We start from the raw sequence: 56,166 nt of genomic DNA, 5'->3' as shown, positions 1-56,166 counted from the left end.
CAGCACCAGGCCAGCCACCTCGCCGCCCGCGGCGTCCGCCAGCACCGATGCGTAGAACGGCAGCTGCACGTTCACCGGCCGGCTTCGCGACCAGTCGGGCTCGGGCTTGGCGGCGGCCACGCCCGTCTTGTAGTCCACGATGACATTGCGGCCGTCGGCCAGGCTGTCGATGCGGTCCAGCCGCAGTTTCAGGTTCAATGCCCCGCGCTGCCACTGATGGTTTTTTTCAACCTGGGCGACGGCGAACGGCAGGCGCTGCGCCTCCATGTCCAGCCATGAGGCCAGCACGGTCCGGGCACGCTGGCATTCCAGCGCCTTGAGCGCGGGCGCGTAATCCTTGAGCTCGACCTCCGCGGCCTGCGCCACCGCCTGCTCCAGCAGCGCGGGCAGGCGGCCGGTGGCCAGGACCTCGTGCAGGGTTTCCTGGTCAGGCATCATGCCCCACACCAGTTCCAGCGCCTTGTGCAGGAACTGGCCGCGCACGTTCACGGTGGCGATGTCGGCATAGGGCGCAAGTTCGCGGCCGCCCAAGCGGTGGCGCACGAAGGCCCACAGCGGGTTGCGCGCCTGCGTATCCAGGACGTCCAGCCCCCCGCCCCCGCGGTTTCCGGGCGCCAGCGGCGGCCCCTGGTTGTCGTCCAGCGATTCCTGCGGCAGCGCGGCCACCAGATCAGCGGCGGCCGGCGCCCAGTCCGTCAACGCGGTCGCGGCGATCAGCGGCGAGGGGCGCAATTCGCGCTCGCCATCCATGTGGGCATGGCTGACGATGATGTCAGGCGCGCAGCGGCACAGCGCGGCATACATGCCTTCGGCCCATTCGCGTTCCCGCTCGGGCGTAGCCCGCGGCGCCTTGGCCTGCCGCAGCACGGCCAGGGGCAACAACGGGTTGGGCTTGGGCGATGCGGGCAGCACGTCGTCGGTCAAGCCCAGCATCCAGACGCCGTCCCAGTAGCCGCCTTCGGCCTCCAGCAAACCCAGCACATCCAGGCGCGCCAGGGGATCGCGCTGCGGCTGAAACGATGCGGACCGTGCCACGCTTTGCAGCAGGTTCACCGCCGCCACGCCGCCCAGCCGGCCAGCCGCCGGCGCCAGCGCCGAGAAGCTGCCCAAGGCGTCGCCCAGCGCGCCCATGACCTGATACCCGACGCTATCCAGCACGGCTTCGCCGGGAAAGCCCAACGCCGTCAGCGCGGCTTTCATGCGCAGCATCCAGATGTCGCAGGTCGCCTGGCGGCCGCCCTGCGTCCAGATCTCCATCGCCTGGTTCCAGGCTTGCGCCAGGGCGGGCATGTCGGCCAGCAACTTTTTCCAATCCTGCGGACCCACGTGCTGCACGGCCTGCCGACGCCAGCGTGCGTCGATCGCAGCCAGGCGCGCGCGGTCGCGCACGTCGCCGGCGCAATAGCCGGCCAGCACGGCGGCGCCCAGCACGTCCACGCCGCAGCCCTTGCCCGCGGCGCATTCGGCCAGCGCACGCAGCCACGCCAGCGCGGCGCGCGCCATCGGCCATTCATCAAGCGGCCGGCCCACCGCCACGTTGAACGCAAAAGCCGGCGCGCCATCGCGGCCGGCCAAGGCCTGGCTCAACACGCGCCGTGCGAACGGGGATTCGGCCTCCAATTGCGGCGACACGATGGCGTAGCGCCCAAGCGGATTTGCCTTCAACCGGCTGGCGGCCCACGCGGCGGCGGCGCGCCATTCCGCGCCCTGATCCGCGGCCTCGAACCGCCGCGCCACGGTTTCGACCCGCTGCGCGTCGCGCCACTGCGCAACTACGGTGCCCTGCGCCTCAAATGCGCTGAGCAGCCGGCGAAAGCGCGGGGAAATGTCGGTGAAACCCGCCAGCACCAGTTGGCCAGGGGTGGCGAGCCGGCCGTCCTCCAGGGCGCGCAGCACGCGCGCATACCCCTGGTTCGCGTCTTCGGCGTCGATGCCTGCGAGCGTTTGGCGGTAGCGCGAGCGCCACCGGGCAAAGCCGCGGTATTCGTCGGTGTCCGCGCCCGACGGCACGTGCAGGTCCCACTCGTCCATCAGCAAATCGGCGTCCATGGACAGACGCGCAGCCTGGCTGGCGTCCAGCAGCACCCGCTCCGCCTCTTCCGCGCGAATGGCTTCGGTCCACACCAGCTGCGTGGCAAAACTGTCCAGCCGGTAAGCGGGCACGTCGTCGTCCGCTTCGAATGCCAGCTCGTTGGCGGACTCGGCCAACCACGCCGACAGCGGCAGGATGCGCGGCAATTCGCTGACTTGGCGCTCCTGGCGCAACAGGCCGGCCAGCTCCAGCGTCAAGCGGCGCGACAGCCGGTTGTTCACGGTCAGCACCAGCGTGTCGGCGGCGGGCATGGCGCCGATGTCCGGCAGCGATAGATCGGAAAAGGAAAGCGATGCGTCCTGCATGGGCACCTACAAAGCGCGTACCGAAACGGCAGGCGCGGGCGACGAAAAAAACGACGGAGGAAACTCCGTCGTAGGATACCGCGAGCCGAGGGGATGGATGCGCCTAAAAGCCGCAGAGCGCGGCCAGGTTTTCCCAGTGGATCTGCATCTCGGGCGTGGTGTAGCCCCAGAACGCCAGGCCCAGCACGGCCGCCAGCGCCAGCACGCCCACGGCACGCCAGCCTCGATGGCGGCGGACGGCGGGAGGATGAGCTGGGGTCATGGACGGATCTCCGGATCGCAAGGTTCTGGCGCCGGCCTCATGCCGAAGCGGGGCGGGGTTCGACGGGCGTCACCGGCTGTTCCCGCACCGGCAGGCACAGCAACGCGGCAATCACGGCCAGCGCCACGCCCAACCACCAGACCATATCGTAATTGCCCGTCTTGGCGTAGGCGTAACCGCCCAGCCAGACGCCGATGAAGCTGCCCAGCTGGTGCCCCAGGAAGACGATGCCCGACAGCGTGGCTGCATAACGCAGGCCGTAGATCTGCCCGATCAGCCCTTGTGTAAGCGGCACCGTCCCCAGCCAGAACAGGCCCATCCAGGCCGCAAAGGCGTACAGGACCCACGCCGACAAGGGCATGGCCAACAGCAGCAGAATGCCGAAGGCCCGCATGAAATACACGATCGCCAGCAAGCGCTTCTTGCTGTACTTGCCACCGAGTTTGCCCGCGTAGAACGAGCCCAGCACGTTGAACAGGCCGATCAGCGCCACGGCAGTCGCGCCCTGCCCTGGCGTCAGGCCGCCATCGGTCACATAGGCCGGCAGGTGCAGCGTGATGAAGGCGGTATGGAAACCACAGACGAAGTAGCTCCAGAACAGGAAGTGGAACGACGGGTGGCGCACCGCCTGGCGCACGGCCGCGGCGAGCGACTGCTGCGGCCCCGATTGCGCTTGCGGACGCCCACGCAGGAAATAGGCGAGCGGCGCGGCGCAAGCCACGAACAGCGACAGCACCCACAGCGCACCCGGCCAGTCCATGCCGGTGATCAATGCCTGCCCGGTAGGCACCACGGCGAACTGGCCGAGCGAACCCCCGGCGCTGGCGATGCCCATCGCCGTGCTGCGGTAGGCAGGCGGCACCGCACGCGCCACCACCGGCAGGATCACCGGGAACGTGGTGCCCGCCTGGCCCAGCCCGACCAGCACGCCGGCGGTCAGGTACAGCGTCGCTTCGTCGGTGGCAAAACGGGTGCCGATCATGCCCAGCATGTACAGCACCGCGCCCAGCGCGATGGTGCGCCCCGATCCGTAACGGTCGGCCAGGATGCCCATGAAAATGCAGGCGACGCCCCACACCAGGTTCTGCAAGGCGAAGGCCATTGAAAACACGTCGCGGCCCCAGCCGTGAGCCAGGCCCATCGGCTGCATGAACAGGCCAAAAGTGGCGCGCACGCCCATGGCAAGCAGCACCACAAGGGTACCCAGGATGAGGGTGCGCGTGGAAATCTTATCGGTTTGGATAGACATGAAACCCGTGTCTGGTTGTTGTATGGGTTTGCGCCCCCTCCTCGGGACGACCCGCACATCATATACAAATCGGCCGGGGCAGAACGGCAATAGCCATGCTGCCGCGTCGCGCTTTGCAGGGCTGTCACTCGGGCCTTGCCCCTACGACTAAGGTCGCATGTCCCCCGAATTGATGCGTCTCTATATTGGCCGGAGGCTCGTTCGCCAATAACGATAAGGAGACCCTCGCAATGACTTCGCCCGAAGGCGTGGTTGCCGCTGTCATGCGTCATCCCAAATATCAGGAATTGCTGCGCCGCCGCAGTCGCACCAGCTTGCTGTTCTTCGCCATCACCGGCGTGATCTACGCGGGCTTCATCCTGACCCTGGCATTCGATCCCGCATTCTTCGCCCGCCCGCTGCCCGGCATGACGATGAGCATCGGCATCTTGACCGGCATCCTCGTGGTGGGCAGCGCCGTGGTGCTGATTTCGGCTTACGTCCACATCTCCAACACGGTCTTCGACCCGCTGCTGGCCGCCATCCTCAAGGACGTCTCATGAAACGCAAGACAGCGGGCGCCGCGTTGATCTTCGTGCTGGGCTGCGTACTGGCGGGCTCGGCCCGCGCCGCCGCAACCGGGCAGGCCAGCACTTCCGCCATCGTCATGTTCCTGACCTTCATCGCAGGAACCATGGGTATCACCTACTGGGCCGCCAAGCGCACCCGCACCACATCGGATTTCTACACGGCGGGCGGCGGACTGACGGGCTTTCAGAACGGCTTGGCCATCGCAGGTGATTACCTTTCCGCCGCCTCGTTCCTGGGGATTGCGGGCATGGTCTACGTCAGCGGTTTCGACGGCATGATCTACGCCATCGGCTTCCTGTTCGGCTGGCCGGTGGTCATGTTCCTGATCGCCGAACGGTTGCGCAACCTGGGCCGCTACAACTTCGCGGACGTGACCTCGTTCCGCTTGGCGCAAACCCCCATGCGGGTGCTGGCGGCCAGCGCGTCGCTGCTGATCATCGCGCTGTACCTGATCGCGCAGATGGTCGGCGCGGGCAAGCTGATCGTGCTGCTGTTCGGGCTGGACTACAACATTGCGGTACTGATCGTCGGGTCGCTGATGATGATCTACGTGGCCTTCGGCGGCATGACCGCCACGACCTGGGTACAGATTATCAAGGCAGTCCTGATGCTCTTCGGCGCCACGCTGATGACCATCCTGGTGCTGGCGGCCTTTAACTACAGCCCCGATGCGCTGCTGGCGGAGGCCGCCCGCGTGCACCCGTCTGGCCTGGAACTGCTGGCGCCGGGCGCGCAGGTCAGCAGCAATCCGCTGAACGCCTTGTCGCTGGGCATCGCGCTCGCCTTCGGCACCGCCGGCCTGCCGCACATCCTGATGCGCTTCTTCACGGTGTCCAACGCCAAGGAAGCCCGCAAGTCCGTGATCTACGCCAGCGCCTTCATCGGCTACTTCTATCTGCTCACGTTCATCATCGGCTTTGGGGCAGTCGCGCTGCTGGTGCGCCACCCGGAGTATTTCGCGACGGGCCCGGACGGCGGGTTCGACATGATGAAAAACCTGATCGGCGGCACCAATATGGTCGCGGTCCACCTGGCCAACGCCGTGGGCGGCAATCTGCTGCTGGGCTTCCTGGCGGCCGTCACGTTCGCCACCATCGTGGCGGTGGTGGCCGGTTTGGCGCTGGCTGGCGCCGCAGCCATTTCGCATGACCTGTACGCCAACGTCATCGCGCGCGGCCGCGCCACGGAACACCAGCAGATGCGCATTTCGCGCTTGTCCACCATCGCCCTGGGCGTCATGGCCATTCTGCTGGGCATCGTATTCGAGAACCAGAACGTGGCGTTCATGGTGGGTCTGGCCTTCGCCATCGCCGCCAGCGCCAACTTCCCCGTGCTGGTGCTGTCGATCTCCTGGCGCGGATGCACCACGCGTGGCGCGACCATCGGCGGGTTCCTGGGCCTGACCAGCGCGACAGTCTGGGTCGTGCTCAGCCAGACCGTATGGGTGGACGTCTTGGGGTTTTCCTCGCCCGTCACGCCCTTCCCCAACCCGGGCATCCTGTCCATCCCGCTAGCGTTTTCCTCGATCTGGCTGTTCTCGAAACTGGACCGCAGCCCGCGCGCCCGGCAAGAAGCCGAGGCCTTCGACGCCCTGACCGTCCGCAGCCAGACCGGTATCGGCGCCACCACCGCCGTCGGCCATTAACCGTTCAGAGGAACCATCCATGAAACCCATCCGCGATCTCTATCCCGTGCCCGAGGGCTTTGCCGGCCCGCAGACGATCACGCAGGAACACTACGAAAACCTGTACGCGGCATCGCACCGCGATCCGGACGCCTTCTGGGCCCGCGCCGCGCAGCGCCTGCAGTGGCATCGCGCCCCGACGCAAATCCGGGACGTCAGCTTCGCCGCTGAAGACTTCCATATCCGCTGGTATGCCGACGGAGAGCTGAACGTCAGCGTCAACTGCCTGGATCGCCACCTTGAGACCCACGGCGAAAAGCCCGCGCTGATCTGGGAGCCGGACGACCCCGGCACGCCTTCGCGGCGCATCAGCTACCGCGAATTGCACACGATGGTCTGCAAGATGGGCAATGCGCTGCGACGCATCGGGATCGGCCGCGGCGACCGCGTCACGATCTACATGCCGATGATCGTGGACACCGTGGCCGCCATGCTGGCCTGCGCGCGCATCGGCGCCGTGCATAACGTGGTGTTCGGCGGATTCGCGCCGGCCTCCATCGCCGACCGCGTGCGCGACTGCGGCGCCCGCGCCATCATCACCGCCGACGAAGGCCGGCGGGCTGGCCGCGCCATTGCGCTGAAAGCCAATGTGGACGCCGCGATGAAGATGCCGGGCATGGAGGGCGTGCGCAACGTGCTGGTGGTCAGGCATACGGGCGCGCCCGTCGACATGACGGCCGAACGCGACTATTGGCTGGACCGCCTGATGGACCGGGAAACCGAAGAATGCGTCCCCGAGCTCATGAACGCCGAAGACCCGCTTTTCATCCTCCATACCTCGGGCAGCACCGGCAAGCCCAAGGGGATGCTGCACACGACCGGCGGTTACCTCGTCTATGCCGCCTACACGCATGCCACCATCTTCGACATCCGGGACAGCGATGTCTTCTGGTGCACGGCGGACGTGGGCTGGATCACGGGCCACAGCTACATCGTGTACGGGCCGCTGGCCAATGGCGCCACAACGGTCGTCTTTGAAGGCGTGCCCAGCTACCCGGACGCCTCACGCTTCTGGCACGTCATCGACAAGCACGAGGTCAGCATCTTCTACACCGCGCCCACGGCCATACGCGCCCTGATGCGCGAGGGCCCCGAGCCCGTCCTCCGCACCTCCCGGAAGTCGCTGCGCCTGCTGGGCACGGTGGGCGAGCCCATCAACCCCGAGGCCTGGCGCTGGTATCACGACGTCGTGGGAGAAGGTCGCTGCCCGATCGTGGACACCTGGTGGCAGACGGAAACGGGCGGCATCCTGATTGCGCCCTTGCCCGGCGCCAAGGCCTGCAAGCCGGGCTCGGCCAGCATGCCCTTTTTCGGCATCCGGCCGGAGCTAGTCGATGTGCAGACGGGCGAAGTGATAGAAGGCCCCGGCGAAGGCAACCTGTTCATCCGCGACTCGTGGCCTGGGCAGGCGCGCACCGTCTACGGCGACGACCGGCGCTACGTTGAAAGTTGCTTCAAGGACTATCCCGGCATGTATTTCACGGGCGACAGTTGCCGCCGCGATGCCGATGGCGACTACTGGGTCACCGGCCGCGTGGACGACGTGTTGAACGTCAGCGGACACCGCTTGGGCACCGCCGAACTGGAAAGCGCGCTGGTATCGCACCCGAAGGTGGCCGAAGCGGCGGCGGTGGGCTTTTCCCACGACATCAAGGGCCAGGGCATTTACGTGTATGTCACGCTGAAAGCGGGTCTGGAAGCGTCCGACACCCTGCGCCAGGAACTGGTGGCCCACGTACGCCGCGAAATCGGCCCCATCGCGACGCCCGACCATCTGCAATGGGCGCCCTCCCTGCCCAAGACGCGCTCGGGCAAGATCATGCGCCGCATCCTGCGCAAGATCGCCGAGAACAACGTCGACGACCTGGGCGACATCACCACGCTGGCCGATCCCTCGGTCGTGCAAGCACTGGTGCAGGAACGGGGTATGGCATGATCGGCCATGCCCGTATTCCTGATTGCCGATGACCACCCGCTGTACATCGACGCCCTGCGCGGGCTGATCGGCCGCTTATACCCGAACGCCGTCATCCGCGATGCCGAAGAGATCAGCGTGCTCTACGGCCTGGTCCAGGCCAAACCGCACGCTGATCTGCTGTTGCTGGACCTGAACATGCCTGGCGCCACGGGCTTCGACACGTTGACGCAGGTACTCCGCCTGCGGCCTCAATTGCCGGTTGCCATCGTGTCGGCGCATGACGACCCGCTGCTGATGCGCCGCGCGATCGATCATGGCGCGATGGGTTTCATTCCAAAGTCGGCCAACGCCGACACCATCGGCCGGGCTCTGCGCCAGGTGCTGAACGGCGGCACATGGCTGCCCTTTGATGACGGCAAGGCTGGTCGCGCCTGCCTCGAAGACAGGCAGTTGGCCGCAAGGCTATGCGAGCTGACGCCGCAGCAATACCGGGTACTGCGGATGGTGGGCGCGGGGCTGCTCAACAAGCAGATTGCGCATGAGCTGAACGTGGCGGAAGCCACGGTCAAAACGCACATGACCGCCGTGATGCGCAAACTTGGCGTCTCCAACCGGACACAGGCGGTGCTGATCGCGCGGCGTCTGGGCTTGACCGACTGGGCTTGAACCCCTGAGGTCGAATACTTGGCGCCAGGTCGCATCCGACCCCCACCCAATGCCCCATTCATTGCTTACGAATATAGTTGATATTATCAACTAACTGACCGAAAATGGGATTTTCCCGACGGCAGGTAGGCCATGATTCTGCAAACTCCGCTGACCCGATTGCTGGGCACGCGTTATCCCATCATCCAGGGCGGCATGAGCTGGGCTTCATCCAACGCGGCGCTTGCGCTGGCGGTTTCCCGCGCGGGCGGGCTGGGCGTCATCGCCGCCGGCCCGATGTATCCCGAGGCCCTGCTTGCCGCGGTGCGCGAAGTACGCCGCGGCACCGACGCACCGTTCGCCGTCAACATCCCGCTGTACAACAAGCGTGCCCAGGAGCACATGGACATTGCCATTGCGGAAGGCGTGCCGGTCATCATCGCGTCTCAGGGCGGACCGCAAAAGCATATCGGCCGCGCACGCGAGGCGGGCATCAAATGGCTGCAAGTGGTGGCCAGCCCGCTGCATGCCGAGAAAGCGCAGGCGGCGGGCGTGGACGCGGTCATCGCCGTGGGCCTGGAAGCCGGGGGGCATCCGGGGCCAGACGAAATCGGCCTGCAGGTCCTGCTGCGCGCCACGGTGCGCCGCGTGTCCCTGCCGGTGGTGGCCGCGGGCGGCATTGCCGACGGCGCGGGCATTGCCGCGGCCCTGTGCCTGGGCGCGGCCGGCGCACAATTGGGCACCCGTTTCCTGCTGACGCCCGAGGCCGGCGTGCATGCCGACTACAAGGCGGCGGTTCTGGCTGCCGGCGTGGCCGACACCACGCTGATTGGCCGCGGAAGGTCGCCCGTGCGGATGCTGCGCAATACGTTTGCCCGCCAATATCTGGCGGCCGAGCGCGGCAGCGACGATGCCGCATTGGACGCGCTGTTCTCCGTCAGTTCGCTGAAACAGGCGGCCCACGACGGCGACGTGGAAGGCGGCAAAGTCGAAGCCGGACAAAGCGCCGGATTGATCGACAGCCTGCAACCGGCAGGCCTTCTGGTTGCGCAGTTGATGGACGAAACGCGGCAGGCGCTTGCCCGTGCCGCGGCACTGGCGGGCTGAAAAGAGGAAGCCGCCCGAGAGGGCGGCTTCGATTGAAAGGTCCCGTCGTCGCGCCTACTTTTTCATCAGGCCGGCCGACTCCACCAGCTTCTTCATCGCAAGCTGGTCTTTCTCTACGAAAGCCGTCGCTTCGGCCGGCGTCATGTTCCACAAATCCACGCCCTGCGCCTGCATCAGCTTGCCGTATTCGGCATCCGCATTCACGCGGCCCATGGCATCGTTCAGCCGCTGCAACACGTCGACCGGTGTCCCTTTGGGCGCGGCCAGGCTGTACCACGACGCAGACTCCGCTCCCGTCACGCCCGACTCCGCCAGCGTGGGCACATCTGGCAACAGCGGCGAACGCTTGCCGTTGGCGTAGGCCAATGCCTTGAGGCGCCCGCTGCGGATGAACTGCAGGCTGGCGGCCAGGTTGAGCACGGCGATGTCCACCTGCCCGCCCACCAGGTCATTGATGGCCGGCGCCGCGCCGCTGTACGGAATGTGCACGATATCCACGCCTGCCCGCTCACGGAACAATTCGGCGCCCAGGTGCGGGGAACTGCCCGGCCCGGCGGACGCGTAATTGATCTTGCCGGGATCCTTGCGCGCCATTGCCACCAGGTCGGCAACGCTGGCGGCATTCAGCGTGGGACGCGCAACAAGCATGTTCGGCTGGTTGGCCACGATGGACACAAAGGCGAAATCCTTGATGCCGTCGTAGGGCGTGCGCTGCATCAGCGGCGTCACCACATGCGCGGCCGACGTGCCCAGCAACAGGGTGTAGCCGTCGGGCTTGGCGCGCGCCACGAAGTTCGCACCGATCGCCGCGCCTCCGCCCGCCTTGTTCTCCACGATCACGGGCTTGCCCAGCTGTTTCTCCAGCTCGCGCGCCAATGCACGGCCCAGCACATCGGCGGGACCGCCGGCGGCATAGGGATTGACCAGCGTAATCGGCTGGGACGGATACGGGTCAGCGGCCACCGCGGTGGCGCAAAATGCCCCGGCGGCCAGGCCGCACAGCAGGCGTCGATAAGCAAACAGACGCTTTAAAGTCTTCATGGGTTGTCTCCTGCAGGTTTATTTTTTTGGTGTGGCGATGAAATGCCTAGATCGCGCCCTCCGCGCGTAACGCCTGAATCTCCGTATCCGACAGGCCCAGCGTTGACCTCAGCACACTGTCGGTGTGTTCGCCCAGCAGCGGAGGGCGATCCAGGCGCGGATCTTCATATCCCTTGAACTTGAACGGCACAGGTACGGCGCCGAAGCGGCCGATGGCGGGATGCTCGTAGCTGGACACCATGCCGCGCGCCAGCACGTGTTCGTTGTGCAGGATTTCCTCCACATCCAGGATCGGTCCGGCGGGCACGCCCACGGCATCGCAGCGCCGGCAGAGTTCGTCGCGCGTCAGCCGCCGTGCGGCAGCGGCCAGGCCGGCCATGACTTCATCGCGCCGCGCCACCCGCACGGCATTGCGCGCCAGTTCCGGGTCATCGGCCCATTGCGGCAGGTCCAACGCATCGCACAAGGGTTTCCAGTGCTGGTCGCTGCCGGTGATCTGCACCCAGCGCCCATCGCCGCATTCGAACGCGGCCGACGGCACGCGCCCCGGATGCTCGGTGCCCAGCCGTTGCGGCACTTCGCCCAATGCGAAGTAGCGCGCCGCCGCCAACGACAACAGGCCGACCTGCCCGTCCAGCATCGAAAAGTCGATGTGGCAACCTTGCCCCGAGTGCGCCCTGCCCACCAAGGCGGACAGGATGCCGATGGCCGCCCACAGGCCCGAGGTCAGGTCCGCCACCGGAAGACCCGGTTTGACGGGGCCGCCGCCGCGTTCGCCCGTCAGGCTCATGATGCCGCCCATCGCCTGGAACACCGTGTCGTATCCCTTGCGGGGCGCATACGGGCCGGTCATGCCGAAGCCCGTGCACGAAAAATAGACCAGGCCCGGATTGCCGGGCGCGATCGTGTCGCGGTCCAGCCCGTACTTGGCCAGGGTGCCCACCGGAAAATTCTCCACCACCACATCGCAAGTCTCGGCCAGCCGGCGGATCAGCGCCTGGCCAGCAGGCTTGCGGAAGTTCACGGTGATGGATTGCTTGCTGCGATTGAAGGCCAGGTAATAGGCGGACTCCGTCCCCCCCTCGCCCTGCACCTGCGGTTCGAACCCCCGGGTTTCATCGCCCGCGCCGGGTTGTTCGACCTTGATCACGGTGGCGCCCAATTCCGCCAGGATCATCGAGGCGAACGGGCAAGCCAGCACCCGCGACAGATCCAGGATCGTCACGCCATCCAGCGGCCTCATCGCGCGCCTCCCTGGCGAAACCCGCGCATGATCACATTGGCGTCGCGCCCGACGCCAAGCGCCTCGGCCAGGCCCAGGTCTGCGGCACGGTGGAAGGCGCGCTTGGTCAGCCCCATCGCTGCGGGCTCCCAGCCCGCCAGCCGCCCGGCCATCGCCAAGGCCGCATCCAGCACGTCGGCGGCGGGCACGACACGATTGGCGATACCCAACTGCAACGCGCGCGCACCATCGATGGGTTCGGCCATCGCCACCAATTCAAAGGCGTGCTTGCGTCCTACCTGCCGCACCAGATTCGCCATCACGACGGCGGCCACGATGCCATGGCGCAATTCGGGATAGCCAAATCGCACGTCCTCGGCCATGACGGTCAGGTCGCAGGCCAACGCCAGGCCGGCGCCGCCGCCCAGCGCATTGCCGTGCACCGCGCCTACGACGGGTTTGGTCATGCGCGAGAACACCAGATGCAGGTCGGTCGTCAGGTCGGCGCGGGCCAGGACCGCCTCAGGCTGTTCCGGCGTCAGGCCCGAGAACTCCGTGGTGTCCGCGCCGGCGCAGAAGGACTTGCCGTTACCGGTCAGCACGACGGCGCGCACCGCCCTCTCCCGTTCGGCTTGCGACAACGCGTCCAGCAACGCCGTGGTCAGGGCCGTGTTCAGCGCGTTGTGCTTTTCGGGACGGTTCAGGCGCAGCAGACGCACGGCGCCCTGGTTTTCGACGATCAGTTCGGGCATGGCGCAAATCCTCTTGAATAGTGATCAGGCATTTGATTGATTTAATCAACAATATGGGTAAAAAAAGGCGCCCGGCAGGCGCCACGCATTCACCGCGGCTGCACTCCACGGCCTCGGCGGGCCGGCACCTCGGCCTTGAATTCGTTCAGCATTTCCAGCGCATGGGCCGTCAGCTTGTCCAGCATCCGTTCCATCTCGTCGCGCTCGGCGGGCGACAGGACGGAAAGCATGGCCTCGTTGCGCTGCACGGCGGCGGGGAACATTTCTTCATACAACGCACGCCCGGTCCGCGTCAGGTCCAGGCTGACGCCGCGGCCGTCCTGGCTGTCAGCGCTGCGGCAGATCAGCCCGCGTTCAATCAGTTCGGACACCGTGCGGCTGGCCTGGCTCTTGTCGATGTTGGCCTCGCGCGCCACGGCGTTGAGCGACATGTCGGGCGCCGCGCCCAACAGCGCGATAATCCGCCACTCTCGCGGCCCGACGCCGTAGCGGCTTTCGTTCAAACCCGCCGCGATGCGGCTGGACACATAGGCCAGGCGATTCAGCCGGTACGAGAACAGCTCCTTCAAGGCGGTCGGCTGGTCGCGCGCGGAGGAGGCAGACTTGTGTGCGTTCAGGGATGCCATGGCTGGGCTCTGCAAAGATGAGGAAAAAGCATATGGGCGCGCCAGGCGCCCTCCTGGCCGCATGATATACAAATGCGGCTCGTCCCTGTCATGGTGCGGCCGGCGCTTGCCGCGCGCCTGGAATCAGCGGATTCAGGCCGCTTAACGCAACCCGGCTATGCAGCGGCCGCCCCAGCGTTTGCTGGCAGAACTGCGAGACCTCGTCCATCGCATCCAGGTCCAGACCGGTGCGCACACCCATGGATTCAAACAGGCTGACCAGGTCTTCCGTTGCCACGTTGCCCGTATGGCCGCCGCCATACCGGACCTTGGCCGGATGCCCGCCGACACCACCGAACGCGCAATCGAAATGCCGCACGCCGGCCTCCAGGGCGGACACATAGTTCACGAGCCCCGTCCCCCGCGTATCGTGAAAATGCGCAACCGGCGTCAATTGGGGAAACGCGCTCGCCATGCGGCGATACAGGTCGCGCACAGCCGAGGGCGTTGCCATGCCGGTGGTGTCGCCCAGCGTGACGATGCCCACGCCCAACTGCGCGAACCGCCCTACGTCTTCCAGCACCGAGTCCGGATCCACCGCGCCTTCGAAGGGGCATCCGAACGCGACCGAGATCGTGCCGACCATCCGCAAACGGCCGTTGGCCAAACCCGCCATTTCCGCGATGTTTTCCCATTGCGCGGCGCGCTCGCGCTTCAGGTTGCGCAGCGAATGCGACGCGCTGGCCGACACCAGCAGGCTGATCTCGTTGGCGCCGATACCCGCATCCTGATCCGCCAGCGCGCGCTGCACGGCGCGGGCATTAGCGCAGGTCGCCTTGTACCAGACGCCCGCGCGGCGCGGCAGCATGGCCAGCAGCTCGCTGGCGTCGGCAAACTGCGGCACGACTTTGGGATTGGAATAGGACGTCGCTTCCACCCGCTCGAATCCCATGCGCGCAAAGCGGTCGACCAAGTCCGACTTGATCGCCGTGCCGATGAATTCGGGCTCGTGCTGCAAACCGTCGCGGGCGAAGCATTCGCACAGCACCACATCGCGCGCGCTCATGCGGTTTGCTCCAGGCCGAACAATGCGATCGCATGCGCGCGCAGCTTGTTCTTCTGCACTTTGGAACTGCCCGTCATGCCGATGTGCTCAAAGCTGTCGACCACGGCCACATGGCGCGGCACCTTGTAGTTGGCGCAGCGTTGCTTGCACCAGGCGGTCAACTCATCGGCGGTGCAGTCCTGCCCGTCTTTCAGCAGCACGAAGGCGGCGGGCACTTCGCCCAGGCGCGCGTCGGGCACACCCACCACTTGCGCCATGCGTACGGCGGGATGAGCATGCAGCACTTCCTCCACTTCAGCTGGCGCGACGTTTTCGCCGCCGACGCGGAACATGTCTTTCAACCTGCCCACCATGCGCAGGCGCCCTGCCGCGTCCATTTCGCCCAGGTCGCCCGTGCTTAGCCACCCGTCTTCGCTCAGGGCGCGCGCGGTCGCCTCCGGCATGTTGTAGTAGCCCTTCATGACGCTCCAGCCACGCGCCTGGATTTCGCCTGCCTCGCCGACGGCCACCGGCACGCCCGTGCCCGGATCCACCACCCGCACTTCCATGCCGGGATGCGGCAGCGCCCAGCCCGCGGCGCGCAGCGCAAACGGATCATCGTGGGACGACAGCGTGATGTTGGGAGACGCCTCGGATTGGCCATAGGCGTTGCACATGCCCGGCACGCCCATGACGTCGCGGATCTTCTGCATCACCTGCGGCCCTGCGGCCGCCCAGCCGCCGCGCAAATGAATCCGCGAGCGGTCGAAATCGGGATGGCCCATCAGCATCAGGAAGATCGTGTCGTTGCCGGAAGTCAGCGTGCAGCGCTCGGCATCCAGCATTTGCAGCGCATCCGCCACCTCGAACTTGGGCAGCGTCAGCAAGCAGCACCCCGTCACCAGGCTGACCAGGATCGACAAGGTAGTGCCGGCCACGTGAAAGTACGGCCGGATGCTGAAATAGCGGTCATCGGCGTTGACGCCGATACGCTGCGCCGCCGCCCACGCGTTGGTCAACATGTTGGCATGCGTCAACATCACGCCCTTGGGAAACGAGGTCGTTCCAGAGGTGTACTGGATCAGCAGCACATCGTCAGGCGTCACCGCCTGCACGCAAGCCTGCAACTGCGCATCGTCCACCGCATTGCCCGCAGCCAGGAAGTCACGCCAGCTTCGCGCCCCCGGCGGACACCGCTCTCCCAACACCACGACCTGGCGCAGGCGAGGCAGGCGCTCGCCCGGCAAGCCATTGGCGCGGTCCAGCGCCGGTTCCACCTGGCTCAGCAGCGCCAGGAAATCGATGCCCAGGAACGTGTCCGCCGTAAGCAGCAGCTTCACGTCCGCCTGCTTCAGGCAAAACTCCATTTCTTCGGTCTTGAAGCGCGTATTGACCGGCACCGTGACGGCGCCCAACATCGCGCAGGCATAGAAGATCTGCACCCACACGCCGCTATTGCCCAGCAACACGCCAACGTGGTCGCCATGCCGCACGCCTGCGGCGTGCAGGGCCCGCGCAATGTGTCGTGCCTGGTCGCGCATCGTGCGCCAGTCATGCCGTTCGCCCGGCGCAACAAACGCCTGCGCGTGCGGGCGTTCAAGCGCCACCCGCTCCAATGCCTGAGACAACGTAATCGGAGCGGCGATCATGCGCGGTCCCCTTTGTCCGATGCGCCGAACCCGGCAATCGCCTGACGCCAATCCGTGCCGCGCAGATTCTCTTCGATCGCCAGCAGCTCAATCGCCATGGCGCCTTCGCGCGTGGTAGCCAGACCTTGATCGATGCTGCGTTTGGTCAGCCTGACCGTCAAAGGCGAGGCGCCCGCGATCTTCTTCGCCATTTCAAGCGCTTCCCGCGGCAAGGCGTCCGGTGCATGCACCTGATTCACCAAGCCGATCTCGCAGGCTTCGGCCGCATCGAAGCGGCGGCCGGTGAACAGCAGTTCCTTGGCCTTGCGGGCTCCTGCAATGCGCGGCAACCGCTGCGTGGCGCCCACGGTGCCCCACCCCACTTCGGGGTAGCAGAAAATCGCGTCGGACGAGGCCAGCACGAAATCACACGCCGCCGCGATCTCGCAGCCCGACCCGAATGCCGGCCCTTGCACAACGGCGATCACGGGCTGCGGCATGCGCTCGATCGCGCCGTACGCGGCGAACCCCTGTACGCGCCGGGCGGTCATCTCCGACGTGCTCATGGTCTTGCGCTCTTTCAGATCGGCGCCGGCGCAGAACGCCGCCCCGGCCGCCTGAATCAGCACCACATTGACAGCGGCGTCCGCGGCCAGCAGGCCCATGGCCTGCACCAGCTCGGCGCACATCAACGAGTTCAGCGCATTTCGGCTATCGGGTCGGTTCAGCGTCACCGTGGCGACACGGTCCTGCACGTCCAGCAAGATCGTGTGAAAAGTCGGGGTCATGCCTGCTCCTGAATGTTCTAGGTATTGAGCGACTTTACGGCATATAGTTGATTTAATCCACTACTTTTTCAGGAGTCATTTCGCGTCGTTGGGTGCGGGCAAGTGCCGCTCAGACGGACCGATTTATTGCTTTGGGCGCAAGCCCCGCCGCCTCTGCTAGACTTGCGCCCTGTCAGCGGCCTGGATTTACCTTGTTTAGTGATACACTCCGCCCGGGTGTTTCCCTGCAATATCAAGGCACTAGAGAAGAAATTCGCCTTCACGCGACCGCTTCGACGCCCAAGTTTTGACCGTCTCGCCGTAGTTAAATGGATATAACCGGCCCCTCCTAAGGGTCAATTGGTGGTTCGATTCCACCCGGCGAGGCCACCCCCGGCTTCGGTTCCGACGCCACACCTTCCCCCCGAAATGCCGCACGTTCAGCCAGATGAGGGTTAATCCGGGCTACGCTCTCGCGCGCCGCGCAGTTAGCTTCTCATGTCGCGTCTTGTGACGAATTGAATCTACGTCAATACGTCACCATTATTTTTTTCAGCGATGATAGCGAATCGTCTTGCGCGCAACTTGATGTGCTGTTTAAATTCGACGCGTAAGCCCCTAATTCCTCTGGATTTTTTTTGAACCGACGAAACGCCGGCTTAAGAAATATTTCTTCACAGACTGACAAGCCTGCTCAAACCATGGCATTTTCCTGGAAACGTGCAATTGCGAACGCGGTAGCGCCGGCGGCGCTGGCGATGTGCGCGCTCCTCGTCCCCCCGGCCGCGCTGGCCGCGAAGAATTCTGACCCCTGCAAGACGAACGCCAAGTCGGCAGCTTGCAAGGCGCAACAAGCCAAGAAGGCGCCTGCCGCGAAGGCCGGCTCGGGCAAGAGCGCGGCCGGCAAGCAGGCTGCTCCGGCCGCCAAGAAAGCCGCGCCGGCAGCCAAGAAGGGCTCGCCCCAGTCCTCGTCCACCGCCAAGAAGGCGCCGCCCAAGGGCGGCAAGCAGGTGGCCGCCAAAGGCACGCCGCCCAAGAAGGGTGCCGCGGCCGGCAAGAACGGCACGCCGAACAAGGCCGGGCGTGGGCAGCGCACCGCAGCGGCGGTATCCGCCGCCATGCCGCCGCCCGCCGTCTCCGTGCGCGCCGAAGCCGCCGCGCTGCGTTCCAGCACCGCCTACGTGCAAGACCTGGAAACGTCCACCGTCCTGTTTGCCAAGAACGAAAACGTCGTGCGCCCGATCGCGTCCATCTCCAAGCTGATGACCGCGGTCGTCGTCGTGGACGCCAACCTGCCGATGGATGAAATGCTGGAGATCACCGACGAAGATGTCGACGGTCTGAAGCACACCACGTCGCGCCTGCGCGTGGGCACCAAGCTGTCGCGCGGCGACATGCTGCACCTGGCGCTGATGTCGTCCGAAAACCGCGCCGCCAACGCGCTGGGCCGCCACTACCCCGGCGGCTTGCCCGCTTTCGTGGCCGCCATGAATGCCAAGGCGCTGTCGCTGGGCATGAGCAGCACGCACTTCATCGAGCCGACGGGCCTGTCCAGCAACAACGTGTCTTCGCCGCATGATCTGGCCCGCCTGCTGCGCGCAGCCTCGCAACGCCCGCTGATCCACCGCTACTCGACAGATACCGAGTACGACGTTGAGATCAACAACCGCACCCAGACCTTCCGCAACACCAATCTGCTGGTGCGCAAGCCCGACTGGGACATCAAGGTGTCCAAGACCGGCTACATCAACGAAGCAGGCGAATGCCTGGTGATGCTGGCCCGCATCAATGGCCGCGACCTCGCCATCGTGCTGCTGGATTCGCAAGGCAAGCTGTCGCGCATCGGTGACGCCGTGCGCATCCGCCGCATCGTGCAAAGCGAAGTGGCGCTGGCCTCGATCCAGCCAGGCGGTTGAACGCTGGATCCTCGCCAATGAAAAAAGGCCCGATCCGATCGGGCCTTTTTCTTTGGGTGGCGGTCTGGCGTTACGCCGCAACCGGCCGCTTCACGCGTAGCGGTTTCGCGTCGTACAACGACGCCGGCAACCCTTCCAGCACGGCTTGCGGATTCAAGGACCGGATCGGCACCGCCGCGTCCAGCGGAATCCGGCCTTCAGCCTGCAGCAGCTGATAGCGCAGGCAGCACACGCGCAGGAACGATGTGAAGTTGGCGGCCTCGCCGCGGTATTCGATCAGCTCGTCGTACAGGCGTTCGATCAGTTGCGTGACGCGCATGTTGTCGCGCCCGGCGATCTCTTCCAGGACCTGCCAGAACAATTGCTCCAGCCGCAAGCTGGTCGCCACGCCGTGCAGGCGCAGCGAACGGGTTTCGGGCGCGTAGGACTGCTCGCTCGCGCGGATGAAGATTTCACACATGGGAGCTCCGGTGCCAAGGGGCAAGGCGGCCGCCGGGGCGGCACGCCAGGACCACTGTACGACGTTTGGCGCACCGCCCGCAAGGCGCCGGATGCCCTGGCCGCGCCCTACGCCACCCGGCTGAGGCCCGCCATTCTGCAACCACACGTTTCCCGCCGGCTGTGCATGCCGCCTCGGTTGATATAAATCATGGTCTTGAACGCGCGGGCGTTCGAGCATAGTGAAACTGATCAGACTTCGGAGGTAGTGATGAACAAGACCATGAAGGCCGCAGTTGCACGCGCATTCGGCAAGCCCCTGGTAATCGAAGAAGTCGAGGTACCCCGCCCCGGTCCGGGCGAACTGCTGGTGAAGATTGAAGCTTGCGGCGTCTGCCACACCGATCTGCACGCCGTTGACGGCGACTGGCCCGTCAAACCCAATCCCCCTTTCATCCCCGGCCATGAGGGCGTCGGCTTCGTCGTGGCCGTGGGCGCAGGCGTCACCCATGTGAAGGAAGGCGACCGCGTAGGCATCCCATGGCTGTACTCGGCCTGCGGCCATTGCGAACACTGTCTGGGTGGCTGGGAAACGCTGTGCGAACAGCAGCAGAACGCCGGCTATTCCGTGAACGGCGGCTTCGCCGAGTACGCGCTGGCCGCGGCCGATTACGTGGGGTTGCTGCCCAAGAACGTGGGATTCGTCGACATCGCCCCCGTGCTGTGCGCGGGCGTCACCGTCTACAAGGGCTTGAAGATGACCGACACGCGCCCGGGCAACTGGGTCGTGATTTCGGGCATCGGCGGGCTGGGCCACATGGCCGTGCAGTATGCGAAAGCGATGGGGTTGAATGTCGCCGCGGTGGACATCGATGACGCCAAGCTGGACTTCGCGCGCCGCCTGGGCGCGGAAGTGACCGTCAACGCCAAGACCACCGATCCCGCCGCCTACCTGAAACGCGAAATCGGCGGCGCGCATGGCGCCTTGATTACGGCCGTATCGCCCAAGGCGTTCGAACAGGCGCTGGGCATGGTGCGCCGCGGCGGCACCGTCGCACTGAACGGCTTGCCGCCGGGCGATTTCCCGCTGTCGATCTTCGACATGGTGCTCAACGGCGTCACCGTACGCGGCTCCATCGTGGGGTCGCGCCTGGACTTGCAGGAGTCCCTGCAATTCGCCGAAGAAGGCAAGGTGCACGCCACCGTCGCCACGGAAAGCCTGGAGAACATCAACAGCGTGTTCGACCGCATGAAGCAGGGCCAGATCGAAGGCCGCATCGTGCTGGATTTCGCCTGACCTGATCGTCAGCCACCAACGACAAGGCGCCCGGGGCGGCATTCGCCCCAGGCGCCTTGCGCATTCATGTAGCCTGAAGCCCTGCCCTCAGGGCGTGATCTTGGTACCCAGCACGGCCAGGAATTGCGACAGCCACGCCGGATGCGCAGGCCAGGCGGGCGCCGTCACCAGATTGCCGTCGGTATAGGCCTGGTCGATGCCGATCTCGGCGTAGGTGCCGCCGGCCAGCCGGACTTCGGGCGCGCAAGCAGGGTATGCCGAGCAGGTGCGGCCTTTCAGGATGCCGGCTGCGGCCAGCAGCTGCGCGCCATGGCACACCGCCGCGATCGGCTTGCCGGCCTGGTCGAAGCCGCGCACGATATCCAGCACCTTTTCATTCAAACGCAGGTATTCGGGCGCGCGACCGCCAGGGATCACCAGACCGTCGTAAGACGACGGTTCGACGCGATCGAAGTCGAAATTCAGCGCAAAATTGTGACCGCGTTTTTCGCTGTAGGTCTGTGCGCCTTCGAAATCATGGATCGCGGTGGCGATGGTGTCGCCCGCTTTCTTGTCCGGGCAGACCGCATGCACCGTGTGCCCCACCGCCAACAGCGTCTGGAACGGCACCATGGTTTCGTAGTCTTCGGCGTAGTCGCCGACCAGCATCAACAGTCTCTTGCTCATGATTGTCTCCTAGGGGTGGGGGAGCCGGTTACGCACCCGACTGGCCGGGCTCCGGTTCTTGATGTTCTGCCCCCATTGTGCCCCTGGCGGAAATCAGACGGGTGGTATGGGAATACCGCGCCCGTGCCCGGCTGCTATTCCAGCGCGACGGACACGCCCTTGGCGCCCAGCAGCGTCACCAGGACCTTGGGATCGATGCCGATCAGGTAGCCGCGCCGGCCGCCGTTGATATAGACGACGGGGTAGTCCAGCACCTCGGCTTCCACCCACACCGGCATCTTCTTGCGCGTGCCGAACGGCGACGTGCCGCCCACCTGGTAGCCGGAATGCCGCTGTGCGACCTCGGGCTTGCAGGGCTCGACCTTTTTCAGGCCGGCCTGGCGCGCCAGGTTCTTGGTGGAGACTTCGCGGTCGCCATGCATGACCACGATCAGCGGCTTGGCGGATTCGTCTTCCATCACCAGCGTCTTCACCACCGCGTGCGGGTCCAGGCCCAATTGGCGCGCCGCTTCGCCGGCGCCGCCATGGTCCACGTAGTCGTAAGTGTGTTCCGTATAGGCCACCTTGTTCTGCTTCAGGAACTGGGTGGCGGGCGTTTCAGAAACGTGGCGGGCTTTGCTCATGGGTAGGCGTCAATCGGGAAAACGAAAAGTGTAAGGCAGTGGCAGGCGTTGAACGGCGCGGGCGGCTAGCCGCGAGGGTGATGCGCTGCATGCAGCGCCTTCAGACGTTCGCGCGCCACGTGGGTATAGATCTGCGTGGTGGAAATGTCCGCATGGCCCAGCAGCATCTGCACCACGCGCAGGTCGGCGCCGTGATTCAGCAGGTGGGTAGCGAACGCGTGGCGCAGCACATGCGGCGACAACGGGGCGTGGATGTCGGCCAGCAGCGCGTATTTCTTCACGAGCTGCCAGAAGGCCTGGCGCGACATCGCTTCAGCGCGGCCGGTGATAAACAGCGCATCGCTCTGGCGCCCTGCCGCCAGCTCGGGCCGGGCGGTCTTCAAATATTGGTCGATCCAATGCGCCGCCTCGGCACCCAGCGGCACCAAGCGATCTTTGCCGCCCTTGCCCAGCACCACGCGCACCACGCCTTCATTCAGGCTGACATCCAGCGCGCGCACGCCCACCAGTTCCGACACGCGCAAGCCGGTGGCGTACAGCGTTTCCAGCATGGCCCGGTCACGCAGGCCGCGCGGCTGGCCCAGATCGGGCGCGCGCAGCAAGGCGTCCACCTGCTGTTCGGACAGGGTCTTGGGCAGGCGCGGCGGCTGCTTGGCGGCGATGAGCGTCAGGCAGGGATCCCGTTCGGCGCGATGTTCACGCAAGGCCCAGGCGTAAAAGCGGCGCAAGGCCGCCAGCCGGCGATTGGCCGTGGTGGCGCGGGTTTCGTCGTGGCGGAACGCGAACCAGGCCTCGATGTCGGCCTTTTGCGCCTCGTTCAGGGGTTTGGCGGGGCCGGCAGGCAGCGCGTGGGCCTGGGCGGCGTCGCCATAGCGGTCGGCCATCTCGCGGGCGTAGGCGTCGGGGTCTTCCAGCCAGCGGGCAAAGCCGGTCAGGTCGCGGCGATAGGCGGCCAGCGTGTTGGCCGACAGGCCGTCTTCCAGCCAGACGGCGTCGATGAAAGCGTCGATATCGGCCTGGGAGGCCAGCGGCGGGCGGGGGTCTGACATGCGGTTCACCTTTCGCCCACGCCGGCGGCGGCGGACTTCAACCAGCTCTCGAAGAGTTTGAGCGCGTCGGACCGTTCGCTGCGTTGCGGGTACCCGAAATAATAGCCCTGGCTGACCGTCAGCGATTGCGGCACCGGCATCTTGAGGGTGCCCTGGTCCAGCGCGGGCTGTGCCAGGAAGCGCGGCATCAGCCCCACTCCCAGGCCGGCCTGCACGGCCGCCATCACCATGGTGAAGAGCTCATAGCGCGGGCCCCCGGCCGCCTGCGGTCCATATAGATGGTTGTTGGCGCCGTACCACTGCCGCCAGGCGTCCGGCCGCGAGGCCAGATGCAGGTGGGTCATGCCGGCGAGCGCGCTGACGCCCGCCTCCGATACCTGCGCCACGCGGGCCGCCAGTTCGGGCGCGCACACCGGCACCAGTTCACGCTCGGGAAACAGCAGCACGCCCTGAGTGCCCGGCCACAAGCCGTCGCCGTGGTAGAGCGCGCCGTCGAAGGGCTGGTCCTTGAATTGGAAAGGCAAGGTGCGCACCGACAGGCTGACCGTGATGTCCCCGTGTTCCCGTTGGAAATCTGCCAGGCGCGGGATCAGCCAGGTGGTGGCCAGGGTGGGCACCACCGCGATATGGATGCTGCGCCCCATGCCCGTGCGGCTGACCAGCCCGAAGGTGTCTTTTTCGATCTGGTCCAGATGGTGACGGATCCGACCCGCGTATTCCGCCCCGTGGTCGGTCAGCACAATGCGCCGCCGCACCCGGGTGAACAACTGCACCCCCAGGCGCGATTCCAGGCTGGCTACCTGCCGGTAGACCGCGCTGTGCGTCAGGGACAGTTCCTCGGCCGCACGGGAAAAGCTGCCCAGCCGGGCCGATGCTTCGAACGCCTGCAGCGCGCTCAGATTGGGAATGCCGTTTCTCATGGGACGGGAACTGCCTGAAACCGGCCTGAACCGGGCGCGCAGCTTGCGGCGGCGCAACAAGGCACTACGTGCCGGGGGATCAATAGATTGTGCAATTTTATCAATTGCGTTGTGCGATCAAGGAACATATGCTCGGGAGTCTTATCCTCGGCTCACCACGACATCCCATCATGCCCCAGCAAGATTCCCGCCTTGGCGGACACATTCTGGTCGACCAACTGGTTGCCCAGGGCGTCAAACATGTTTTCTGCGTGCCCGGCGAGAGCTACCTGGCGGTGTTGGACGGCCTGCACGACGCTGACATCAAGGTCACCGTCTGCCGTCAGGAAGGCGGCGCGGCCATGATGGCCGATGCCCACGGCAAGCTGACCGGCGAGCCCGGCATCTGCATGGTCACCCGTGGCCCGGGCGCGTCCAACGCGCTGGCCGGCGTGCACATCGCGAAGCAGGACTCCACGCCCCTGATCCTGTTCGTGGGCCAGATCGAACGCGGCATGCGCGAACGCGAAGCCTTCCAGGAAATGGACTACCGCGCCGTGTTCGGCACGCAGGCCAAGTGGGTCACCGAGATCGACCAGGTCGAACGCATTCCCGAACTGATCTCGCGCGCCTTCCACATCGCGACTTCGGGCCGCCCCGGCCCGGTCGTGATCGCTCTGCCCGAGGACATGCTGGTCGAAGCCGCCAAGGTAGCCGACGCCCCGCGCTACGAATTGATCGAATCCGCCCCCACGGCCGGCCAGCTGGCCGACCTGGAAAAGCTGCTGGCCGACGCCAAGAACCCGGTCGCCATCCTGGGCGGCACGCGCTGGGATGCGCGCGCCGTGCAGCAGTTCGCCGATTTCGCGCAGCGCCATGCGCTGCCCACCGCGGTCTCGTTCCGCCGCCAGATGCTGTTCCCGGCCGACCATCCGTGCTTCATCGGCGACGTGGGCCTGGGCATCAACCCGGCGTTGCTCAAGCGCGTGGCCGATGCGGACCTGATCCTGCTGGTCGGCGGCCGCATGTCGGAAAACCCCAGCCAGGCCTACACGCTGCTGGACATCCCGGTGCCCAAGCAAAAGCTGGTGCACGTGCATCCCGACACCGCCGAGCTGGGCCGCGTGTACCGCGCCACCCTTGCCATCAACACGTCGCCGGCCGCCTTCGCGGCATCGCTGGCCGGCCTGAAGGCGCCTGCCAAGCCCGTGTGGGCCGAAGGCACCCAGGTCATGCGCGAGTCGTACCTGAAGTGGAGCGACCCGGAAGCCATCACCACCCCAGGCGCGCTGCAAATGGGCCAGGTCATGGCCTATCTGGAAAAGACGCTGCCGGCCGATGCCATCATGACCAACGGCGCGGGCAACTACGCTACCTGGCTGCACCGCTTCCACCGCTTCACCCGTTTCGGCACGCAACTGGCTCCCACCTCGGGCTCGATGGGCTACGGCCTGCCGGCCGCCGTCGGCGCCAAGCGCGTCTGGCCAGACAAGACCGTCGTCTGCTTCGCGGGCGACGGCTGCTTCCTGATGCATGGCCAGGAATTCGCCACGGCCGTCCAGTACGACCTCCCCATCATCGTGGTGCTGGTCGACAACGGCATGTACGGCACCATCCGCATGCACCAGGAAAAGCACTACCCCGGCCGCATTTCCGCGACCGAACTCAAGAACCCGGACTTCGCCGATTACGCGCGCGCCTTCGGCGGCCATGGCGAACGGGTCGAGACCACCGACGAGTTCGGCCCCGCCTTCGAGCGGGCGCTGGCCAGCGGCAAACCGGCGATTTTGCACTGCTTCATCGATCCGGAAACCATCACCCCGTCGACGACCTTGGAAAAGATCCGCGACGCGGCGCTGAAGGCCCAGCACTGATACCAGACCGGGCGGCATCGCCAGCGGCAAGCCTCTGGCGCGCTGCCGTGCAAACCCCAACTTGCCGCCCGAATTATTTTAGGTTTAAACTTTCTAGATTCCGAATACGGAAATCCATAGCGGAGACCCAGCATGTCCTCGAATCCTTCTTTTCAATGGCAAGATCCCCTGTTGCTGGACCAGCAACTGACCGAAGAAGAACGCATGGTGCGCGACGCCGCCTATGCCTATTCGCAGGACAAGCTTGCCCCCCGCGTGCTGAACGCCTTCCGCAACGAGAAGACCGATCCGGAAATCTTCTCGGAAATGGGCGAACTCGGCCTGCTGGGCGCCACCATTCCTGAAGCCTACGGCGGCGCTGGCCTGAACTACGTCAGCTACGGCCTGATCGCGCGCGAAGTCGAACGCATCGACTCCGGCTACCGCTCGATGATGAGCGTGCAGTCGTCGCTGGTCATGGTGCCGATCAACGAATTCGGCAACGAAGCGCAAAAGCAGAAGTACCTGCCCAAGCTGGCTCGCGGCGAATGGATCGGCTGCTTCGGCCTGACCGAACCGAACCACGGCTCCGACCCCGGCGGCATGGAAACCCGTGCCGTCAAGACGTCCGACGGCTATAAGGTGTCGGGCAACAAGATGTGGATCACCAACTCCCCCATCGCCGACGTGTTCGTGGTGTGGGCCAAGTGCGTCGGCGGCGAGTTCGACGGCAAGATCCGCGGCTTCATCCTGGAAAAGGGCATGAAGGGCCTGTCGGCTCCGGCCATCCACGGCAAGGTCGGCCTGCGCGCCTCGATCACCGGCGAAATCGTCATGGACGAAGTCGAGATCTCCGAAGACCAGATGATGCCCGGCGTGTCCGGCCTGAAGGGTCCGTTCACCTGCCTGAATTCCGCCCGCTATGGCATCGCCTGGGGCGCTGTCGGCGCCGCGGAAGCCTGCTGGCACACCGCCCGCCAGTACACGCTGGACCGCAAGCAGTTCGGCCGCCCCTTGGCCGCCAACCAGCTGATCCAGAAGAAGCTGGCCGACATGCAGACCGAAATCACGCTGGCGCTGCAAGGCTGCCTGCGCCTGGGCCGCATGAAGGACGAAGGCACCGCCGCCGTCGAGATCACCTCGATCATGAAGCGCAACTCTTGCGGCAAGGCATTGGACATCGCCCGCCTGGCCCGCGACATGCTGGGCGGCAACGGCATCTCCGACGAGTTCGGCGTGGCCCGCCACCTGGTGAACCTGGAAGTGGTCAACACCTACGAAGGCACCCACGACGTGCACGCCCTGATCCTGGGCCGCGCGCAAACCGGCATCCAGGCGTTCTATTGATCGCTTGACCGGCCTTGTGCCACGCAAAGCCGCCCTTAGGGGCGGCTTTTTCGTTTCCGAACGTCGGGACCGGGTCCGCGGGGCCGGGTCGTTGCGCATTGCCGTTAGCCCGTATTGGCCGCGGCTTGCACACGCCGTACGCTTTGTGGCACTTGCCCCGACCAGGAGTCGCGAATGCCCGTCCGCCCCCTCTTCCGCCCCCCCTTCCGCCTGCTGGCGGGTATCGCCCTGCTGCTCAGCGCCCATGGCGCCTACGCCGTCACCACCCTGACCATGACGACCGAGTACCCGGCGACGTCCATGCCCGGGCAAGGCGTTTCCACGTTTGCGGACCTGGTCCGCGCGAAGACGGCGGGCAATGTGGTGATCGATGCCACGTACGACGCGTCCAAGGGCATCAAGTCGGGCGACATGATCGATGCCGTCGAGGCCCGCAAGGTGGACGCCGGCGACGCCTTCGCCGGCGCGCTGGCCACGAAGTATCCGCTGTTCGGCGTATCGTCGCTGCCGTTCCTGGCGGACTCGCTGGCCAAGGCGCGCAACCTGAACAAGGCTGCGCGCCCCGCCTATGAAAAGCTGCTGGCCGCCCACGGCCAGAAGTTGCTCTACACCACGCCGTGGCCCGCTTCCGGTATCTGGTCCAAACAGAAGATCGACGGCCTGGCCGCGCTTAAAAGCCTGAGCATCCGCACCTATGACGCCACGTCGCAGGAAGTGATGCAGAAGGCCGGGGCCCGCGCGGAGAACATTTCATTTGCCGACGCCATGCCGCGTATCGTCGCGGGCGAGGTGAACGCCGTGCTGTCGTCGGGCGACGGGGGCGCCGGGCGGAAGCTTTGGGAACATCTGCCCCACTTCGCCGAGATCAACTACGCAATGCCGATTTCAGTCGCGACGATGAATCTGCAGGCGTATCACGCCCTGGACGAGCGCTCACGGCGCGCCATCGACCAGGCTGCGGCGCAGACGGAAACCGAGCAATGGAAGCGGATCGACGGCCGCCTGCAGCAAAACTACGCCAACATGCGCAAGAACGGCGTCGCGATCAATACGGCCGTGCCGTCCGCGGTGCGCCGCGCGCTGCGCAGCGCTGCGGCCGATTCGGTGCAGGCCTGGAAAACGGCGGTCGGCCCCGAGGCGGCAAGCATCCTGAAACGGGGGGCCAACCGCTGACCGTGCGAGCGGGCCGCCACGGGGACCCCTAAGGCGGCAAGCCGGGTAAATCAGGGGCGGAGAAGGCGGCCGTGCCTAGTTCTCGCCCGACAGATCGAAGAGGCTCGTCGCGTCCAGTTCCAGCACGCCTTCATCGTGCTGGTTGATCACCGTCCAGGCCCACGTGATGATGCCCAGGTCCGGGCGCGAGGATGAGGTGCGGGCGCCCTGCACCCGCGCTTCCAGGCGCAGGGTGTCGCCCGGGCGCACCGGCGTGCGCCAGCGCACTTCGCCCAGGCCGGGGGAACCGAAGGACTCGGAGTCATGCAGCGCGGCGTCCACCGCCATGCGCATGGCCAGCGCGCAGGTATGCCAGCCGCTGGCGATCAGGCCACCCCAACGCCCTTCCGCGGCCCGTTGCGGGTCCGTGTGGAACCACTGGGGATCGAACTTGCGTGCAAACTCCAGGATCTCGGCCTCGGTAATGGTGACCGGACCCGCCTTGATCAACATGCCGTCTTTGAATTCGGCGAACTTCATCTTTGATTTTCCCCCTGACCAACGCGAACGGCGCGCCGTGGCGCGCCGTTTTTCACGTGAGTCACGCTCAAGTTTCTGGATTCAGTACGTCTCGAAATGCAGGCGCCCTTCGCGGCGCAGCACCTCATGCAGGATAGACCAATCCTGCCCCGCTTGCATCGTCACTTCGCGCAACGCGTCCAGCACGCCGACTTCCATGCCCTTCAAGCCGCACACGTAGATGCAGGTGTTGCGGTCGCTCAGCAAGTCCTGCACCTGGGCAGCCCGTTCCCGGATCAGGTCCTGCACGTAGCGCTTGGGTTGCCCGGCCTCGCGCGAGAGGGCCAGGTTGATGTCGATGAAGTCGCGGGGCAGCTTCATCAGCGGGCCGAAGTACGGCAGTTCGCGTTCGGTGCGGGCGCCAAAGAACAGCATGAGGCGGCCGTTTTCCCCGGTGTCGATGCGCCGGCGGTAGCGTTCGGTCATGGCGCGCATCGGCGCCGAGCCGGTGCCCGTGCAGATCATGATGAGATTGGCGCGGGGGTGGTTCGGCATCAGGAAGGTATGGCCGAACGGACCGATCACCTGAACCGTGTCGTTCTTGGCCAGATCGCACAGATAGTTCGAACACACGCCATGCGCGGCGGCGCCGCCGTGGTCTTCGGTCACGCGCTTCACGGTCAGCGACAGGTTGTTGTAGCCGGCGCGTTCGCCGTCGCGCGGACTGGCCAGCGAATACTGCCGCGCGTGGTGCGGTCGGCCCTGGGCGTCCGCGCCCGGCGGCAGGATGCCGATGGACTGCCCCTCCAGCACCGGAAAGGGCAAATCGCCGAAGTCCAGCACGATGTGATGGATATCGCTTTCGGTGTCGGCGCCGGTCACGCGGTAGTTGCCCACCACCGTGGCAGTCATCGGCGCCTTGTGCGTGTAGAGATTGACGTAGGGATGCGCGGCAGACCACGGCGGAACCGACGCACCCGCCGACGAAAATGAGGCGGGCGCGGCAGGCACCGGCGTCTCGGCGAGAGCTGCCAGAGGTTCCTCGCCCGCGCCGACATCCACCGCTTCCGGCAAGGCCTTTTCCCCGGGCAGTTCTTCCCAACCCAACTGGTCCTGCACTGAATACGCGTCGGCGCGCAGCACCAGCCGCCAGTTGTCGATCGACCCCGTGGGGCACGGCGGCACGCAAGCCATGCAGCCGTTGCAGATATCGGGATCCACCACGTAGTTGTTCGAATCGTGCGTGATCGCGTCGACCGGACAGGTTTCTTCGCAGGTGTTGCAGCGGATGCAGATCTCGGGGTCGATCAGATGCTGCTTGAGCACTTGTACGGGCAGGGGAGCGTTCATCGCAGTCTTCCCAATGCGCTGGCGGACGGCGCGCGGACGCGCCGCCCTGTCGCCTTAGTTGAAACGGACGTAGTCGAAATTCACCGGCTGGCGGTTGATGCCCATGACGGGCGGCGCGATCCAGTTGGCGAACTTGCCGGGTTCGGTGACGCGGCCCATCAGCGACGCGACAAACGCGCGGTCTTCCGGCGTGGGCAGCCATTTGTGGCTGTTGGCCTGCCATTGGGATTCCGACAGGATCTCGCCTTCGGGAGACATGCGGATGCCGGCCAACGTGCCGATCTGGCGGTTGAACGCCTTGTGCGGCACATGCAGGCGAAAAGGAATGCCGCTTTTCTCGATGACCTTGTTCCAGCGCCCGATGCCGGCCACCGAATCGCGGATGAAGTCGTCGCGCAGCACTTCGTTCAAGGCATTCAGCATCGGCACTTCGACCTCGTTCAACTTGCCGTTGTTCACGGTCAGCACGCGGTAGGTGTCGTTCTTCAGTTGATGATCGTCGGTGCGCTTGGACTCCTCGTAGCGGCCCTTCAGCCCGGAACCGTAGAAGATCGCGGCGTTGGAGGACTGGTCCGCGCCGAACAGGTCGATGGTGACGCTGTAGTGGAAGTTCAGGTAGCGCTGGATGGTCGGCAGGTCGATCACGCCGGCGGCGCGCACGCTTTCGGGGTCATCGGTCTTCAGCTGGTTCATCACTTCGCAGGTGCGCTGGATCACGCGGGAAATGCCCGATTCGCCCACGAACATATGATGCGCTTCTTCGGTCAGCATGAACTTGGTGGTACGGGCCAGCGGGTCGAAGCTGGACTCGGCCAACGCGCACAGTTGGAACTTGCCGTCGCGGTCGGTGAAGTACGTGAACATATAGAAGGCCAGCCAGTCCGGCGTCTTCTCGTTGAACGCGCCCAGGATGCGCGGGTTGTCGGAGTCGCCCGAACTGCGCTGCAGCAACGCGTCGGCCTCTTCACGCCCGTCGCGGCCGAAGTAGCGGTGCAGCAAGTAGACCATCGCCCACAGGTGGCGGCCTTCTTCGACGTTGATCTGGAACAGGTTGCGCAGGTCGTACTGCGACGGCGCGGTCAGGCCAAGATGGCGCTGCTGCTCGATGGAGGCGGGCTCGGTGTCGCCTTGCGTGACGATGATGCGGCGCAGGTTGGCGCGGTGTTCGCCGGGCACGTCCTGCCAGACGTCACGCCCCATGTTTTCGCCGAAGTGGATCTTGCGCTGGCCGTCCTGCGGCGCCAGGAAGATTCCCCAGCGGTAGTCGGGCATGCGGACGTGGTTGAAATTGGCCCAGCCGTCGGGTTCCACGCTGACCGCGGTGCGCAGGTAGACGTCGAAACCGTGCGAGCCGTCGGGCCCCATGTCCTGCCACCATTGCAGGTAGTTGGGCTGCCAATGCTCCAGCGCGCGTTGCAAGGTGCGGTCGCCGGACAGGTTGACGTTATTGGGGATCTTATCGGTGTAATTGATTCCAGACATGTCTCGCTCCTTTTCTTGTTCAGACCCGGTTCCAGTCGAATGCGGCCTGTTCGCCCTTGCCGTAAAGCTTCAGCGCGCCTTTGTCGCCGGCCGCATTGGGACGGTTGAAAATCCAGTTCTGCCAGGCAGTCAGCCGGCCGAAGATGCGCGTCTCCATCGTTTCCTTGCCACCGAACCGCAGGTTCGCCTCCAGCCCGGTCAAGGCGTCGGGCGACAGCGCGCGGCGTTCTTCCAGCATCATCCGCACCTCGTCATCCCAATCGATGCTGTCGGGCGCGAAGGTCACCAGGCCCAGGTCCAGGGCATCAGTGGCCGACAGGCGCTGCCCGGCGCGGGCGCGCACGGCTTCCAGTGGCGCGGTTTCTTCATAGAAGCGGCGCTGCAGGCGGCTTTGGCCGTTCACCAGCGGATAGGCGCCGAAGTTGCGTTCGCCCACCACGATCTGCGCGGGCGCCGACGCGTCCTCGTTGTCCAGCATGTAGCTGCGGTCCGCGGCCAGCGCCAGTTCCAGCAGCGTGCCCACAAAGCAGGAGCCCGGCTCGATCAGCGCGAACAGGCTGCGCGACGTCACGTCCAGGCGCGCCAGCGTGCGGCGCAGCATCCCTGCGGTTTCGCGCACGAACCAATGGCCGGCGTGGCGTTGCAGCGCGGCATCGGCGGCCAGCACAGCGTCGGCGTCGCCTTCGGTCTTCAGGATCCAGGTGCCGATGTCCAGCTCGTTGGTGCGCATGGACAGGATGGCGTCGTCCAGTTCGCGCGCCATCTGCAAGGGCCACCAGGCCGCCCCGGCTGCGACGATGTCCGCCAGTTCGGATTCGACCGGGCCTTGCGGGGCGCGCACAGTCCAGGTGGCTTGGCGTTTCTCGCGGTCCAACTGGATATCCACGTAGCGGTAAGCCAGGCCGTCCGCGCTTTCGGTGCGCTGCACCGGCGTCAGCGCGATGCCCTGTTCGCCCGGCTGCCGGTCGCTGCTTTCGGCCAGCGCCAGCGCGCGTTCGCGCACGGCCGCCTCGAAGCGCGCAGGCTTGACCACGTCGTCGACCAGGCGCCAGTCCTTGGCGCGCTGGCCGCGCACGCCTTCGACCAGCGTGCAGAAGATGTCGGCGTGATCGTGGCGCACGCGGCGTTTGTCGGTCACGCGGGTCAGGCCGCCCGTGCCGGGCAGCACGCCCAGCAGCGGTACTTCGGGCAGCGCCACGGAGGACGAACGGTCATCGATCAGCAGGATCTCGTCGCAGGCCAGGGCCAGTTCGTAGCCCCCGCCGGCGCAGGCGCCGTTCAGCGCGGCGATGAACTTCAGGCCGCTGTGGCGGCTGGAATCTTCGATGCCATTACGCGTTTCGTTGGTGAACTTGCAGAAGTTGACCTTCCAGGCATGCGAAGACAGTCCCAGCATGAAGATATTGGCGCCGGAACAGAAAATGCGGTCCTTCATGCTGGTCACGACCACGCTGCGCACTTCCGGATGTTCGAAGCGGATGCGCTGAAGGGCGTCATGCAATTCGATGTCCACGCCCAGGTCGTAGGAGTTCAGCTTCAGCTTGTAGCCGGGGCGCAGGCCGCCGTCTTCCGCCACATCCATGGCCAGCGTGGCGACCGGGCCGTCGAACGTCAGGCGCCAGTGGCGGTAGTGCTCGGGCTGCGTCCGAAAATCGACCCGGTTGATGGTGCTGCTCATAGTGTGTCTCCTCGTACGCCCTACCTGGACAGGAAAAATACTGCATCACATGAATTATTATGCAGATTAGTGCGGGAAAAAAACCGCGTCAAGCAAGATATGCATAAAAGTGCAGATTGCGTCTCAGGAGCGGGTCGGCGGCCAGACGCAAAAAGGCCGCCCGGTAAGGCGGCCTTTTGAATGGCTGCAGACGGCTCTGCGCGATACCGGGTTCGCTATAGCGGCAGGCCGCAGGCTTTGCGCACCTGGGTGCGCAGGCCGGCAAAGCTCTCCTGCACTTCCAGGTTGCTGGTGACCCAGGTCAGGTCGGCCTTGGCGTAGAACGCTTCGCGGCCGGCCAGGATGCGCTTCAAGTCAGCCATTGCCTCGTTATTGCCCGACATGGGGCGGAAGTCGCCTTGCGCCATCACCCGGCCCATGTGCTCTTCGGGGGTGGCGCGCAGCCAGACCGTGTAGCAATGCGCCAGCAGCAGATTCAGCGTGGCCGGCTCGGACACCAGCCCGCCCGGCGTGGCCAGCACCATTTCCGGATAGATCTGCACGGCCTCTTCCAGCGCGCGGCGCTCATAGCGGCGGTAGGCGTTGGGGCCGTACAGATTATGGATTTCAAGGATGCTGCAGCCGGCCACCCGTTCGATTTCGCGGTTCAGCTCGACAAACGGATAACCCAGGTCGTCGGCCAGCATCTGGCCCAGCGTGGACTTGCCTGCCCCCCGCAGCCCGATCAGCGCCACCCGCTGGGTGCGGTTGGGGCGCTGCGCGCCCGCCCCCACGCCAAACAGCTGGGTCAAGGCCTCGCGGGCCCGCTGCAGGTCGGATTCCGTGCGGCCGCTGAGCAACTCGCGGATCAGCAGCCAATCCGGCGATTCCGTGGTGACGTCGCCGACCAGTTCAGCCAGCGCGCAATTGAACGCGCGGGCAATCTGCAGCAGCACCAGGATCGAGGCGTTGCCCACCCCGTGCTCAAGATTGGCCAGATGCCTTTCGGACACGCCGGTCACCTGGGACAAGCCCTTGCGCGTCATGCCGCGTATGGCTCGCAAGCGGCGCACCCGCTCGCCCAATGCCACCAGGAAAGCTTCCCGCCTGGGTTCGGATGGCGCCGCGTCTAGCGCTTGATTCATGTTTTGGCTGACTCCGCAAATACCCTGATACGCCCTGTTTTATGCACTATAGTGCTTGACCCAATCCAGTGGAAGCACTATTTTTCCTCCAAGCAGTTCCAAGCCGCCAGGGTGTGCAAAAAAGCAGCACTTGATTTCATGCCGCATCTCAGGCGCCGACAGTGTAAAGGAGGAGTCCCGGTGAGCACGCCAGATCAATTCCATGCCCTGATGCGCGAGGCGACGCGCCTGGTGTCGGGCCAAGCGCTGGACGAGGGGCTGCAAGCGCGGCTGAACCAGAAGGCCGGCCCGCACAGCGCCCTTTACCAGGATATCTTCGCCGCCTGTAGGCAGGGCGTGGCCGAGGGCTGGATGTGCAACCGGGAAGGCGGCGGCATCCGCTATGGCCGTGTCATCAAGCCCGCCGACGATCTGGCGGGCTGTTCGGTGGACGTCGTCGACATGGACGACTTGGCCGGCCCCCACCACGCCCATCCCAACGGCGAGATCGATCTGATCATGCCCCTGACCGACGACGCCCGCTTCGACGGCCACGGCGCAGGCTGGCTGGTCTACGGCCCCGGCAGCGCCCACAGCCCGACCGTCACGCAAGGACGCGCCCTGGTGCTGTATCTGCTGCCCGGCGGCGCCATCGAATTCACGCGGCCCGCCAGCTAGGCCCGCGCCCACGGCCAGGCCACAAAAAAACACAGCCATGGCCCGCCCCACCACCAGGACATCAGGAGACAACCGTGAATACCTGCCCCGCCGAACTGAATTTCGCCAGTTACCTGGCCGCGCTGAACGCGCCGCGCGCGGCCAAGCCCGCCTACATCGACGACACGCGCCAGCTGAGCTATGGCGAACTGGCGGAGCGGGTGGCCCGCATGGCGGGCGCCTTGCGCCAACTGGGGCTGCGCCGCGAAGAGCGCATCCTGCTGCTGATGCAGGACACGGCCGACTGGCCCGTGGTGTTCCTGGGCGCATTGCACGCCGGCGTGGTGCCGGTGGCGGTCAATACCCTGCTGACGGCGGATGACTACGCCTACATCCTTGCCCATAGCCGCGTGCGCGCCGTGTTCGTGTCGGGCGCGCTGCTGCCCACGCTGCAGGCCGCGCTGGCCCAGTCGCCGGCCGACGTCGAACACCTCGTGGTGTCTCTGCCCACGGCCCCCCTGCCCGGCGAGGCCCGTGAATTTGAGGCCCTGCTGGCCGCCGCGCCGATTGCACCCGCCGTGCGCACGCTGTCCGACGAGATCGCCTTCTGGCTGTATTCGTCGGGCTCCACCGGCAAGCCCAAAGGCGTGGTCCACACCCACGGCAACCTGTGGCACACGGCTGAACTCTATGCCAAGCCCGTGCTGGGCATCCGCGAAGACGACGTCGTGTTCTCGGCGGCAAAGCTATTCTTCGCCTATGGCCTGGGCAACGGCCTGACCTTCCCGCTATCCGTCGGCGCCACCGTGGTGCTGATGGGCGAACGCCCTACCCCGCAAGCCGTGTTCCAGCGTCTGACGCGGCATCGCCCCACCGTGTTCTACGGCGTACCCACGCTGTATGCCAGCATGCTGGCCTCGCCCGACCTGCCGCCGCGCGAACAGGTGGCGATGCGGGTCTGCACCTCCGCCGGCGAAGCGCTACCGCGCGACATCGGCGAACGCTTCACCCGGCATTTCGGCTGTGAAATCCTGGACGGCATCGGGTCGACCGAGATGCTGCACATCTTCATTTCGAACCAGAGCGGACAGTTGCGCTATGGCACGACCGGCAAGCCCGTGCCCGGCTACGAAGTGCAGCTGCGTGACGAGAACGGCGCGCCAGTCGAGCCGGGCGCCATCGGCGACCTCTACATCAAAGGCCCCAGCGCCGCGCTGATGTACTGGAACAACCGCGACAAAACGCGCCAGTGCTTCCTGGGCGACTGGCTGAAAAGCGGCGACAAGTACACCTGCGACCCTGACGGCTACTACACGTATGCGGGACGCAGCGACGACATGATCAAGGTCAGCGGCCAGTATGTGTCGCCCGTGGAAGTGGAGAACATCCTGGTGCAGCACGAAGCCGTGCTGGAAGCCGCCGTGATCGGCGTGCCGGACCACGACGGGCTGGTCAAGACCAAAGCCTATGTCGTGCTGCGGCCGGGTTTCGAACCGGACGCGAACACCGGCGCCGCCCTGCAAAGCTATGTGAAGCAGCACCTGGCCCCCTTCAAGTACCCGCGGCAGATCAACTTCACCGAAGAACTGCCCAAGACCGCCACCGGCAAGATCCAGCGATTCCGCCTGCGCCAGCTTGAAGAGGCCACGCTATGAACGGCGCGGCGGCCACTGGCACCCTGACGGCCCGTCCCGTCTTCGCCGACATTCAGGCCACTGCCCGCACGCTGCGCCTGGAGTGCCTGTGGATCGCACCTGAACGCGCGACGGCGCCGCTGCTCGTCTTCCTGCATGAAGGCCTGGGGTCGGTCGCCATGTGGAAGGACTGGCCGTTGCAGGTGTGCGAAGCCGCCGGATGCCGCGGCCTGGTGGTATCGCGCTATGGCTACGGGCAATCCACGCCGCGCCCTCCGCAGGAAAAATGGCCGGTGGATTTCATGCACCGCGAGGCGCGCGACGTACTGCCCGCGCTGTTCACCGCGCTGGGCGTGGACGCCCGGCGCGACAAGCCGGTGCTGTTCGGACACAGCGACGGCGGATCGATCGCGTTGCTGTATGCCGCGATGCATCCGGAGGCCGTCGCCGGCATCGTCGTTGCCGCGCCGCATACGTTCGTCGAAGACGTCACCGTCGCGAACATCGCGCTGGCGCGCCAGGCGTATCTGGACACGGACCTGCGCAGCCGCCTGGCCCGCTACCACGCGGACGTGGATTCGGCGTTCTGGGGCTGGAACGACATCTGGCTGAACCCCGATTTCCGCCGTTGGAACATCGAAGATCATCTGCCCCGCATCGCCTGCCCCGTGCTGGCGATCCAGGGCGTGGACGACGAGTACGGCTCGCTGGCCCAAATACGCGGCATTCGCCGCCATGCGCCGCAGACCGTATTGCTGGAGATTCCCGACTGCCGCCATTCGCCGCACAAGGACCAGCCCGCCATTGTTATCCAGGCCGTTGCCGATTTCGTCGGCGCGTTGGACAAACCCGGCTGGCGGTGACGCCAGCCCATAACAAGCACGGAGACAAACCATGAACCACGCCCTGACCCGGGCTGCGATCGCCGCGGCCCTGACGTTCGCCGCCAGCGGCGCGCAGGCCACCGACAAGATCAAAGTCGGTTTCATGCTGCCTTATAGCGGCACCTATGCCGCACTCGGCACCGCCATCGAGAACGGCTTCAAGCTGTATGTCGCCGAGCAAGGCGGCAAGCTGGGCGGGCGCGAGATCGAATACTTCAAGGTGGACGACGAGTCCAATCCCGCCAAGGCCGCCGAAAACGCCAACCGCCTGATCAAGCGCGACCAGGTCGACGTGCTGATCGGCACCGTGCACTCGGGCGTGGCGATGGCGCTGGCCAAAGCCGCCAAGGACAGCGACACCACCTTGATCGTGACGAACGCCGGCGCCAACGCCATCACCGGCCCGCTGTGCGGCCCCGGCATCTTCCGCACGTCCTTCACCAACTGGCAGCCGGCGTACGCGATGGGTCCCGTCGCCGTTGCCAAGGGCCACAAGACGGCCGTCACCATCACCTGGAAGTACGCCGCAGGCGACGAGGCAATCGGCGGCTTCAAGGAAGGCTTCGAGAAGGCCGGCGGCAAGGTCGTCAAAGAGCTGAGCCTGCCGTTTCCCAACGTGGAGTTCCAGTCGCTCCTGACCGAGATCGCCGCGACCAAGCCCGATATGGTGTTCACGTTCTTCGCCGGTGGTGGCGCCGTGAAATTCGTGCAGGACTATCACGGCGCGGGGCTGGACAAGACGATCCCGCTGTACGGGTCGGGTTTCCTGACCGACGGCACCTTGCAGGCGCAAGGCGCGTCGGCGCAAGGCCTGTTGACCACGCTGCACTATGCCGACGGCCTGAACACGCCGCGCGACAACGCCTTCCGCGCCGACTACGCCAAGAACTACAACGCGCAGCCGGACGTGTACGCCGTGCAGGGCTATGACGCGGCGCAGCTGATGCAGTCGGGACTGTCCGCCGTCAAGGGCGACTTCGCCAAGAAGGCCGACTTCCGCACCGCGATGCGCGGCGCAACGGTCGATAGCCCGCGCGGCCCCTTCACCTTGTCGGCCGCCGGCAACCCGGTGCAGGACATCTATCTGCGCCGTGTGGACGGCCTGGAGAACAAGGTCGTGGAAGTCGCCGCGCAGAAGCTGGCCGATCCGGCCCGCGGCTGCAAGCTCTGACGCCACGTCCGCCACGGGAGGCCCCATGGACATCAGCATCCTGTTTATTCAAAGCCTGAACGCTTTCCAGTACGGCTTGCTGCTGTTCCTGGTGGCCAGCGGACTCACGCTGATCTTCGGCATCATGGGCATCATCAATCTTGCCCACGGCAGTTTCTACATGATCGGCGCCTATATGGCGTTTGCGCTGGGGCCGGTGATCGACCGCTGGCTGGGCGGCGGCTTCATCACCACGCTTGCCGTGTGCGTGGCGCTGGCCGCGGTGCTGGGCTACTTCCTGGAGGCGGCGTTCTTCAGCTACCTGTACCACCGCAACCACCTGCAGCAGGTGTTGATGACCTACGGCCTGATCCTGGTGTTCGAGGAACTGCGCAGCATCCTGGTCGGCAACGACGTGCACGGCGTGCCGTTGCCCGCCTGGCTGCAAGGCAGCATCTCGCTGGGTGGCGTGATGACGTATCCGGTCTACCGGCTGTTCATCTCGGCAGTGGGCATCGCGGTGGCGCTGCTGCTGTACTGGGTGATCTCGCGCACGCGCCTGGGCATGATGCTGCGGGCCGGCGCCAGCAACCGCGAAATGACCGGATCGCTGGGCATCGACGTGAACAAGCTATACCGGTTGGTGTTCGCGGCGGGCGTGGCGCTGGCGGCGCTGGCCGGCACCATCGCCGCGCCCGTGTCGTCGGTGTATCCCGGCATGGGCAACGGCGTGCTGATCATCTGCTTCGTGGTGGTGGTGATCGGCGGCATTGGATCGATCCGCGGCGCGTTCCTGGCGGCGATGCTAGTGGGATTCGTCGAGACCTTCGGCCAGGTGTTGTTCCCTTCCGCGGCGGGGGTGCTCGTCTACCTGCTGATGGCGTTCATTCTTCTTTGCAAGCCCGAAGGGCTGTTCAAACAGGGCTAGCGACATGACGAAACTCCTACCCGTCGCAACGCTACTGGCGTTGGCCGCCTTTGCCTGGAGCGGCAGCGACTACTACACCGGCCTGGCCATCAAGGTCATGATCTACGCCATCTTCGCGCTAAGCCTGCAACTGCTGGTCGGCGGCGCGGGGCTGGTCAGCCTGGGGCATGCGGCGTTCTTCGGTATCGGCGCCTATGCGGCAGCGCTGCTGTCGCCCGAATCGGAAGCCGCCAGCCTGTGGTGGCTGCTGCCCGCGGCCCTGCTGGCGGCGGCCGCCTACGCCGCCGTGACAGGCGCCTTGGCGCTGCGCACGCGCGGCGTGTACTTCATCATGGTCACGCTGGCGTTCGCGCAGATGGCCTATTACGTCTTCCACGACACCAAGGTAGGCGGCGGCAGCGACGGCATCTACCTGTACTTCAGGCCCGAGCTGTCGATTGCCGGCTGGATGCCCTTCGACCTGGGCAACAGCACGACGTTCTACTACTTCGTGCTGGCCTGCCTGGCGCTGACGTGGGGCTTTCTGGCCTTGCTGCGGCGTTCACCCTTCGGCGCGGCACTGGCCGGCATCCGCATCAATGAACAGCGCATGCGGGCCGCCGGCTATTCGACCTATCCGTACAAGCTGACCGCCTATGTGGTGGGCGCGACCCTGGCCAGCCTGGCCGGCTTCCTGTTCGCATTGAAAGACGGGTTCGTCACGCCCGAACTGCTGGCATGGGAACAATCCGGGCTGGTGCTGCTGATGGTGATCCTGGGCGGCATGGCCAGCCTGGGCGGCGCCGTGATCGGCACGGTGGCGCTGGTGCTGATGCAGGAGCTGTTCCAGTCGCAAGCGCTGTTCGGCGACTATGCCCGCCATTGGCACCTGCCCTTGGGGCTAGCCATCATCGCGCTCGTGGCGCTGCTGCCCAACGGCATCGCCGGATTGCCCGCGCAATGGCGGCAACGCCGCGAGGCCCGTGCGGCAAACGCACGCGCTGCTGCCGCGGCAGCCACATCCGCCCGCGCGCCTGTCCGCCTTCCGATCCAGGGGGAACCCCATGTCTGACCTTCTGCTTGCGGCCTCGGCCGTCACGCGCCGCTTCGGCGGCCTGACCGCCGTCAACGGCGTCTCGCTGGGCCTGGCGCGCGGCCAGGTGCATGCCGTGATCGGCACCAACGGCGCGGGCAAGTCCACGCTGATCAACATCCTGTCGGGGGAGCTCGCGCCCACAAGCGGCCAGGTCATGCTGGGCGGGCGCGACGTCACGGCCTGGCGGCAGCCCGAGCGGGCGCGTGCCGGGCTGGGGCGCAGCTATCAGCGGTCTACGCTGTTTCCTGAACTGACCGTGTTCGAAAACTGCCGGCTGGCCGCGCAAGCGGGCCGCCAGCGCTTCTGGCACTGGTGGCGCCCGGCCTCGGATTGCCGGCGCAGCGCGGACCTGGCGCAGCATGCGCTGGAACGCACGGGGCTGGCCGATGACGCCGCCCGCGCCGCGGGCCTGTTGCCGCACGGCCGCAAGCGCCAACTGGAGATCGCCATGTGCCTGGCCGGCGAACCGCAGGTGCTGCTGCTGGACGAGCCCCTGGCCGGCATGGGCCCCGAAGAGACGGACCGGATCCTGGACCTGCTTCATACCTTGAAGACGGGCCACGCGATCCTGCTGGTGGAACACGACATGGACGCCGTATTCCGCATCGCCGAGACCATCACCGTGATGGTCAACGGCACCGCCATCGCCAGCGGCACCCCCACCCAGATCCGCGCCAACGCGGAAGTGCGCACGGCGTACCTGGGCGAAGACACGCAGGACGACGCGAAGGAAACCCCGCCATGCACGCACTGATCGAAGCCGGCGGCCTGCACGTGTACTACGGCGCCAGCCACGTGCTGCGCGGCGTGGACATGCACATCGCACCGGGCGAATCCGTCGGGCTGGTGGGCCGCAACGGCATGGGCAAGACCACGTTGATCCGCAGCCTGATGGGCCAGGTAAAAAGCGCGCAGGGCCAGGTACGGGTGGGCGGGCGCGACTGCACGCATGCCCAGCCCCACGCCATCGCACGGCTGGGCGTGGCCTACGTGCCCGAGGGGCGCGGCATCTTTCCCAACCTGAATGTGCGCGAAAATCTGCAAGTCGCTGCGCGCCCCGGCGTGCGCGGCGGACAGGACTGGACCTATGCGCGCGTGCTGGACACGTTTCCGCGGCTGCGCGAACGGCTGGGGCACGGCGGGCAGCAGTTATCGGGCGGCGAGCAGCAGATGCTGGCCATCGGCCGGGCGCTGATGACCAACCCCGACCTGCTGATCCTGGACGAGGCCACCGAAGGGCTGGCCCCGCTGATCGTGGCGGAGATCTGGAAGATCATCCGCCAGATCCGCGCCACCGGTATGTCGGCCTTGATCGTGGACCGCAATTACCGGGCGGTGCTGGAACACACCGACCGCTGCCTGGTGATGGAAAAGGGCCTGATCGTGCAGGACGGCGACAGCGCGTCGCTGGCCCGGCAACCGGAGCAACTGACGCGCTATCTGGGCGTCTAGGGCCCGTCGGCACGGCAGGGCCCCAGCGCGGATCGCCCCTTAGATGATGGCTTCGATCAGGAACGGGCCGCGGCGCTTCAGGCCGTCGGCCAGCGCGCGGGCGAAACCTTCCACCGTATCGACGCTGACCGCCTCCACGCCCATGCCGCGGGCCAGGTGCGTCCAATCCAGATAGGGCTCTTCCAGATCCAGCATGCGGCGCGCATTGCGGCCCGGTTCCTTAACACCCACGTTCTTCATTTCGCCATGCAGCGTGGCGTAGGAGCGGTTGGCCAGGATCACCGTCAGGCAATCCAGATTTTCACGCGCCTGCGTCCACAGCGCCTGCAGGGTATACATGCCGCTGCCATCGGCTTGCAGCGTGATGACCTTGCGGTCCGGGCACGCCACGGCGGCGCCGGTCGCCATCGGCAGGCCGATGCCGATGGCCCCGCCCGTCAGCATCAGCCAATCGTGCGGCGCGCTGCTGGCGCTGTAGATCGGGAATTCGCGGCCTTGCGTGATGGACTCGTCGCACACGATGGCTTGCTCGGGCAAGGTGTGCGCGATCAGGATGTTCACGGCGGCGCCGGTCAGCTTGCCCGATGCCGGCACCTCGTAAGCGGCGGCCGGCGTGGCCAGGCGCGGCGCGTCCGCTGCGATGCCCAATTCGTCCGCCAACCATTCCAGCGCGTGCGCCAGATCCTGCTCGGCGCTCGCCAGCACGACCTGATTGCTGTCCGGCGGCGCCAACAGGCTGGGCTTGCCGGGATACGCGAAAAATCCCACGGGCGCCTTGGCGCCCGCCAGCACCAGGTGCTTCACGTCTTTCAGCTTGGCAACCGCCATGTCGATCGGATAGGGCAGGCGGTCGACCGGCGTGCGGTCGCCGCCGCGTTCGATGCGGCGGTTGGACGTTTCCGACATCAGGCGCACCCCCGTGGCGCGCGCAATGCGGCCGGCGGCGTTCAGCGCGCGCTCGCGCAGCGCCGCGCCGCCCAGCATCAGCACGGTCACCTCGCCCGAGCGGATCGCCGCGGCAGCGGCGCGCACGGCGTCGGCGGACGTCTGGGCAAGGGCTGCGTCCTTGACCAGCACCGGCGCGGGTGCATTGTCAGGCAGGTCCGTCCAGGCCGCGTCGGCCGGAAGGATCAGGGTCGCGATATTGCCGGGCGCATGGCGCGCCACGGCGATGGCTTCGGCGGCGTCCGAGGACACCGCGGCGGCGGTCATCGTGCGCTTGACCCAGTGCGACATCGGGCGCGCCACGCCCTCCACGTCGCTGGTCAGCGGCGCGTCGTATTGCACGTGATAGGTCGCGTGGTCACCCACGATGTTGACCATGGGGGTGCGGGCGCGCTTGGCGTTGTGCAGGTTGGCCAGACCATTGCCCAGGCCGGGGCCCAGGTGCAGCAGCGTGGCGGCAGGCTTGTCGGCCATGCGTGCGTAGCCGTCGGCCGCGCCCGTCACCACGCCTTCGAACAGGCCCAGCACGCAACGCATCTTGGGCTTGCGATCCAACGCCGCGACAAAGTGCATTTCCGATGTGCCGGGGTTGGCAAAACACACGTCCACATCGTTGGCCAGCAAGGTATCGCAAAGACTGTCAGCGCCGTTCATGATTTTCCCTAGTCGTTTTCAATGGCGATGCGGGCGCATGCGCGCCCGCCTGATATGCATGATAGGTAGCGTATCAAAAACGCGGTAGAGCCATTTCAGGTTGCGGAGATGGAACCATTCCCGAATCCGGCCCGCAGCGTTCCGCCAGCCGGAATTAGCATAACCGCCCTACCCGATCAGCCCAGGATCTGCCCCAGGAACGCCTGCGCCCGCTCCGAACGCGGCGCATTGAAGAAATTCTCCGGCGTGTCGGCCTCGACGATCGCCCCCTGGTCCATGAAGACGACGCGGTCGCCGACCTCCCGCGCAAAGCCCATCTCATGCGTGACGCACACCATGGTCATGCCATCGCGGGCCAGGGCGACCATGGTATCCAGCACTTCCTTGACCATTTCAGGATCCAGGGCAGAGGTCGGCTCATCGAACAGCATGATCTTGGGCTGCATGCACAAGGCGCGCGCGATCGCCACGCGCTGTTTTTGTCCGCCCGATAGCTGGCCGGGATACTTGTCCGCGTGCTGCGGAATCCGCACCCGTTCCAGGTAGTCCATCGCACGCGACCGGGCCTCATCGGCCGGCACGCCCTTGACCAGCAGCGGCGCCAGCGTGCAGTTCTCCAGCACCGTCAGGTGCGGGAACAGGTTGAAGTGCTGGAACACCATGCCGACTTCCGCCCGGATGCGCTCGATGTTCTTCACGTCTTCGTTCAGTTCGATGCCGTCGACCACGATGCGGCCCTGCTGGTGTTCCTCCAGCCGGTTCAGCAGCCGGATCGTGGTGGATTTTCCGGAACCGGACGGACCGCAAAGGATCAGCTTCTCTCCGGGCGACACTTCCAGCGCCAGGTTATCCAGCACCTGGAAGTCGCCATACCATTTGCTGACGCCTTGCATAGTGATGATCGGGGCGGAGGCATTCGTTGCGTTCATCGTCTCAGGCCTTGGAAATATCGTGGTTTTCGCCGGCGCCGCTCCAGTAGCCCGGCACCGTCAAGCGCTTCTCGGAGCGCCGGAACAGGTACGACAGCACGCTGCACATGGCGAAGTAGATGACCCCCACCATCGTGTAGACGGTCAGCGCCTGGAACGTCGCGCCGGCCAGCATTTCGCCCGCCCGCATCAGTTCATACACGCTGATGACGGCGACGAGCGAGGTCTCCTTGATCAGCACCAGCGCGTAGTTCCCCAGGGCCGGGAACACCGTGCGCAGCGCTTGCGGCAGCACGATGCGGCGCAGCCGCTGCACCTTGCGCAAGCCCAGCGCGCGGGCCGCCTCGTACTGCCCGGTGTCCACCGACTGGATGCCGCTTCTGAACAGTTCGGCCAGATAGGCGCCGAAGTTCAGCGTCAGGCCCAGCACGCCCGCGACAAAGCCGTTGATCACCACCCCCATCTCGGGCAGGCCGTAGTAGATGTAGAACAACTGCAGCAGCAGCGGCGTGCCGCGTATCACTTCGATGTAGAAGCGCGCGCCGCGGCTCAACAGGCGTGAAGGCGACAAGCGGCACAAGCAGACGACCAGGCCCAACGCCACCGCCAGGAAGGCCGAACAGAAAAAAAGCGCCAAAGTCCAGACCGTGCCCTCGGCCAAAGGGGTCAGGTACATGCGCAGCGTAGCGAGATCCAAGTCGTGCTCCTTATCCGTGCCGTTGCGGCGCTTACTTGCTGATCAGGTCCGACACGCCCCACTTCTTCCCGATGGCTGCCATTTCCCCGTTCTTGCGCATCTCGGCCAACGCGTTGTTGACGGCGTCCAGCAACGCGGCGTTGCCCTTCTGCACGGCCATGCCGACCTGCCACTTGCGTTGCGGCTGGTAGCCGGTGTCCAGCTTCACGCCCGGGATGTTCTTGGTCTGGATCTGGTAGATGATGCTGGGCGGGTCCACGATGCCCAGGTCGATGCGGCCCGCGCGCACGTCGGCCAGCAAGGTGGAGTAATCCTGATAGGTCGTGACCTTGGTGCCCGGCATGTCCTTGATCATGTTGAACTGCACCGAATCCACCAGAACGCCCACGCGCTGACCCTGCATGTCTTCGAACTTGGCGTATTTCCTGGCCGCCTTGTCGCTGACCACCACGCCCTCGCCCCACTCGTAGACCGGCGCCGAGAAATCGATGGCGCGCGCACGCTCTTCGGTGATGAAGAGCGGCGCGGACATGACGTCGGCCCGCCCGGACGTCAGCGTGGGGATGAGGCCCGAGAACGGCACGTCGGACAGCTTGTCCGCCACCTTCAGGTGCTTGGCCACGCCAGCGGCCACGTCCACCATGATGCCTTCCAGTTGGTTCGACTTCGGATTCTTGAACCCGTGCGGCGGTGCGGACGCCGTGGTGACGACGGCCAGACTCTTGTCGGCGCGCACTTCGTCCAGCGTGCGCGCCTGCGCGCCGGTCTGGATCAGCAGGCTGGCCGCAGCCACGCCCAGCAGGATGGATTTGAGTTTCATCGTTTTCCCCTTGGATGAATGAATGCCGCGGACGCGACGGCTCAGGCCGGACGCCCTTGCGGGTACTGCTGCACCGCTACCGCCGCCAACGCGCAGAATTCCTGCATCACGGTGGCGGCCAGGAAGGCCGTAGCCCCCTGCACGTCTTGCGGCGGCGACACGGTATTGACGTCGAACGCCACGAAGTTCAGGCCCGCAAGCTGGCGCAGCAGCGCCAGCCCTTCCTTGGCCGACAACCCGCCCCACTCCGGCGTGCACACGCCCGGCGCGCAGGAGGGGTCGAAGATGTCCATGTCGAAGCACAGGTAGACCGGGCGCTGGCCGATGCGCTGCTTGATGTCCGCAAGCGTGGCCTTCTGGTCCTGGTCGAAGTCGTCGTACGGCACGATCGTGTAGCCGACCTCGCGCCCGAACTCCAGCACCCCGGGCATGAAGGAACTGCCACGGGTGCCAACGTGGAAGCTGGACGCCACGTCCAGCAGCCCTTCTTCCGCGGCGCGCGTGAAGGTCGTGGCCGTGTTGTAGCCTGGGATGGGATAGGTGTCGGTATGCGAATCGAAATGCAGCACGACGAAATCCGGATGGCGGCGCGCCACGGCGCGCAACTGCGGCAGCGTCACCGCGCCGTCGCCCCCCATCGAGATCGGGATGGCGCCCGCGTCCAGGATGGCTCCGATGCCGGCCTCGATCAGCGGATAGGACGCGTCCGGGTCGCCGGGATGGCAGGCGACGTTGCCCACGTCGATCGCACGCAGGAATTCAGGCGGATTGTCGATGCCGTTGCGGCGGAAAATATCGACGGGGCGCAGCAGCCGGGATTGCTCTCGGATCGCGTCGGGCCCCTGCCGGGACCCCACGCGAAACGGATGCGTGCCGCAATCGAACGGGATGCCGACCACGCAGGCGCGTGCCCGGCCCGCCCCCGCCTCGCGGGCAGACGGCAACCCCATGAATCCGGCGACGGGATTGAAACTGACTTCAGATGACTGCGGCACAGCGCGGCTCCTGGGCATGCCTCGTCGGCGAAATCGCAGACGCGAGCTATATTTAGATTCGATCAAATCGCTGTGCGATACGATCGTGTCATAAATAGATTAGCAAGCAAGAACCCAGCCAGCCAATTAGGGAGTTCCCCTTAGAAGCTGAAAAATTAGTTGATTAATTTAGTATGGAATAGGCGCGAACGCGCCCTAGCACGGTGCAGCGCTGCACCGACATGCGGCACGTGGGAAAGGATCAGGCCTCGTCGTCAGTCAGCGGCATCGCGCCGCGCAGGGCGCCGCCCGGCGGTTCCATCTGATAGAAGGGATGCGATCGGCCCAGCGTGCGCGATGCACTGATGGCGTGCGCGGTTTCCACGACTTGCGGACCGAAGACAGCTTGCGCCTGTTCAAAAGACCAGCGACTAGACGGAACCGAGACGTTTACGGCCCCCAACGGAGTTCCCCCGGCATCCAGCACCGCCGCGCTGACCGTGATGTCGCCCGGATAGAACTCGCCGTTGGAACGGGCATAGCCGTGGCGCCGCGCGAACTCCAGTTCGGCCAGCAAGGCGTCCAGCGTAGTGAGCGTATTGGCCGTGTAGGGCTTGCGGTCGCAGCGTTCCAGCAGGTCATGGGCCACGCCCGGGTCCAGCTTGGCCAGCACGGCGCGGCCGGCTGCGGTGCAATACAAGGGCAAACGCATGCCCACCGGCATGTTCACAAACATTTCCTTATGGGTGGCAAAGCGCGCCACATAGACCATGTCCAGGCCATCGGGCTCGGCCAGGCTGCACGTTTCCTGGCTGTTGCGGTTCAGCGTGTGCAGGAACGGGTTGCCGCCCAAAACCAGCGGACTCGTTTGCACGTAATTCATGCCCAGCTCCAGGGACCAGGGCGCCAGCGAGAACTTCTTGCTGACCGGATCCTTGCGCAGGTAGCCCAGCGTCCAGAGCGTATGGGTAAAGCGCTGGACTGCGCTTTTGCTCAACCCCGTGGCATCGGCAAGCTCCGGCAGCGTCATGGCGGGCTGCCCTTCGCTGAAGGCCCGCAGCACGGAAATGCCACGCGCCAACGCAGCAATGAACAGCGGGGAATCCTCGGGGTTTCGCGTCAGGGTCATGGCACGGGGCGTGCAGAGAGAAAGCGCATAGCGTACCGCATAACGGTTCGCTTATATCGCAGGGCGATTGCAAAGACTTCGGCAATCCCCTTGCCCGGAGACCTCGGCAAGAAAAAAAGCGGCCCGCGCGTTGCGGGCCGCCTGTTATCGCACGCAGGGTGTCAACGGATCGGCCACGGATACATGGCGCCGCCGTTGCTCCACAGCGCGTTCGTGCCGCGCTGCAGGCCCAGCTTGCTGTCCTTGCCGACGTTGCGCTCGAACACTTCGCTGTAGTTGCCCACGGCCTTGATGGCGTTGTAGGCCCATTTTTCGTCCACGCCCATGTTCTTGCCGGCGCCCGGCGTCACGCCCAGGATGCGCAAGACGTTGGGGTTGCTGCTCTTCAACATTTCGTCGACGTTTTTCTGCGTGATGCCATATTCCTCGGCTTCCAGCAGCGCGAACAAGGTCCAGCGCACGATGCCCAGCCAGTTCTCGTCACCCTGGCGCACCATGGGGCCCAGCGGTTCCTTGGAGAAGCGTTCCGGCAGGATCTCGTAGTCGTTGGGATTGGCGACTTGCGTGGCGCGCACGGCGGCCAGTTGCGAGGCGTCGTCGGTGAAGGCGTCGCAGCGGCCGGACTCAAACGCGCGCACGACTTCGGTCACCTTGTCGATCACGACCGGCTTGAACTCGATCTTGTTCGAGCGGAACCAATCGGCCAGGTTCAGTTCCGTGGTGGTGCCCGGCTGCACGCAGACGGTGGCGCCGTTCAGTTCCTTGGCGCTCTTGACGCCCAGCTTCTTGTTCACCAGGATGCCCTGGCCGTCATAGAAGCTGGCGGCCACCGCAGACAAGCCCAGCGAGGTGTCGCGCGTCTGGGTCAGCGTGACGGTGCGCAGCAACACGTCGACTTCACCCGATTGCAGCGCGGTGAAGCGTTGCTGGGTGGACAGCGCCGTGCCCTTGAATTTGGTCGAATCGCCGAATACGGCCGCGGCGACCGCGCGACAGATATCCACGTCCATGCCTTCCCATTCGCCTTTGCTGTTGGTGGCGGAAAAGCCGGATACGCCGTCGGTCAGGCCGCACTGCACGAACCCTTTTTTCTTCACCGCATCCAGCGTGGGGCCGGCGACTGCCGCCTGGGACGCGCAAGCCAGGGCGAGCGCGCCGGCTGCAAACAAGATGGACCGCTTCATTATTGCCTCTCCTGAGATAGATGCCCGGTCGGACTTGTAAGCCTTCCCGGCTGAAACCGAGCCCAGCGTTGTCGGGCCGGCCGCCAGATTACGCCATGTCCACTGCGTGAACAACGCGATCGGGCCTAGTGGAAACCCGAGGCGATGCCCATTCGAGGCCCTATCAGATTTGTCCGGTGATCGAACTTTATCCGGCCCTCTCAAGCCGTCCGGGCGAAGCTCGCATGCCATACTTTTTTCGCGCCGGTGTCCGCTCAGCGGCACCGGCGCCGCAGCATAAAAGCCGATCGCGCCACAACAAAAATCCCGGGCGCGCATCGATACTCGGCCGATTCATGGAGGAGACGAATCCATGGCACAAGTAAGCAAGACGCAGCCTCGCCGCGCGGCGCACCGCCGCATGGCCCTGAAGACCCTGTTGTTGTCCGCGCTCGCCGCGGCAGGCCTGGGCACCGCCCCCGTCCACGCGGCGGATGACTGGCCCAGCAAGCCCATCAAGATCATCGTGCCCTACACGCCGGGCGGCTCCACCGATATCGTGACCCGTATCGTCATGGAAAAATTGGGGCCACGCCTGAAGCAGACGATCATCGTCGAGAACCGGCCGGGCGCCAACAGCAGCGTGGGCTCGGCCATCGCCGCCAAGTCGGACGCGGACGGCTACACCTTCCTGTCCATCCTGCCGGCCTACATCATCAACTTCCACCTGTACAAGCTGACCTACGCCCCGGCCGACCTGACGCCGGTGGTGCAGATGGCCGACCTGCCCCTGTTCCTGTTCGTGGCGCAAGACCTGCCGGTCAACAGCGTGGCCGACCTGGTCGCCTATGGCCGCAAGAACCCCGACAAGCTCACCTACGCGTCCAGCGGAAACGGGTCCAGCGCGCACCTGACCGGCGCCGACTTCGCGCTGCAGAACAAGCTCACGATGACGCACGTGGCCTACAAGGGCAGCGCCCCCATCCTGACCGATCTGCTGGGCGGCCGCGTCTCGATGGTGTTCGACCCCATCCTGGTCCCGATGCAGTACGTGAAGCAGAACCGCCTGAAGGCGCTGGCCTTCACCGGCAAGGAACGCTGGCCCACCGAGCCCGGCATCCCCACGATGGAAGAAGCCGGCATGCCCGGCTTCGTGACGGGCTCCTGGGCCGGCCTGATGGCCCCGGCCGGCACGCCCAAGCCGATCATCGAACGCATGGCGCGCGAGATCGCCGAGATCGTCAAGGAACCCGATGTGAAGCAAAAGTTCGTGGATGCGGGCTTCCTGCCCGCCAGCGGCACCACGGCGCAGTTCGCGGAACTGATGAAGACGGATTCGGCGCGCTATGCCGAAATCATCAAGCAGGCGGCCATCACCGTGAATTGAACGCGGACCGGGCGCGGCACCGCGCCTGGCCCGATCGGAGTTTCCCCATGATCAACAAGTTCATCGATACCCCTGAGGCCGCGGTCTCGGACATCCACGACGGCGCCACGGTGCTGATCAGCGGCTTCGGCGGCGCAGGCATGCCCACCGAACTCATCCATGCGCTGATCGACCAGGGCGCGCGCGAACTCACCGTCGTCAGCAACAACGCAGGCAACCACGAAACCGGCCTGGCCGCGCTGATCAAGGCCGGCCGCGTGCGCCGCGTCATCTGCTCATTTCCCAAGGCCTCGCATTCCTGGGTCTTCGACGACCTGTACCGCCGCGGCGGCATTGAACTGGAATGCGTGCCGCAAGGCACCATCGCCGAACGGTTGCGCGCCGCCGGCGCCGGGCTGGGCGGCTTCTTCACCCCTACAGCCTATGGCACCGAGCTGGCCCAGGGCAAGGAAACCCGCATCATCGACGGCCGCGGCCATGTCTTCGAGACGCCGCTGCATGGCGACTTCGCGCTCGTCAAGGCGGACGAGGGCGACCGCTGGGGCAACCTGACCTACCACAAGAGCGCGCGCAACTTCGGACCCATCATGTGCATGGCGGCCAAGACCACCATCGTGCAGGTGCGCGCCAAGGTCGAGCTGGGCGAACTGTCGCCCGAAGCCGTCGTGACGCCGGGCATCTTCGTCGCGCGTGTCACCGAGGTGGCCAATGCCGCCTTTTCCAGCTGAAGGAATCCTCATGCAACCCCTGACCCGCGAGGCCATGGCGCGCCGCCTGGCCCTGGACATTCCCGACGGCAGCTACGTCAACCTGGGCATCGGCATGCCAGTGCTGGTGGCCGCCCATCTTCCCCCCGGCCGCGAGATCGTGCTGCATAGCGAAAACGGCATCCTGGGCATGGGCCCGCCGCCCGCTGACGACGCCGTCAACCTGGATCTGATCAACGCCGGCAAGCAGCCGGTGACGCTGCTGGAAGGCGGCTCGTACTTCCACCACGCGGATTCGTTCGCGATGATGCGCGGAGGCCATCTGGACATCTGCGTCATGGGCGGCATGCAGGTTGCCGCCAACGGCGACCTGGCCAACTGGTCGCTGGCCAAGCCGGGCGAAGCGCCGGCCGTCGGCGGCGCGATGGACCTGGCGGTGGGCGCGCGCAGCGTGTTCATCATGATGGAGCACAACAGCAAGAACGGCGATCCGAAGATCGTCGAACGCTGCACGTATCCGCTGACGGGCGCCGGCGTGGTCGACCGCATCTACACGGATCTGGCCGTCATCGACGTCACCCCGGAGGGCCTGGTGGTTCGGGATATGATCGACGGCATGACTCTGAACGAACTGCAAGCGCGCACCGGCGCGCCGCTGCGCGCAGGCTGATGCTGCCCAATCTTCCCCCTCCCGGCTACGCCGCCCCGCTTGCGGCGGAAGATCATCCCGACCAGTTGCGCGGCGATCCGGACTACATGCTGACGCTTGCGCGCGGCCTGCATGTGATCCGCGCGTTCGGCACGCGCCGCCATCCGCAGACGGCGGCGGAACTGAGCCGGCGCGCCGCCCTGCCGCGCGCGGTCGTGCAGCGTTGCCTGCACACGCTGATCCTGCTGGGCATCGCCGAGCAGCACGGCCGGCTGTATGTGCTGACGCCGCGCATCCTGGGCCTGGGCTATGCGTACTTTTCGTCCACGCCGTTCGTGTCGCTTGCCCAGCCCGTGTTGGAAGAGCTGAGCGCCACCGTCAATGAAACCTGTGCGCTGGCCATCATGGAAGGCCACGAGATGCTGTATCTGGCGCGCTCGGAAGTGAACCGCCTGCTGGCCACGTCAATGGGGCTGGGCAGCCGCTTGCCGGCGTACTGCACGTCAATCGGACGCGTGCTGCTGGCGCAACTGCCTGAACCGGCGCTAGCCCGCTATTTCGCCACAGTCGACCTGCAACCCTATACGGAATTCACGCTGACCACCGAAGCGAAGCTGCGCGCGGAATTGGCGCGCATCCGCGAGCAGGGCTACGCGGTGGTGGACCAGGAACTGGAACTGAACGTGCGCGCAATCTCGGTCCCCGTGCGCTCGGCCAGCGGCAAGGCCTGCGGCGCCGTAAACGTCAGCGTGAAGGCAGCGCGGGTGCCATTGATCCGGCTGACGGAAGAATTCCTGCCACCCTTGCGGCAGGCCGTCGAAAGGATCGGCGAATTCCTGGTCGCGTGAAGGGGGTGTCGACCCGGCGTGAATGCGATGTTGGGCCGTCGTATGTGTGATGTTGGGCCGTCGTGAATGCGATGTGGGTCCGGCGTATATGCGATGTTGGCCCATCGTAGGATGGGTGGAGCGCGAGTGATTTCGGATCAGAATGCGAATGCCTGACGCGCGCAACCCATCAAGCATCGGTTGAGTTCTGGCGAAAGCTGATAGGGATCCACCGCTGCCTGATGGGTTGCGCGCGATGGACAGCAATCATCTTGCCTCCGCCTGTTCGCGCTCCACCCATCCTACGGCTTTGTTCCGCTCGCCAAATGCCGTTGCCGGCCGTCACCCGGCGTTTTACAGGTCCGTCGTATCCAGCGTGAACGCGGCGGCCGCGCGGCCGATGCGGTCGTTGACCGCGTGCCATTCGTCGGTAGCCGGAGGGGCCTGCACGATGATGCGGGCGTAGCCTTGTTTGTCCAGGTCGCGCAGCAGGCCGTAGAGGGCCTGCGCATAGCGCGCCGGATCGGCGGGCACGGGATGCCATTGCAGGCGCGGGTCCAGCGCCTGGGGCGCGTCGCCGTACGCCACCACCACGATCTTGCCTTCCGGCAGGTTGCGGCCTTGGGCCACCTCCTGCAGGCGCGCGTCGGAAGCCAGTTCCAGCGGCGTGCGCGGCGCGTAGTGCGCTTTCAGCGTGCCCGAGGCGCGCGGCGCGGCGGCATCCGGCGCGAACACCTGCACGCCCAGCACGGCTTCGATCTGCGCCGCGCTGATATGGCCGGGGCGCAGCAGCACGGGGCCGGCGCCGCGGTCCAGGCGCGACAGATCCAGGATGGTGGACTCGATGCCCACTTCCGATGCGCCCCCCTCCAGCACGGGCATGCCGGCGGCGACTTCATCGGGGAATTCATGGCGCACGTGCTCGGCGCGCGTCGGCGATACCTGGCCGAACTTGTTGGCCGACGGCGCCGCCACGCCGCCCTGGCCGTTCGGCTTGCCCGCGGCGAAGGCCGCCAGCAGCGCCTGCGCGACAGGATGCGACGGGCAGCGAATGCCGATGCTGTCCTGCCCGCCGCTGACCGTGTCCACGATGTGCGGCGCGCGCTTGAGGATCAGCGTCAACGGACCAGGCCAGAACGCATCGATCAGCAGGCGTGCCTCCGGCGGCACCTCGGCCGCCCAGTACGACACGTCGCCTTGCGGGGCGATGTGCACGATGACGGGATGATTCGACGGCCGCCCCTTGGCCGCATAGATCTTCGCTACCGCTTGCGGACTTTCTGCATCCGCACCCAGGCCGTAGACAGTCTCGGTGGGAAAGGCAGCCAGTTCGCCATCCAGCAAACGTTGCGCGGCAAGGGCGATCTCCGCGGCGCTGGCGGAATCATGCGGGGGCAAGGAAGGCATCGGATCGTCGCGGCTTACTCGGGGGCTTCCATGCCCAGCGCGGCGGCCACGCGGGCGGCATCGGCACGGGCCTGGTCCAGGGTGGGCGCCACGATGGTGATGTGGCCCATCTTGCGGCCACGGCGGGCTTCGTGCTTGCCGTACAAGTGCAGCTTGGCCGTCGGCACTGCCAGCGCGGCGGCCCAATCGGGTTCGCGCTGCGTCGTCGCGGTCGAAGACGCATACCAGATGTCGCCCAGGATGTTCAGCATGACGGCGGGCGCCAGCAGCGCGGCGCTGCCCAGCGGCAGGCCGGCCATGGCGCGCGCCTGCTGCTCGAACTGGCTGGTGACGCAGGCGTTCATCGTGTAGTGGCCGCTGTTGTGCGGGCGCGGCGCGATCTCGTTGACGATCAGGCTGCCATCCTTCAGCACGAAGAACTCCACGCACATCACGCCGTGGTAACCCAGGCCTTGCGCGATGGCTTTCGCGGCGTCGGTCGCGCGGGCCTGCCGTTCGGCGTGCGCCGCGTCCGATTCCACGGGCGCGGCGGTGGACACCGCCAGAATGCCGTCGCGGTGCACATTGCGCGCCACGGGAAACACCACGGTGGCGCCATCGAAACCGCGCGCGATCACGACCGAAATCTCGTAATCCAGCGGCATTAGCGCTTCCAGCACGCAAGCCACGCCGCCGAATTCGGCGAAAGCGGCCAGCGCCTCTTCGCGCGTATTGATGCGGGCCTGGCCCTTGCCGTCGTAACCCAGTCGGGCGACTTTCAGGATGCCGGGGAACAAGGCGTCGGAGGCGGCGCGCAGGTCCGCCTCGGCGCGGATGGCCGCGTGCGGCGCGACGGGTATGCCTTGCGAGGCGATGAATGTCTTTTCGGCGATGCGGTCCTGCACGATGGCCACGGCGTCGGCCGCGGGGCTCACGCGGCAACGCGTGGCCAGCGTGCGCAGGCTGTCGGCGGGGACGTTTTCGAATTCGGTGGTGACGGCCTGACAGGTCTGGGCCAGCCGGGCCAGACCGGCTTCGTCATCGTAGGCGGCCTGGATGTGCAGGTCGGCCACCATGCCGGCGGGGCATTCGTCGGCCGGGTCCAGCACCGCGACCTTGTAGCCCAGGCTTTGCGCCGCGTGGCAGAACATGCGGCCCAATTGGCCGCCGCCCAACAGGCCCAGCCAGCCGCCGGGGGCAATCATGAAAGGAGTCGATTGAGTCATACGGATCAGGCCTCGGGCGGAACCTTCATGTCGCGCGCGGCTTGCGTCTGGCGCGCGCGGAAGGCCACCAGCTTCTTGTGCAAACCGGCATCGGTGCCCGCCAGCGTGGCGATCACGTGCAGGGCGGCGTTGGCCGCGCCCGCTTCGCCGATCGCGAAGGTGGCCACCGGCACGCCCTTGGGCATCTGCACGATGGACAGCAGCGAGTCTTCGCCGCGCAGGTATTTGGAGGGGACCGGCACGCCGAACACCGGCACTTCGGTCAGCGCCGCCATCATGCCCGGCAGGTGCGCCGCGCCACCGGCGCCGGCGATGATGCCGCGCAGGCCGCGCCCGTGCGCCGCCGCACCGTATTCGGCCATGTCCTGCGGCATGCGGTGCGCGGAAATCACGCGCGCCTCGTAGGCCACGCCGAAGTCCTCCAGCATGGTGACTGCGTGCTTCATGACCTCCCAATCGCTGGAAGAACCCATAATCACGCCCACCACGGGGGTGGCCTCTGCCGCTGCGGAAGTCTTGGCTGTCATAACCGGTGTCAAAGAGGTAAGACCGCGGAAACCTGCCCGCGGAATGTCAAAGGGCCGCGGATTCGGTCCGCGAAACCCGGTATTTTACCCGGCGCGCGCGAC

At 65.9% G+C, this 56,166-nt stretch carries 52 protein-coding genes and 1 tRNA gene (1 of these 53 running past the window's edge); 23 read left to right on the top strand and 30 right to left on the bottom strand.

The features are described 5' to 3' along the window. The 3 genes from AC27VE_RS07005 to AC27VE_RS06995 form a co-directional block, all read right to left on the bottom strand. Positions 1-2,397, bottom strand: the 5' portion of a protein-coding gene (locus AC27VE_RS07005) for a PD-(D/E)XK nuclease family protein (protein WP_488703401.1). It extends 267 nt beyond the left edge of the window; only the first 2,397 of its 2,664 coding nucleotides appear in the window; it begins with the start codon at positions 2,395-2,397; its stop codon lies beyond the left edge, outside the window. A 103-nt stretch (positions 2,398-2,500) separates the two neighbouring features. Continuing rightward, positions 2,501-2,659 carry a hypothetical protein gene (locus tag AC27VE_RS07000; protein ID WP_006222851.1) on the bottom strand — a complete coding sequence of 53 codons (159 nt, stop codon included), beginning with the start codon at positions 2,657-2,659 and terminating at the stop codon, positions 2,501-2,503. A 37-nt stretch (positions 2,660-2,696) separates the two neighbouring features. Then, entirely contained in the window at positions 2,697-3,908 is a 1,212-nt protein-coding gene (locus AC27VE_RS06995) for an MFS transporter (protein ID WP_427961676.1), read from the bottom strand. A 230-nt stretch (positions 3,909-4,138) separates the two neighbouring features. Here AC27VE_RS06995 and AC27VE_RS06990 point away from each other — a divergent pair, with 230 nt between their 5' ends. The 5 genes from AC27VE_RS06990 (at position 4,139) to AC27VE_RS06970 (ending at position 9,832) form a co-directional block, all read left to right on the top strand. Next, complete coding sequence (locus AC27VE_RS06990; RefSeq protein ID WP_488703400.1) at positions 4,139-4,450, top strand: DUF485 domain-containing protein; 312 nt, start codon at positions 4,139-4,141, stop codon at positions 4,448-4,450. After that, positions 4,447-6,123 carry a cation/acetate symporter ActP gene (gene actP, locus AC27VE_RS06985; protein ID WP_427961671.1) on the top strand — a complete coding sequence of 559 codons (1,677 nt, stop codon included), beginning with the start codon at positions 4,447-4,449 and terminating at the stop codon, positions 6,121-6,123. The genes AC27VE_RS06990 and actP overlap by 4 nt, the downstream gene beginning before the upstream one ends. Positions 6,124-6,142: 19 nt before the next feature. Beyond that, on the top strand, positions 6,143-8,098 hold the full coding sequence (acs, locus tag AC27VE_RS06980; protein ID WP_488703399.1) for an acetate--CoA ligase: 1,956 nt from the start codon (positions 6,143-6,145) through the stop codon (positions 8,096-8,098). 6 nt (positions 8,099-8,104) lie between these two features. Continuing rightward, positions 8,105-8,746 (top strand): response regulator, encoded by a 642-nt coding sequence (locus AC27VE_RS06975; protein WP_488703398.1) that lies wholly within the window; start codon positions 8,105-8,107, stop codon positions 8,744-8,746. A gap of 132 nt (positions 8,747-8,878) precedes the next feature. Next, on the top strand, positions 8,879-9,832 hold the full coding sequence (locus AC27VE_RS06970; RefSeq protein WP_488703397.1) for an NAD(P)H-dependent flavin oxidoreductase: 954 nt from the start codon (positions 8,879-8,881) through the stop codon (positions 9,830-9,832). Between the two features lie 54 nt (positions 9,833-9,886). On the opposite strand, the gene AC27VE_RS06965 is transcribed toward AC27VE_RS06970, so the two are convergent. From AC27VE_RS06965 to AC27VE_RS06935, 7 genes are all read right to left on the bottom strand, one after another. After that, the gene (locus AC27VE_RS06965) at positions 9,887-10,873 is read right to left on the bottom strand and encodes a Bug family tripartite tricarboxylate transporter substrate binding protein (RefSeq protein ID WP_006222843.1); all 987 of its coding nucleotides are present in this window, start codon (positions 10,871-10,873) and stop codon (positions 9,887-9,889) included. 46 nt (positions 10,874-10,919) lie between these two features. Beyond that, the gene (locus AC27VE_RS06960; protein WP_488703396.1) at positions 10,920-12,116 is read right to left on the bottom strand and encodes a CaiB/BaiF CoA transferase family protein; all 1,197 of its coding nucleotides are present in this window, start codon (positions 12,114-12,116) and stop codon (positions 10,920-10,922) included. Beyond that, the gene (locus tag AC27VE_RS06955; RefSeq protein WP_488703395.1) at positions 12,113-12,847 is read right to left on the bottom strand and encodes an enoyl-CoA hydratase/isomerase family protein; all 735 of its coding nucleotides are present in this window, start codon (positions 12,845-12,847) and stop codon (positions 12,113-12,115) included. Before AC27VE_RS06955 ends, AC27VE_RS06960 begins: the two co-directional genes overlap by 4 nt. Positions 12,848-12,936: 89 nt before the next feature. Then, positions 12,937-13,473: a MarR family winged helix-turn-helix transcriptional regulator gene (locus tag AC27VE_RS06950; protein ID WP_006222840.1), complete on the bottom strand. Its 537-nt coding sequence runs from the start codon at positions 13,471-13,473 to the stop codon at positions 12,937-12,939. Between the two features lie 88 nt (positions 13,474-13,561). Continuing rightward, positions 13,562-14,518 (bottom strand): hydroxymethylglutaryl-CoA lyase, encoded by a 957-nt coding sequence (locus tag AC27VE_RS06945; protein WP_488703394.1) that lies wholly within the window; start codon positions 14,516-14,518, stop codon positions 13,562-13,564. Next, a complete protein-coding gene (locus AC27VE_RS06940) occupies positions 14,515-16,146 on the bottom strand; it encodes an AMP-binding protein (protein WP_488703393.1) in 1,632 nt (543 codons plus the stop codon). Before AC27VE_RS06940 ends, AC27VE_RS06945 begins: the two co-directional genes overlap by 4 nt. Next, on the bottom strand, positions 16,143-16,913 hold the full coding sequence (locus tag AC27VE_RS06935) for an enoyl-CoA hydratase/isomerase family protein (RefSeq protein WP_488703392.1): 771 nt from the start codon (positions 16,911-16,913) through the stop codon (positions 16,143-16,145). Before AC27VE_RS06935 ends, AC27VE_RS06940 begins: the two co-directional genes overlap by 4 nt. A gap of 294 nt (positions 16,914-17,207) precedes the next feature. On the opposite strand from AC27VE_RS06935, the gene AC27VE_RS06930 reads away from it, so the two are divergent. Next, positions 17,208-17,282, top strand: a tRNA-Arg gene (locus AC27VE_RS06930). A 311-nt stretch (positions 17,283-17,593) separates the two neighbouring features. Further along, positions 17,594-18,808, top strand: a complete 1,215-nt coding sequence (gene pbpG, locus AC27VE_RS06925) for a D-alanyl-D-alanine endopeptidase (RefSeq protein ID WP_006222836.1) — start codon at positions 17,594-17,596, stop codon at positions 18,806-18,808. Between the two features lie 70 nt (positions 18,809-18,878). On the opposite strand, the gene AC27VE_RS06920 is transcribed toward pbpG, so the two are convergent. After that, the gene (locus tag AC27VE_RS06920; protein WP_006222834.1) at positions 18,879-19,268 is read right to left on the bottom strand and encodes a ribbon-helix-helix domain-containing protein; all 390 of its coding nucleotides are present in this window, start codon (positions 19,266-19,268) and stop codon (positions 18,879-18,881) included. A gap of 249 nt (positions 19,269-19,517) precedes the next feature. On the opposite strand from AC27VE_RS06920, the gene adhP reads away from it, so the two are divergent. Next, on the top strand, positions 19,518-20,543 hold the full coding sequence (gene adhP, locus AC27VE_RS06915) for an alcohol dehydrogenase AdhP (RefSeq protein WP_488703391.1): 1,026 nt from the start codon (positions 19,518-19,520) through the stop codon (positions 20,541-20,543). Between the two features lie 87 nt (positions 20,544-20,630). On the opposite strand, the gene AC27VE_RS06910 is transcribed toward adhP, so the two are convergent. From AC27VE_RS06910 to AC27VE_RS06895, 4 genes are all read right to left on the bottom strand, one after another. Beyond that, positions 20,631-21,209 carry a DJ-1/PfpI family protein gene (locus AC27VE_RS06910; RefSeq protein ID WP_006222832.1) on the bottom strand — a complete coding sequence of 193 codons (579 nt, stop codon included), beginning with the start codon at positions 21,207-21,209 and terminating at the stop codon, positions 20,631-20,633. Positions 21,210-21,343: 134 nt separating this feature from the next. Then, positions 21,344-21,832 (bottom strand): Cys-tRNA(Pro) deacylase, encoded by a 489-nt coding sequence (gene ybaK / locus AC27VE_RS06905; protein WP_006222831.1) that lies wholly within the window; start codon positions 21,830-21,832, stop codon positions 21,344-21,346. 65 nt (positions 21,833-21,897) lie between these two features. Beyond that, the gene (gene xerD, locus AC27VE_RS06900) at positions 21,898-22,881 is read right to left on the bottom strand and encodes a site-specific tyrosine recombinase XerD (protein WP_315137793.1); all 984 of its coding nucleotides are present in this window, start codon (positions 22,879-22,881) and stop codon (positions 21,898-21,900) included. A 5-nt stretch (positions 22,882-22,886) separates the two neighbouring features. Then, a complete protein-coding gene (locus AC27VE_RS06895) occupies positions 22,887-23,801 on the bottom strand; it encodes a LysR substrate-binding domain-containing protein (RefSeq protein ID WP_006222829.1) in 915 nt (304 codons plus the stop codon). A gap of 170 nt (positions 23,802-23,971) precedes the next feature. Between AC27VE_RS06895 and AC27VE_RS06890 the strand changes: the two genes are divergently transcribed. From AC27VE_RS06890 to AC27VE_RS06880, 3 genes are all read left to right on the top strand, one after another. Then, positions 23,972-25,654 carry a thiamine pyrophosphate-binding protein gene (locus AC27VE_RS06890; RefSeq protein ID WP_488703390.1) on the top strand — a complete coding sequence of 561 codons (1,683 nt, stop codon included), beginning with the start codon at positions 23,972-23,974 and terminating at the stop codon, positions 25,652-25,654. Between the two features lie 132 nt (positions 25,655-25,786). After that, positions 25,787-26,980 (top strand): acyl-CoA dehydrogenase, encoded by a 1,194-nt coding sequence (locus AC27VE_RS06885; protein ID WP_488703389.1) that lies wholly within the window; start codon positions 25,787-25,789, stop codon positions 26,978-26,980. A 174-nt stretch (positions 26,981-27,154) separates the two neighbouring features. Then, positions 27,155-28,153 (top strand): TRAP transporter substrate-binding protein, encoded by a 999-nt coding sequence (locus tag AC27VE_RS06880; protein ID WP_488703388.1) that lies wholly within the window; start codon positions 27,155-27,157, stop codon positions 28,151-28,153. 75 nt (positions 28,154-28,228) lie between these two features. Here the strand turns inward: AC27VE_RS06880 and AC27VE_RS06875 are convergent, their stop codons facing one another. The 5 genes from AC27VE_RS06875 to AC27VE_RS06855 form a co-directional block, all read right to left on the bottom strand. Further along, positions 28,229-28,672: a MaoC family dehydratase gene (locus tag AC27VE_RS06875; RefSeq protein WP_006222824.1), complete on the bottom strand. Its 444-nt coding sequence runs from the start codon at positions 28,670-28,672 to the stop codon at positions 28,229-28,231. Between the two features lie 81 nt (positions 28,673-28,753). Then, on the bottom strand, positions 28,754-30,001 hold the full coding sequence (boxA, locus tag AC27VE_RS06870) for a benzoyl-CoA 2,3-epoxidase subunit BoxA (protein ID WP_488703387.1): 1,248 nt from the start codon (positions 29,999-30,001) through the stop codon (positions 28,754-28,756). 54 nt (positions 30,002-30,055) lie between these two features. Further along, positions 30,056-31,483, bottom strand: a complete 1,428-nt coding sequence (gene boxB, locus AC27VE_RS06865; protein WP_006222822.1) for a benzoyl-CoA 2,3-epoxidase subunit BoxB — start codon at positions 31,481-31,483, stop codon at positions 30,056-30,058. 19 nt (positions 31,484-31,502) lie between these two features. Then, positions 31,503-33,161 (bottom strand): 2,3-epoxybenzoyl-CoA dihydrolase, encoded by a 1,659-nt coding sequence (boxC, locus tag AC27VE_RS06860; protein ID WP_488703386.1) that lies wholly within the window; start codon positions 33,159-33,161, stop codon positions 31,503-31,505. A 215-nt stretch (positions 33,162-33,376) separates the two neighbouring features. After that, complete coding sequence (locus AC27VE_RS06855) at positions 33,377-34,285, bottom strand: helix-turn-helix transcriptional regulator (RefSeq protein ID WP_013395643.1); 909 nt, start codon at positions 34,283-34,285, stop codon at positions 33,377-33,379. A 180-nt stretch (positions 34,286-34,465) separates the two neighbouring features. Between AC27VE_RS06855 and AC27VE_RS06850 the strand changes: the two genes are divergently transcribed. The 8 genes from AC27VE_RS06850 (at position 34,466) to AC27VE_RS06815 (ending at position 42,044) form a co-directional block, all read left to right on the top strand. Then, positions 34,466-34,942: a DUF4863 family protein gene (locus AC27VE_RS06850; protein ID WP_488703385.1), complete on the top strand. Its 477-nt coding sequence runs from the start codon at positions 34,466-34,468 to the stop codon at positions 34,940-34,942. A 74-nt stretch (positions 34,943-35,016) separates the two neighbouring features. Continuing rightward, positions 35,017-36,576 (top strand): benzoate-CoA ligase family protein, encoded by a 1,560-nt coding sequence (locus tag AC27VE_RS06845; RefSeq protein WP_488703384.1) that lies wholly within the window; start codon positions 35,017-35,019, stop codon positions 36,574-36,576. Then, on the top strand, positions 36,573-37,418 hold the full coding sequence (locus AC27VE_RS06840; protein WP_488703383.1) for an alpha/beta fold hydrolase: 846 nt from the start codon (positions 36,573-36,575) through the stop codon (positions 37,416-37,418). The genes AC27VE_RS06845 and AC27VE_RS06840 overlap by 4 nt, the downstream gene beginning before the upstream one ends. 31 nt (positions 37,419-37,449) lie before the next feature. Beyond that, the gene (locus tag AC27VE_RS06835) at positions 37,450-38,610 is read left to right on the top strand and encodes an ABC transporter substrate-binding protein (protein ID WP_488703382.1); all 1,161 of its coding nucleotides are present in this window, start codon (positions 37,450-37,452) and stop codon (positions 38,608-38,610) included. Between the two features lie 25 nt (positions 38,611-38,635). Continuing rightward, a complete protein-coding gene (locus AC27VE_RS06830; RefSeq protein ID WP_488703381.1) occupies positions 38,636-39,517 on the top strand; it encodes a branched-chain amino acid ABC transporter permease in 882 nt (293 codons plus the stop codon). 4 nt (positions 39,518-39,521) lie between these two features. Beyond that, positions 39,522-40,568 carry a branched-chain amino acid ABC transporter permease gene (locus AC27VE_RS06825; protein ID WP_454677610.1) on the top strand — a complete coding sequence of 349 codons (1,047 nt, stop codon included), beginning with the start codon at positions 39,522-39,524 and terminating at the stop codon, positions 40,566-40,568. Continuing rightward, positions 40,561-41,346, top strand: coding sequence for an ABC transporter ATP-binding protein (locus AC27VE_RS06820; RefSeq protein WP_427961623.1), 786 nt, complete (start codon positions 40,561-40,563; stop codon positions 41,344-41,346). The genes AC27VE_RS06825 and AC27VE_RS06820 overlap by 8 nt, the downstream gene beginning before the upstream one ends. Next, positions 41,334-42,044: an ABC transporter ATP-binding protein gene (locus tag AC27VE_RS06815; protein ID WP_006222812.1), complete on the top strand. Its 711-nt coding sequence runs from the start codon at positions 41,334-41,336 to the stop codon at positions 42,042-42,044. The genes AC27VE_RS06820 and AC27VE_RS06815 overlap by 13 nt, the downstream gene beginning before the upstream one ends. 39 nt (positions 42,045-42,083) lie before the next feature. On the opposite strand, the gene AC27VE_RS06810 is transcribed toward AC27VE_RS06815, so the two are convergent. From AC27VE_RS06810 to AC27VE_RS06780, 7 genes are all read right to left on the bottom strand, one after another. Then, a complete protein-coding gene (locus AC27VE_RS06810; protein WP_488703380.1) occupies positions 42,084-43,643 on the bottom strand; it encodes an acetolactate synthase large subunit in 1,560 nt (519 codons plus the stop codon). A gap of 176 nt (positions 43,644-43,819) precedes the next feature. Beyond that, on the bottom strand, positions 43,820-44,572 hold the full coding sequence (locus AC27VE_RS06805; protein ID WP_006222810.1) for an amino acid ABC transporter ATP-binding protein: 753 nt from the start codon (positions 44,570-44,572) through the stop codon (positions 43,820-43,822). A 4-nt stretch (positions 44,573-44,576) separates the two neighbouring features. Continuing rightward, positions 44,577-45,269: an amino acid ABC transporter permease gene (locus tag AC27VE_RS06800; protein WP_006222809.1), complete on the bottom strand. Its 693-nt coding sequence runs from the start codon at positions 45,267-45,269 to the stop codon at positions 44,577-44,579. A gap of 31 nt (positions 45,270-45,300) precedes the next feature. Beyond that, a complete protein-coding gene (locus tag AC27VE_RS06795; protein WP_424625175.1) occupies positions 45,301-46,089 on the bottom strand; it encodes an ABC transporter substrate-binding protein in 789 nt (262 codons plus the stop codon). Positions 46,090-46,130: 41 nt separating this feature from the next. Beyond that, positions 46,131-47,039, bottom strand: a complete 909-nt coding sequence (locus tag AC27VE_RS06790; RefSeq protein ID WP_280028156.1) for an arginase family protein — start codon at positions 47,037-47,039, stop codon at positions 46,131-46,133. 286 nt (positions 47,040-47,325) lie between these two features. Beyond that, entirely contained in the window at positions 47,326-48,192 is an 867-nt protein-coding gene (locus AC27VE_RS06785; RefSeq protein WP_006222806.1) for an IclR family transcriptional regulator, read from the bottom strand. Between the two features lie 161 nt (positions 48,193-48,353). Further along, complete coding sequence (locus AC27VE_RS06780) at positions 48,354-49,376, bottom strand: amino acid ABC transporter substrate-binding protein (RefSeq protein ID WP_006222805.1); 1,023 nt, start codon at positions 49,374-49,376, stop codon at positions 48,354-48,356. Positions 49,377-49,728: 352 nt separating this feature from the next. On the opposite strand from AC27VE_RS06780, the gene AC27VE_RS06775 reads away from it, so the two are divergent. The 4 genes from AC27VE_RS06775 to AC27VE_RS06760 are packed head-to-tail and all read left to right on the top strand — an operon-like array spanning position 49,729 to position 52,946. After that, the gene (locus AC27VE_RS06775) at positions 49,729-50,742 is read left to right on the top strand and encodes a Bug family tripartite tricarboxylate transporter substrate binding protein (protein ID WP_488703379.1); all 1,014 of its coding nucleotides are present in this window, start codon (positions 49,729-49,731) and stop codon (positions 50,740-50,742) included. A gap of 47 nt (positions 50,743-50,789) precedes the next feature. After that, positions 50,790-51,470, top strand: coding sequence for a 3-oxoacid CoA-transferase subunit A (locus AC27VE_RS06770; RefSeq protein ID WP_488703378.1), 681 nt, complete (start codon positions 50,790-50,792; stop codon positions 51,468-51,470). Positions 51,471-51,480: 10 nt separating this feature from the next. Then, complete coding sequence (locus tag AC27VE_RS06765) at positions 51,481-52,119, top strand: 3-oxoacid CoA-transferase subunit B (RefSeq protein ID WP_488703377.1); 639 nt, start codon at positions 51,481-51,483, stop codon at positions 52,117-52,119. Beyond that, the gene (locus tag AC27VE_RS06760) at positions 52,119-52,946 is read left to right on the top strand and encodes an IclR family transcriptional regulator domain-containing protein (protein ID WP_006222801.1); all 828 of its coding nucleotides are present in this window, start codon (positions 52,119-52,121) and stop codon (positions 52,944-52,946) included. Before AC27VE_RS06765 ends, AC27VE_RS06760 begins: the two co-directional genes overlap by 1 nt. A 333-nt stretch (positions 52,947-53,279) precedes the next feature. Here the strand turns inward: AC27VE_RS06760 and AC27VE_RS06755 are convergent, their stop codons facing one another. The 3 genes from AC27VE_RS06755 to purE are packed head-to-tail and all read right to left on the bottom strand — an operon-like array spanning position 53,280 to position 56,064. Then, positions 53,280-54,332, bottom strand: a complete 1,053-nt coding sequence (locus tag AC27VE_RS06755; RefSeq protein WP_488703376.1) for an L-threonylcarbamoyladenylate synthase — start codon at positions 54,330-54,332, stop codon at positions 53,280-53,282. A gap of 14 nt (positions 54,333-54,346) precedes the next feature. After that, a complete protein-coding gene (locus tag AC27VE_RS06750) occupies positions 54,347-55,537 on the bottom strand; it encodes a 5-(carboxyamino)imidazole ribonucleotide synthase (protein WP_035212358.1) in 1,191 nt (396 codons plus the stop codon). A gap of 5 nt (positions 55,538-55,542) precedes the next feature. Next, positions 55,543-56,064, bottom strand: coding sequence for a 5-(carboxyamino)imidazole ribonucleotide mutase (gene purE / locus AC27VE_RS06745; protein WP_199196903.1), 522 nt, complete (start codon positions 56,062-56,064; stop codon positions 55,543-55,545). Positions 56,065-56,166 lie beyond the last annotated feature (102 nt).

This window comes from Achromobacter sp. 18P8.1.1, from assembly GCF_057799415.1.
This window is presented reverse-complemented; position numbering and strand designations above follow the sequence as displayed.

Bases quoted from the DNA above. Each gene is read 5' to 3' on its own strand.
- AC27VE_RS07000 (WP_006222851.1), bottom strand. From the start codon at position 2,659: ATGACCCCAGCTCATCCTCCCGCCGTCCGCCGCCATCGAGGCTGGCGT.
- AC27VE_RS06995 (WP_427961676.1), bottom strand. From the start codon at position 3,908: ATGTCTATCCAAACCGATAAGATTTCCACGCGCACCCTCATCCTGGGT.
- AC27VE_RS06990 (WP_488703400.1), top strand. From the start codon at position 4,139: ATGACTTCGCCCGAAGGCGTGGTTGCCGCTGTCATGCGTCATCCCAAA.
- actP (WP_427961671.1), top strand. From the start codon at position 4,447: ATGAAACGCAAGACAGCGGGCGCCGCGTTGATCTTCGTGCTGGGCTGC.
- acs (WP_488703399.1), top strand. From the start codon at position 6,143: ATGAAACCCATCCGCGATCTCTATCCCGTGCCCGAGGGCTTTGCCGGC.
- AC27VE_RS06975 (WP_488703398.1), top strand. From the start codon at position 8,105: ATGCCCGTATTCCTGATTGCCGATGACCACCCGCTGTACATCGACGCC.
- AC27VE_RS06970 (WP_488703397.1), top strand. From the start codon at position 8,879: ATGATTCTGCAAACTCCGCTGACCCGATTGCTGGGCACGCGTTATCCC.
- AC27VE_RS06965 (WP_006222843.1), bottom strand. From the start codon at position 10,873: ATGAAGACTTTAAAGCGTCTGTTTGCTTATCGACGCCTGCTGTGCGGC.
- AC27VE_RS06960 (WP_488703396.1), bottom strand. From the start codon at position 12,116: ATGAGGCCGCTGGATGGCGTGACGATCCTGGATCTGTCGCGGGTGCTG.
- AC27VE_RS06955 (WP_488703395.1), bottom strand. From the start codon at position 12,847: ATGCCCGAACTGATCGTCGAAAACCAGGGCGCCGTGCGTCTGCTGCGC.
- AC27VE_RS06950 (WP_006222840.1), bottom strand. From the start codon at position 13,473: ATGGCATCCCTGAACGCACACAAGTCTGCCTCCTCCGCGCGCGACCAG.
- AC27VE_RS06945 (WP_488703394.1), bottom strand. From the start codon at position 14,518: ATGAGCGCGCGCGATGTGGTGCTGTGCGAATGCTTCGCCCGCGACGGT.
- AC27VE_RS06940 (WP_488703393.1), bottom strand. From the start codon at position 16,146: ATGATCGCCGCTCCGATTACGTTGTCTCAGGCATTGGAGCGGGTGGCG.
- AC27VE_RS06935 (WP_488703392.1), bottom strand. From the start codon at position 16,913: ATGACCCCGACTTTTCACACGATCTTGCTGGACGTGCAGGACCGTGTC.
- pbpG (WP_006222836.1), top strand. From the start codon at position 17,594: ATGGCATTTTCCTGGAAACGTGCAATTGCGAACGCGGTAGCGCCGGCG.
- AC27VE_RS06920 (WP_006222834.1), bottom strand. From the start codon at position 19,268: ATGTGTGAAATCTTCATCCGCGCGAGCGAGCAGTCCTACGCGCCCGAA.
- adhP (WP_488703391.1), top strand. From the start codon at position 19,518: ATGAACAAGACCATGAAGGCCGCAGTTGCACGCGCATTCGGCAAGCCC.
- AC27VE_RS06910 (WP_006222832.1), bottom strand. From the start codon at position 21,209: ATGAGCAAGAGACTGTTGATGCTGGTCGGCGACTACGCCGAAGACTAC.
- ybaK (WP_006222831.1), bottom strand. From the start codon at position 21,832: ATGAGCAAAGCCCGCCACGTTTCTGAAACGCCCGCCACCCAGTTCCTG.
- xerD (WP_315137793.1), bottom strand. From the start codon at position 22,881: ATGTCAGACCCCCGCCCGCCGCTGGCCTCCCAGGCCGATATCGACGCT.
- AC27VE_RS06895 (WP_006222829.1), bottom strand. From the start codon at position 23,801: ATGAGAAACGGCATTCCCAATCTGAGCGCGCTGCAGGCGTTCGAAGCA.
- AC27VE_RS06890 (WP_488703390.1), top strand. From the start codon at position 23,972: ATGCCCCAGCAAGATTCCCGCCTTGGCGGACACATTCTGGTCGACCAA.
- AC27VE_RS06885 (WP_488703389.1), top strand. From the start codon at position 25,787: ATGTCCTCGAATCCTTCTTTTCAATGGCAAGATCCCCTGTTGCTGGAC.
- AC27VE_RS06880 (WP_488703388.1), top strand. From the start codon at position 27,155: ATGCCCGTCCGCCCCCTCTTCCGCCCCCCCTTCCGCCTGCTGGCGGGT.
- AC27VE_RS06875 (WP_006222824.1), bottom strand. From the start codon at position 28,672: ATGAAGTTCGCCGAATTCAAAGACGGCATGTTGATCAAGGCGGGTCCG.
- boxA (WP_488703387.1), bottom strand. From the start codon at position 30,001: ATGAACGCTCCCCTGCCCGTACAAGTGCTCAAGCAGCATCTGATCGAC.
- boxB (WP_006222822.1), bottom strand. From the start codon at position 31,483: ATGTCTGGAATCAATTACACCGATAAGATCCCCAATAACGTCAACCTG.
- boxC (WP_488703386.1), bottom strand. From the start codon at position 33,161: ATGAGCAGCACCATCAACCGGGTCGATTTTCGGACGCAGCCCGAGCAC.
- AC27VE_RS06855 (WP_013395643.1), bottom strand. From the start codon at position 34,285: ATGAATCAAGCGCTAGACGCGGCGCCATCCGAACCCAGGCGGGAAGCT.
- AC27VE_RS06840 (WP_488703383.1), top strand. From the start codon at position 36,573: ATGAACGGCGCGGCGGCCACTGGCACCCTGACGGCCCGTCCCGTCTTC.
- AC27VE_RS06835 (WP_488703382.1), top strand. From the start codon at position 37,450: ATGAACCACGCCCTGACCCGGGCTGCGATCGCCGCGGCCCTGACGTTC.
- AC27VE_RS06830 (WP_488703381.1), top strand. From the start codon at position 38,636: ATGGACATCAGCATCCTGTTTATTCAAAGCCTGAACGCTTTCCAGTAC.
- AC27VE_RS06825 (WP_454677610.1), top strand. From the start codon at position 39,522: ATGACGAAACTCCTACCCGTCGCAACGCTACTGGCGTTGGCCGCCTTT.
- AC27VE_RS06820 (WP_427961623.1), top strand. From the start codon at position 40,561: ATGTCTGACCTTCTGCTTGCGGCCTCGGCCGTCACGCGCCGCTTCGGC.
- AC27VE_RS06815 (WP_006222812.1), top strand. From the start codon at position 41,334: ATGCACGCACTGATCGAAGCCGGCGGCCTGCACGTGTACTACGGCGCC.
- AC27VE_RS06810 (WP_488703380.1), bottom strand. From the start codon at position 43,643: ATGAACGGCGCTGACAGTCTTTGCGATACCTTGCTGGCCAACGATGTG.
- AC27VE_RS06805 (WP_006222810.1), bottom strand. From the start codon at position 44,572: ATGAACGCAACGAATGCCTCCGCCCCGATCATCACTATGCAAGGCGTC.
- AC27VE_RS06795 (WP_424625175.1), bottom strand. From the start codon at position 46,089: ATGAAACTCAAATCCATCCTGCTGGGCGTGGCTGCGGCCAGCCTGCTG.
- AC27VE_RS06790 (WP_280028156.1), bottom strand. From the start codon at position 47,039: ATGGGGTTGCCGTCTGCCCGCGAGGCGGGGGCGGGCCGGGCACGCGCC.
- AC27VE_RS06785 (WP_006222806.1), bottom strand. From the start codon at position 48,192: ATGACCCTGACGCGAAACCCCGAGGATTCCCCGCTGTTCATTGCTGCG.
- AC27VE_RS06780 (WP_006222805.1), bottom strand. From the start codon at position 49,376: ATGAAGCGGTCCATCTTGTTTGCAGCCGGCGCGCTCGCCCTGGCTTGC.
- AC27VE_RS06775 (WP_488703379.1), top strand. From the start codon at position 49,729: ATGGCACAAGTAAGCAAGACGCAGCCTCGCCGCGCGGCGCACCGCCGC.
- AC27VE_RS06770 (WP_488703378.1), top strand. From the start codon at position 50,790: ATGATCAACAAGTTCATCGATACCCCTGAGGCCGCGGTCTCGGACATC.
- AC27VE_RS06765 (WP_488703377.1), top strand. From the start codon at position 51,481: ATGCAACCCCTGACCCGCGAGGCCATGGCGCGCCGCCTGGCCCTGGAC.
- AC27VE_RS06760 (WP_006222801.1), top strand. From the start codon at position 52,119: ATGCTGCCCAATCTTCCCCCTCCCGGCTACGCCGCCCCGCTTGCGGCG.
- AC27VE_RS06755 (WP_488703376.1), bottom strand. From the start codon at position 54,332: ATGCCTTCCTTGCCCCCGCATGATTCCGCCAGCGCCGCGGAGATCGCC.
- AC27VE_RS06750 (WP_035212358.1), bottom strand. From the start codon at position 55,537: ATGACTCAATCGACTCCTTTCATGATTGCCCCCGGCGGCTGGCTGGGC.
- purE (WP_199196903.1), bottom strand. From the start codon at position 56,064: ATGACAGCCAAGACTTCCGCAGCGGCAGAGGCCACCCCCGTGGTGGGC.